The sequence below is a fragment of the Exiguobacterium sp. KKBO11 genome, from assembly GCF_001644945.1.
Lineage (GTDB): Bacteria > Bacillota > Bacilli > Exiguobacteriales > Exiguobacteriaceae > Exiguobacterium_A > Exiguobacterium_A abrahamii.
The window spans coordinates 1,262,652-1,315,894 of the sequence record NZ_LUCU01000011.1 but is presented as its reverse complement, the minus strand read 5'-3'; the positions used below and the strand labels follow the sequence as shown (position 1 = coordinate 1,315,894).

General features: G+C 49.2%; 52 protein-coding genes, 2 pseudogenes and 1 riboswitch (1 of these 55 only partly in view). Of the genes and pseudogenes, 31 read left to right on the top strand and 23 right to left on the bottom strand.

What is annotated here, in order from left to right:
- Positions 1 to 397: pseudogene (locus tag AYO36_RS06885) on the bottom strand (RNA-guided endonuclease TnpB family protein); the annotation flags it as partial.
- A 187-nt stretch (positions 398 to 584) separates the two neighbouring features.
- Between AYO36_RS06885 and AYO36_RS06880 the strand changes: the two are divergent.
- On the top strand, positions 585 to 1,376 hold the full coding sequence (locus AYO36_RS06880; RefSeq protein WP_064299898.1) for a PP2C family serine/threonine-protein phosphatase: 792 nt from the start codon (positions 585 to 587) through the stop codon (positions 1,374 to 1,376).
- A gap of 35 nt (positions 1,377 to 1,411) precedes the next feature.
- On the opposite strand, the gene AYO36_RS16750 is transcribed toward AYO36_RS06880, so the two are convergent.
- The gene (locus AYO36_RS16750) at positions 1,412 to 1,558 is read right to left on the bottom strand and encodes a hypothetical protein (RefSeq protein ID WP_023468299.1); all 147 of its coding nucleotides are present in this window, start codon (positions 1,556 to 1,558) and stop codon (positions 1,412 to 1,414) included.
- A gap of 148 nt (positions 1,559 to 1,706) precedes the next feature.
- Here AYO36_RS16750 and AYO36_RS06875 point away from each other — a divergent pair, with 148 nt between their 5' ends.
- Together AYO36_RS06875 and AYO36_RS06870 are read left to right on the top strand one after the other, a co-directional pair.
- Positions 1,707 to 2,303, top strand: coding sequence for a hypothetical protein (locus AYO36_RS06875; RefSeq protein WP_064299897.1), 597 nt, complete (start codon positions 1,707 to 1,709; stop codon positions 2,301 to 2,303).
- A gap of 21 nt (positions 2,304 to 2,324) precedes the next feature.
- The gene (locus AYO36_RS06870; protein ID WP_064299896.1) at positions 2,325 to 3,509 is read left to right on the top strand and encodes a hypothetical protein; all 1,185 of its coding nucleotides are present in this window, start codon (positions 2,325 to 2,327) and stop codon (positions 3,507 to 3,509) included.
- Positions 3,510 to 3,969: 460 nt separating this feature from the next.
- Here AYO36_RS06870 and AYO36_RS16655 read toward each other — a convergent pair.
- Positions 3,970 to 4,098: pseudogene (locus AYO36_RS16655) on the bottom strand (helix-turn-helix domain-containing protein); the annotation flags it as partial.
- Positions 4,099 to 4,405: 307 nt separating this feature from the next.
- Here AYO36_RS16655 and AYO36_RS06865 point away from each other — a divergent pair.
- On the top strand, positions 4,406 to 5,656 hold the full coding sequence (locus tag AYO36_RS06865) for a hypothetical protein (protein ID WP_064299895.1): 1,251 nt from the start codon (positions 4,406 to 4,408) through the stop codon (positions 5,654 to 5,656).
- A gap of 997 nt (positions 5,657 to 6,653) precedes the next feature.
- Here the strand turns inward: AYO36_RS06865 and AYO36_RS06860 are convergent.
- Complete coding sequence (locus tag AYO36_RS06860) at positions 6,654 to 8,117, bottom strand: potassium/proton antiporter (protein WP_064299894.1); 1,464 nt, start codon at positions 8,115 to 8,117, stop codon at positions 6,654 to 6,656.
- A gap of 160 nt (positions 8,118 to 8,277) precedes the next feature.
- Here AYO36_RS06860 and AYO36_RS06855 point away from each other — a divergent pair, with 160 nt between their 5' ends.
- The 10 genes from AYO36_RS06855 (at position 8,278) to AYO36_RS06810 (ending at position 18,937) form a co-directional block, all read left to right on the top strand.
- Complete coding sequence (locus AYO36_RS06855) at positions 8,278 to 9,150, top strand: SDR family NAD(P)-dependent oxidoreductase (protein ID WP_064299893.1); 873 nt, start codon at positions 8,278 to 8,280, stop codon at positions 9,148 to 9,150.
- A 222-nt stretch (positions 9,151 to 9,372) separates the two neighbouring features.
- Positions 9,373 to 9,858: a GNAT family N-acetyltransferase gene (locus AYO36_RS06850; protein ID WP_064299892.1), complete on the top strand. Its 486-nt coding sequence runs from the start codon at positions 9,373 to 9,375 to the stop codon at positions 9,856 to 9,858.
- Between the two features lie 73 nt (positions 9,859 to 9,931).
- Positions 9,932 to 10,981: an oxidoreductase gene (locus AYO36_RS06845; protein WP_050677930.1), complete on the top strand. Its 1,050-nt coding sequence runs from the start codon at positions 9,932 to 9,934 to the stop codon at positions 10,979 to 10,981.
- A gap of 183 nt (positions 10,982 to 11,164) precedes the next feature.
- Positions 11,165 to 12,241 carry a C39 family peptidase gene (locus AYO36_RS06840; protein ID WP_058703424.1) on the top strand — a complete coding sequence of 359 codons (1,077 nt, stop codon included), beginning with the start codon at positions 11,165 to 11,167 and terminating at the stop codon, positions 12,239 to 12,241.
- A 139-nt stretch (positions 12,242 to 12,380) separates the two neighbouring features.
- A complete protein-coding gene (locus tag AYO36_RS06835) occupies positions 12,381 to 14,084 on the top strand; it encodes a DUF2339 domain-containing protein (RefSeq protein ID WP_064299891.1) in 1,704 nt (567 codons plus the stop codon).
- Positions 14,085 to 14,219: 135 nt separating this feature from the next.
- Complete coding sequence (gene efeO / locus AYO36_RS06830; RefSeq protein WP_064299890.1) at positions 14,220 to 15,038, top strand: iron uptake system protein EfeO; 819 nt, start codon at positions 14,220 to 14,222, stop codon at positions 15,036 to 15,038.
- A gap of 2 nt (positions 15,039 to 15,040) precedes the next feature.
- Positions 15,041 to 16,273, top strand: coding sequence for an iron uptake transporter deferrochelatase/peroxidase subunit (gene efeB, locus AYO36_RS06825; RefSeq protein ID WP_369815315.1), 1,233 nt, complete (start codon positions 15,041 to 15,043; stop codon positions 16,271 to 16,273).
- The gene (locus AYO36_RS06820) at positions 16,257 to 17,930 is read left to right on the top strand and encodes an FTR1 family protein (protein ID WP_064299888.1); all 1,674 of its coding nucleotides are present in this window, start codon (positions 16,257 to 16,259) and stop codon (positions 17,928 to 17,930) included. Before efeB ends, AYO36_RS06820 begins: the two co-directional genes overlap by 17 nt.
- Before the next feature lie 86 nt (positions 17,931 to 18,016).
- Positions 18,017 to 18,478 (top strand): YflT domain-containing protein, encoded by a 462-nt coding sequence (locus tag AYO36_RS06815; RefSeq protein WP_064299887.1) that lies wholly within the window; start codon positions 18,017 to 18,019, stop codon positions 18,476 to 18,478.
- Positions 18,479 to 18,571: 93 nt separating this feature from the next.
- A complete protein-coding gene (locus tag AYO36_RS06810) occupies positions 18,572 to 18,937 on the top strand; it encodes a YciI family protein (RefSeq protein ID WP_064299886.1) in 366 nt (121 codons plus the stop codon).
- A 155-nt stretch (positions 18,938 to 19,092) separates the two neighbouring features.
- On the opposite strand, the gene AYO36_RS06805 is transcribed toward AYO36_RS06810, so the two are convergent.
- Together AYO36_RS06805 and AYO36_RS06800 are read right to left on the bottom strand one after the other, a co-directional pair.
- On the bottom strand, positions 19,093 to 19,410 hold the full coding sequence (locus AYO36_RS06805) for a hypothetical protein (RefSeq protein WP_064299885.1): 318 nt from the start codon (positions 19,408 to 19,410) through the stop codon (positions 19,093 to 19,095).
- 79 nt (positions 19,411 to 19,489) lie between these two features.
- Positions 19,490 to 20,026, bottom strand: coding sequence for a flavodoxin family protein (locus AYO36_RS06800; protein ID WP_064299884.1), 537 nt, complete (start codon positions 20,024 to 20,026; stop codon positions 19,490 to 19,492).
- Positions 20,027 to 20,171: 145 nt separating this feature from the next.
- Here AYO36_RS06800 and AYO36_RS06795 point away from each other — a divergent pair, with 145 nt between their 5' ends.
- Positions 20,172 to 20,840 (top strand): hypothetical protein, encoded by a 669-nt coding sequence (locus tag AYO36_RS06795; protein ID WP_064299883.1) that lies wholly within the window; start codon positions 20,172 to 20,174, stop codon positions 20,838 to 20,840.
- On the opposite strand, the gene AYO36_RS06790 is transcribed toward AYO36_RS06795, so the two are convergent.
- Positions 20,828 to 21,679, bottom strand: a complete 852-nt coding sequence (locus tag AYO36_RS06790; protein WP_064299882.1) for an alpha/beta fold hydrolase — start codon at positions 21,677 to 21,679, stop codon at positions 20,828 to 20,830. The genes AYO36_RS06795 and AYO36_RS06790 overlap by 13 nt on opposite strands.
- 113 nt (positions 21,680 to 21,792) lie before the next feature.
- On the opposite strand from AYO36_RS06790, the gene AYO36_RS06785 reads away from it, so the two are divergent.
- The 3 genes from AYO36_RS06785 (at position 21,793) to AYO36_RS06775 (ending at position 24,128) form a co-directional block, all read left to right on the top strand.
- Positions 21,793 to 22,797: a helix-turn-helix transcriptional regulator gene (locus AYO36_RS06785; protein WP_050677941.1), complete on the top strand. Its 1,005-nt coding sequence runs from the start codon at positions 21,793 to 21,795 to the stop codon at positions 22,795 to 22,797.
- 159 nt (positions 22,798 to 22,956) lie between these two features.
- Positions 22,957 to 23,283, top strand: a complete 327-nt coding sequence (locus tag AYO36_RS06780) for a hypothetical protein (protein WP_050677942.1) — start codon at positions 22,957 to 22,959, stop codon at positions 23,281 to 23,283.
- Between the two features lie 326 nt (positions 23,284 to 23,609).
- Positions 23,610 to 24,128 (top strand): hypothetical protein, encoded by a 519-nt coding sequence (locus AYO36_RS06775; protein WP_064299881.1) that lies wholly within the window; start codon positions 23,610 to 23,612, stop codon positions 24,126 to 24,128.
- Between the two features lie 68 nt (positions 24,129 to 24,196).
- Here the strand turns inward: AYO36_RS06775 and AYO36_RS06770 are convergent, their stop codons facing one another.
- Positions 24,197 to 24,919, bottom strand: a complete 723-nt coding sequence (locus tag AYO36_RS06770; protein ID WP_064299880.1) for an SDR family oxidoreductase — start codon at positions 24,917 to 24,919, stop codon at positions 24,197 to 24,199.
- 111 nt (positions 24,920 to 25,030) lie between these two features.
- Between AYO36_RS06770 and AYO36_RS06765 the strand changes: the two genes are divergently transcribed.
- On the top strand, positions 25,031 to 25,384 hold the full coding sequence (locus tag AYO36_RS06765) for a winged helix-turn-helix transcriptional regulator (RefSeq protein WP_064299879.1): 354 nt from the start codon (positions 25,031 to 25,033) through the stop codon (positions 25,382 to 25,384).
- 14 nt (positions 25,385 to 25,398) lie between these two features.
- Here AYO36_RS06765 and AYO36_RS06760 read toward each other — a convergent pair whose 3' ends face one another.
- From AYO36_RS06760 to AYO36_RS06750, 3 genes are read right to left on the bottom strand one after another with little or no spacing between them, the layout of a single operon-like run.
- Positions 25,399 to 26,373, bottom strand: coding sequence for a hypothetical protein (locus AYO36_RS06760; protein ID WP_064299878.1), 975 nt, complete (start codon positions 26,371 to 26,373; stop codon positions 25,399 to 25,401).
- Complete coding sequence (locus AYO36_RS06755) at positions 26,370 to 27,416, bottom strand: DUF58 domain-containing protein (protein WP_064299877.1); 1,047 nt, start codon at positions 27,414 to 27,416, stop codon at positions 26,370 to 26,372. Before AYO36_RS06755 ends, AYO36_RS06760 begins: the two co-directional genes overlap by 4 nt.
- A gap of 2 nt (positions 27,417 to 27,418) precedes the next feature.
- Positions 27,419 to 28,327 (bottom strand): AAA family ATPase, encoded by a 909-nt coding sequence (locus tag AYO36_RS06750; RefSeq protein WP_058265957.1) that lies wholly within the window; start codon positions 28,325 to 28,327, stop codon positions 27,419 to 27,421.
- Between the two features lie 222 nt (positions 28,328 to 28,549).
- On the opposite strand from AYO36_RS06750, the gene AYO36_RS06745 reads away from it, so the two are divergent.
- On the top strand, positions 28,550 to 28,777 hold the full coding sequence (locus AYO36_RS06745; protein WP_058703407.1) for a hypothetical protein: 228 nt from the start codon (positions 28,550 to 28,552) through the stop codon (positions 28,775 to 28,777).
- 11 nt (positions 28,778 to 28,788) lie between these two features.
- On the opposite strand, the gene AYO36_RS06740 is transcribed toward AYO36_RS06745, so the two are convergent.
- The 9 genes from AYO36_RS06740 to AYO36_RS06700 all read right to left on the bottom strand — a co-directional run bounded on the left by AYO36_RS06740 (position 28,789) and on the right by AYO36_RS06700 (position 37,926).
- Positions 28,789 to 29,007, bottom strand: a complete 219-nt coding sequence (locus tag AYO36_RS06740; protein WP_064299876.1) for a DUF3006 domain-containing protein — start codon at positions 29,005 to 29,007, stop codon at positions 28,789 to 28,791.
- A 21-nt stretch (positions 29,008 to 29,028) separates the two neighbouring features.
- A complete protein-coding gene (locus tag AYO36_RS06735; protein ID WP_064299929.1) occupies positions 29,029 to 29,889 on the bottom strand; it encodes a ComEC/Rec2 family competence protein in 861 nt (286 codons plus the stop codon).
- Entirely contained in the window at positions 29,886 to 30,455 is a 570-nt protein-coding gene (locus tag AYO36_RS06730) for a histidine phosphatase family protein (RefSeq protein WP_023468330.1), read from the bottom strand. The genes AYO36_RS06735 and AYO36_RS06730 overlap by 4 nt, the downstream gene beginning before the upstream one ends.
- A 28-nt stretch (positions 30,456 to 30,483) precedes the next feature.
- Positions 30,484 to 31,278, bottom strand: a complete 795-nt coding sequence (locus tag AYO36_RS06725) for a DUF3307 domain-containing protein (protein ID WP_064299875.1) — start codon at positions 31,276 to 31,278, stop codon at positions 30,484 to 30,486.
- On the bottom strand, positions 31,275 to 31,922 hold the full coding sequence (locus AYO36_RS06720; protein WP_064299874.1) for a hypothetical protein: 648 nt from the start codon (positions 31,920 to 31,922) through the stop codon (positions 31,275 to 31,277). The genes AYO36_RS06725 and AYO36_RS06720 overlap by 4 nt, the downstream gene beginning before the upstream one ends.
- Positions 31,923 to 32,207: 285 nt before the next feature.
- Entirely contained in the window at positions 32,208 to 32,678 is a 471-nt protein-coding gene (locus AYO36_RS06715; RefSeq protein ID WP_231681758.1) for an NUDIX domain-containing protein, read from the bottom strand.
- Positions 32,679 to 32,977: 299 nt separating this feature from the next.
- The gene (parC, locus tag AYO36_RS06710; RefSeq protein WP_064299873.1) at positions 32,978 to 35,383 is read right to left on the bottom strand and encodes a DNA topoisomerase IV subunit A; all 2,406 of its coding nucleotides are present in this window, start codon (positions 35,381 to 35,383) and stop codon (positions 32,978 to 32,980) included.
- Positions 35,376 to 37,346 carry a DNA topoisomerase IV subunit B gene (gene parE, locus AYO36_RS06705; RefSeq protein WP_064299872.1) on the bottom strand — a complete coding sequence of 657 codons (1,971 nt, stop codon included), beginning with the start codon at positions 37,344 to 37,346 and terminating at the stop codon, positions 35,376 to 35,378. The genes parC and parE overlap by 8 nt, the downstream gene beginning before the upstream one ends.
- Before the next feature lie 178 nt (positions 37,347 to 37,524).
- Positions 37,525 to 37,926, bottom strand: coding sequence for a CoA-binding protein (locus tag AYO36_RS06700; RefSeq protein ID WP_023468336.1), 402 nt, complete (start codon positions 37,924 to 37,926; stop codon positions 37,525 to 37,527).
- A 429-nt stretch (positions 37,927 to 38,355) separates the two neighbouring features.
- On the opposite strand from AYO36_RS06700, the gene AYO36_RS06695 reads away from it, so the two are divergent.
- The 9 genes from AYO36_RS06695 (at position 38,356) to AYO36_RS06655 (ending at position 49,271) form a co-directional block, all read left to right on the top strand.
- The gene (locus tag AYO36_RS06695; RefSeq protein WP_058703402.1) at positions 38,356 to 39,396 is read left to right on the top strand and encodes a tyrosine-type recombinase/integrase; all 1,041 of its coding nucleotides are present in this window, start codon (positions 38,356 to 38,358) and stop codon (positions 39,394 to 39,396) included.
- A gap of 30 nt (positions 39,397 to 39,426) precedes the next feature.
- Positions 39,427 to 42,036 (top strand): DEAD/DEAH box helicase, encoded by a 2,610-nt coding sequence (locus tag AYO36_RS06690; RefSeq protein WP_064299871.1) that lies wholly within the window; start codon positions 39,427 to 39,429, stop codon positions 42,034 to 42,036.
- The gene (locus tag AYO36_RS06685) at positions 42,033 to 42,563 is read left to right on the top strand and encodes a glycerol-3-phosphate acyltransferase (RefSeq protein ID WP_082874177.1); all 531 of its coding nucleotides are present in this window, start codon (positions 42,033 to 42,035) and stop codon (positions 42,561 to 42,563) included. The genes AYO36_RS06690 and AYO36_RS06685 overlap by 4 nt, the downstream gene beginning before the upstream one ends.
- A gap of 12 nt (positions 42,564 to 42,575) precedes the next feature.
- Positions 42,576 to 44,126 (top strand): GNAT family N-acetyltransferase, encoded by a 1,551-nt coding sequence (locus tag AYO36_RS06680; protein ID WP_064299870.1) that lies wholly within the window; start codon positions 42,576 to 42,578, stop codon positions 44,124 to 44,126.
- A gap of 292 nt (positions 44,127 to 44,418) precedes the next feature.
- The gene (locus AYO36_RS06675; protein WP_023468341.1) at positions 44,419 to 45,096 is read left to right on the top strand and encodes a 50S ribosomal protein L25/general stress protein Ctc; all 678 of its coding nucleotides are present in this window, start codon (positions 44,419 to 44,421) and stop codon (positions 45,094 to 45,096) included.
- Positions 45,097 to 45,191: 95 nt separating this feature from the next.
- Positions 45,192 to 45,291, top strand: a riboswitch (TPP riboswitch).
- A 100-nt stretch (positions 45,292 to 45,391) separates the two neighbouring features.
- The gene (locus tag AYO36_RS06670; RefSeq protein ID WP_023468342.1) at positions 45,392 to 45,964 is read left to right on the top strand and encodes an ECF transporter S component; all 573 of its coding nucleotides are present in this window, start codon (positions 45,392 to 45,394) and stop codon (positions 45,962 to 45,964) included.
- Positions 45,961 to 47,490 carry an ABC transporter ATP-binding protein gene (locus AYO36_RS06665; protein WP_064299869.1) on the top strand — a complete coding sequence of 510 codons (1,530 nt, stop codon included), beginning with the start codon at positions 45,961 to 45,963 and terminating at the stop codon, positions 47,488 to 47,490. The genes AYO36_RS06670 and AYO36_RS06665 overlap by 4 nt, the downstream gene beginning before the upstream one ends.
- Positions 47,462 to 48,184 (top strand): energy-coupling factor transporter transmembrane component T family protein, encoded by a 723-nt coding sequence (locus tag AYO36_RS06660; protein ID WP_064299868.1) that lies wholly within the window; start codon positions 47,462 to 47,464, stop codon positions 48,182 to 48,184. Before AYO36_RS06665 ends, AYO36_RS06660 begins: the two co-directional genes overlap by 29 nt.
- 55 nt (positions 48,185 to 48,239) lie before the next feature.
- A complete protein-coding gene (locus tag AYO36_RS06655) occupies positions 48,240 to 49,271 on the top strand; it encodes an NAD(P)/FAD-dependent oxidoreductase (protein ID WP_064299867.1) in 1,032 nt (343 codons plus the stop codon).
- Between the two features lie 72 nt (positions 49,272 to 49,343).
- On the opposite strand, the gene AYO36_RS06650 is transcribed toward AYO36_RS06655, so the two are convergent.
- Positions 49,344 to 50,162 (bottom strand): alpha/beta fold hydrolase, encoded by an 819-nt coding sequence (locus AYO36_RS06650; RefSeq protein WP_064299866.1) that lies wholly within the window; start codon positions 50,160 to 50,162, stop codon positions 49,344 to 49,346.
- Between the two features lie 154 nt (positions 50,163 to 50,316).
- On the opposite strand from AYO36_RS06650, the gene AYO36_RS06645 reads away from it, so the two are divergent.
- Positions 50,317 to 51,585: a hypothetical protein gene (locus AYO36_RS06645; protein WP_064299865.1), complete on the top strand. Its 1,269-nt coding sequence runs from the start codon at positions 50,317 to 50,319 to the stop codon at positions 51,583 to 51,585.
- Entirely contained in the window at positions 51,582 to 52,838 is a 1,257-nt protein-coding gene (locus tag AYO36_RS06640) for a hypothetical protein (RefSeq protein WP_064299864.1), read from the top strand. Before AYO36_RS06645 ends, AYO36_RS06640 begins: the two co-directional genes overlap by 4 nt.
- Position 52,839: 1 nt before the next feature.
- On the opposite strand, the gene AYO36_RS06635 is transcribed toward AYO36_RS06640, so the two are convergent.
- Both AYO36_RS06635 and AYO36_RS06630 read right to left on the bottom strand, forming a co-directional pair.
- Positions 52,840 to 53,076: a hypothetical protein gene (locus AYO36_RS06635; RefSeq protein ID WP_064299863.1), complete on the bottom strand. Its 237-nt coding sequence runs from the start codon at positions 53,074 to 53,076 to the stop codon at positions 52,840 to 52,842.
- A gap of 118 nt (positions 53,077 to 53,194) precedes the next feature.
- A protein-coding gene (locus AYO36_RS06630) for an antibiotic biosynthesis monooxygenase (protein WP_064299862.1) crosses the window boundary here: on the bottom strand, positions 53,195 to 53,243 show its 3' end. Its footprint extends 281 nt past the window's final position; the window shows 49 of its 330 coding nt (coding positions 282–330); its start codon lies off the right edge, out of view; its stop codon occupies positions 53,195 to 53,197.

Here is a 53,243-nt window from a genome sequence, read left to right as displayed (position 1 = left end):
TATTCCGATTGTCCTTGTCAACCATGGCAGCACGGAATCGCATCTTCACGGACTTCCCGTCCATCCAAACGGGGAAGGAGATGCTCTCGAAGTCGAAGGAATAGTTCTGATTGTTCCAGACGCAGACCGGCTTTTTGAGGACAGGGATGCGTTTGAAATCCTCTTTCCTCGCCTTCTTGTAGATGCCGACGGCATCTCCTGCGAGTTGGTTCTTCACGGCGCTCGGAAGGGGGGTGTCGATGTCCTTGCTCGACCACCTCTTCCCGTCCTCGGAGGCGACCATGTTCGCCACGACTCGGTTGGCGGTCTGGATATAGGTCTTGCCCATCCTTTTTAGGATGGCATCCTGACGACGCGTGGCATAGATTCGAACTTCTACCGTGACGACTTGACTCATCTTTGACACCTCCTTCATCCTAATAATCAACTCCATTATAGATTTACTATCAATGCATTTCACCAGGAAGAACAGTCGGGGACATGCGGTGTCTGAAGACACCCCGTCCCCGAACTCGCTATCAGCCTACCCCTAAAGGAGTGGGCTTTCTCGCTCGTACATTCTGTAAAGAAGGGAAGATTGATGCATGCAGACGACATATCCATCCTACTTTTGGGTCGGATCCGACGAATCATTCGTCGACACGAAGCAGATTGACCAGATTGGTCGGGTGACGCTCGGTCGATTCGGAGGCTGCTCAAGAAGCGGTCAATATAAAAACGAAGACGGGGCTGCCATCTTGATCGGCGACGATTGGGAGATGACCGTCGTCTTAGACGCTCATAAGACAGCGGATAGTGCAGCACTTGTCTTAGAGCAGTTGGCACAACACGAGTCGCGTATTCGGACTGATCTTGATGCACCACTTACGGAAGCATTCCGACGGATCGAGACGACCGTGCTGGATCTATTTCAAGACCCGGACTTTTTAGCGGCGTGTGCGAAGTTGCAAGGAGAAACCGCTTGTTTGATCGCCGTCCGCAAAGGACGTTTCATCTGGTGGTTCTCCGTCGGTGACGTCGTCTTGTATCTGTTTCACCCGGATTTGATGAAGATGGGACAAGCCGCCTTGAATGAGCGACAGTTCTATGAATGGATTGGACGCGCGAACACCTTTGCGTTACCGGTCCCGAGTTACACACGAGGCGTCCGCGAGTTGCGGCAAGGGGACAACCGATTGTTCGTGACGACGGATGGTTTGCTCGAGTGCCCGGGAACAACGTATGCTGAACCGAAGCAGATGGAGGACACTTTACGATCAGGTGGTATTGCTGAACTCCTCTCGACGATCGAAGTACAGGGCGTTCGTGACAGCACGACGGTCGTCACGTGGACCGTCACGATTGACGAACGCGTCACCCAACCAAGTGATACATGAAATAACCCGCGCTCCTGCTTGAGCGCGGGTTATTGTTATTCTGTTTCAGGCGTTTGTTCCTGTTGCTGATCGAGTTCGACCGGTTCTTGGTCAACGGGTGGCTTCGCTTCAGCCAACGGGAAGGCGATGCCCGCACTTGTCAGCAAGGTGATCAAGGCGGCGCTCGTCAATGTTTGACGCATGGTCCGACACGTCCTTTCTGTCTGATTCCGACACTATATTTTAATAATTCTGAACATTCTTCATCGTTTCGTCAAGCAATCTTTTACTTCCACTACGTATTTTTCCCAAAAACCCAGTATACTTAAACATGAAAAAGGGGGAAATCGATTGAAATTAACGAAAGCCAACACACGTCTATTAGAAACCGTTTTACCACGCTTGAATCTGAATGTCGCAGAACCGGACCGGACGGAAATTGAAGACCGTCTGCGGGCAGATATCTACGAAGCCCAGCGGAAGCAGCGTCCATTCGAAGAGATTCACGGTCTATCGGTCGAAGCACGCCTCGATCAGATGATCGCTGAGTTACCACAACGACATCGGATGGAGACGCAAAAACGCTGGACACGAAACTATGTCTCCTCAATTCTGATGTTCATCTTCATCGAAGGGATCGACGGATTGTTCCAATTCGCCCTGATCGATTACTTATTCTTCTCGATCATCGCTCTTTTCTTGATTGATGCGATGTCACAAGTCATCACGGCACCGAAGATCAAACAAGTCAAACCGCGGGTGTGGATTCAATTCGTCATCAGTTTCATTTTATTCTCAACCTATAAGGCACTGCTCGTGACGGTCTTCCCGGCACCGGACGTCTTGATTCAAGTCAGTGGAACGCCGTCTTATCTCATCGGCATCGCGGGACTCGTTGGTCTCTACATCTACTGGTCAAAGAATCCGTTACGAAAACGCGGCGCATAATTCGCGAGAGGGGATGGTTGCGTGGAGTTCACACATTGGAAACGACGGTTGCAAGATCATTTCGAACGAATGGGCTTTTCCTTACTGACGGAACGCCTAGCGATGCAAGACATGGTCAAACTCGAAGCGACACATGGTGCCTTTCTATTCTTCCCGGTGACGATTCATCTCTATGAACGGTCCGGCTGGAAGATGGTCGCGTTTGAGGCAGAGACGGGGGAGGATCCACAACTCGTCGAGCAACAGATTGCCTCGTTGTTCCAGCTCTTGATGGTGACGTTCCAAGAAGAAGAGCGCGAGTTCTTACTCGGATTTCATGCGAATACCGGTCGTTACCTGACGGACCGTAACGCTCCGGTCGGACAACTCGTCCGTCTGATTGAAGAGTGTTGGTATGACGGTGACGTTCTCCGGGTCGAAACGTTCGATTCGTTCCCGGGACTGTTCGTCGCACCACCTTTCGCCCATCAAAGTTATGCCTTCATGCCAGAAGAACGGACGTGGCGCCTATCCGTCGGGCGTACTGGACGTCCAGCGAACGATTATCGTTTCGATGGAACGATTTTGTCCCCACACCGCTTACCGGAGTCGGAATTATTTACTGTGACACCAAAGTCGGTACCGTTAGAGGATGAAGAGGCGATCCGAAACTTACTGGAAACGGAACGACAGACGATTGCTAAGTTCCATGATCGTGCCATGGCGACGATTCGGGCGTACGACCCATCATTTGGTTTTGCTTGGCGCGGCACACAGACATTTTTCCATGGTGTCCCGGTCAATCCATTCGCACAGCGCTTGTGGCTCGAGAACGGCGTGACGCGATACCGGATTCTACAACAAGGATCGACGCGATTGCTTGCTTCCGGTGAGACCTGTGACGCTGTCATCGAGATGCTCGACGATGCCGTCAGTAGTGAAGAACCGGATGGTCAATCCATCAGTCCGATTGGTCAACTGATCCTCGGGATTTGGCAACAGATCGAGTCGGACGAAGCGACGTATATCACGAACGTCGACTGCCTTGGCATCTCGCGTACACAAGCTGATAACCGCATTCGTCACGCGCTAGCGCGGCAAGAGACGATTGATTGGGTGCACCGGGCACCGAACGAAAATGATATTTGTCGCTTTGCTGGTCTGACGTTGACCTTCCCGCATCGTCCGCCGGGTGTCGTCACGATTGAACGAACCGAAGCAGAATAATGAATAATATTTTTAAGTTGTTTTTATATTTTAGATATAATTAAGAATTATAAGAGTTTAAAAAATTACTAAATCTGATGTAATGATTAAAACGGTAGTTCTTGTTGAATATTTAGATAAATATGAGAAGCAAATTCTATCAATAAATTTGCTTCTCATGTTTTGTGATACGTAGAGTTGTTAAATTAAGCGCAACACTTCTTCGGAAGAGACCTCGTATGCAGTTTTCTAATCCAAACTCTTTCGTAGTCGATTGTTAATTCTAGAAGGTGTGTGTTTTAGTTCTGTCGAGTGAGAAGAACGATAGACTATCGGTAGTACAATATAAAGCGGGCTTTTTCGTTCCGCCTAAATCGCTCTTAATCAATCCTTTATATATCCATCGATAGATTGTACTGTACGATGTTTACTGTTTTTGAAAGAGCCGTCCGGTGTTGAAGGTATTGTAAGATTGATTCCATTTTAGTTCACGTGAAATCGTAGACGACTGTCGTCCTATATGCTGTGCGATCTTTCGCATTGAAAATCCAAGCTCAAGATAAGTTTCTATTTTGACTCTTTCTGATGTAGTAAGATTAACATAGCTCATAACGGATCCTCTGTTGAATTTTTTACGATCTACAAGAGGCCGTTATGAGTTTTTTTGTTTTTCAGCTAGGTGTTGCACTTAATTTCACAATTCGTCATTACATTAATATTTTTTCAATAGTGCTTATAAATAAATTGAAAAATATTTTTTATTCTAAAACATACAAAGTTAAATTATTTCCAAATATTAGACTGTTAATAATGAAAATACATAAAAATTAGTATGTTTTACAAATAAAATGTTATTATATCCATATACACTTATGGTTTAAACATTTATTAGTAAAGTAATTGGGGGTAACTAAGAGATGATAAGCTTTACGAAATTTGGAGAAATAATTGAAAGCGTTCTGAGAACAAAAGTATTAGAAGATAACGAAAAGTTAATGATTAATATTGATGAAAAGGAGTTTTTTATAAAAAAGGATTATTATTTAGAACTTACAAATAAATTAAATTCTAGAAGTACTGATAATGAGACTTTATTATACGATAGTCATTATTATGAAGTACTTACAAGAGGAGAAAACTACTTCTCCCCAAGACTGAACTTTAATGAAACTATTAGAAAAGAAGATTCATCAAACGGAATTGTTTATGAGTATAACGCTTGCTCTGATGAATATATGATATTTATCTTAAATAAAATTTATGAAGCAGGATTGGAAAAGGAACTTATTCGTATGAGAAGACCTATCAGGAGATTAATTGAAAATTTTTCAAGCGATCAACTACTTGATTGCGTTCGTTTTATATTCCCAAGATTTGAAACGATGAGAGTATCTACTGTAAATAATATGACTAAATCTAGACTTGAAAAATTATCTAATTCTTTTTTATTTCAAATGGGTTTCAATTTTAATTATGCTGTAATTGAGCTTAAATTTTTAGACGAATTTTTAAGAAGTAACAGATTATCTAGAGTTAGAAGATTAAGTTTAAATGAAATGGAAGCGCCGAAAAGAGAGTACACTCCTGACTTAATTTACCATTATCAAATGGCACTTTCTGCTGAAGGTCCTATGCTTCAATTTTTATCTTATTATCATATTATGGAGTATTTTTTCGAAAAAATTTATAATGAAGAAATCGTAAAGGTTGTTGAAAAAGAAATTACAAGTCCACAATTTTCATCTAAAAGAGAAAAAGATATTAACAAGCTTATAAAACTTATTTCAAAAAAAATAAAAGCTAGAGGTGAAAGTTATACGTTTAACGAACAAGAAGCACTGAATTTGACTCTTTTTAAGTATGTCAACATAGACGATTTAAAAGAAAAACTAGATGAATATGATAACAAGTTAGTACCATATTATAGAGAAAACATTGTTAAGTTTTCTGGTGGTGATAAAGTTGATTTAATTAACAGCACTAATGACAAAGCATTCTCTAATCTTTCCAAAAGAATATATAAAACTAGGAACTCAATTGTGCATAGTAAAGACGGAGAAAAATCAAAATTTACTCCCTTTACAGACGATAAGTTTTTAATTAATGAGATTGCGTTGATGCGATTTATAGCAGAAAGTATAATCATTGAAAACTCTCAACAGATATAATTTGCTTCAAAATATAAATAACAAGTTGAATATTTAGTCGTTATATAATATTTTAGCAGATAATTCTTTTGTTGATGTTTTAATCGCTATAAACAAATTTTAAATGGAGACTTAAAATGAAAAGTTACTTTGAGTTTATGAATGATTTTGACAAAAATGATATTTTTGAAGGTCTTCTTTCTTATGGTATGTTTAGCGAGAAATTACCTCCTATTTTATATTTTTAAAGATTAAAACTATAATTTTGAGCAGATATAAATCACCTTCTAAGTGGTGTACTTTTAAAAAGTACTAACGTCGAGGGTGATTTTGTATATTGTACAAAAACGTATATTCAAGTGTAGTGAAATGGACATTGAAAAATAAAGGTATTATTACAGCAAATTTATCAGTTGAAAGCCAATCGGAATACCGTGCAGAAAATTATGCAAAAACAGCATCTCCAACGTCGGATTAAGTCGAAACGAAGATGGAAGTCTCGGGGTGAGGGCATCATAAAGGCACCGGATCTTATCAAAAGTGACTTCACAGCAAGTAAACCGAATCAGAAGTGGGTGACGGATATCACCTATATCCAATACGGCAATACGACGAAATATCCTTCAACTATCATGGACTTATTCAATAACTAAATTATCGCCTACAAGTTATACGAGCATCAACAAACGCCTCTTATAATCGATACGTTGAAGATAGCGCTTGAGAATCGAAACTATCCCGAAGAGGTCATCCTTCATTCAGACCAAGGCAGTGTCTATACGTCATATGCCTTTCAATAGTTCTTTAAGAGAAATCACCTAACAAGTAGCATGTCTCGTAGAGGAAACTGTTGGAACAACGCAGTTATTGAATCGTTCTACTCTAAATTAAAGCCCGAGGAGTTCCAGTACGTTAAATTTAACGCGTTCAGAGACCATAAGGTCTCTGAACGCGTTATTATTTACCTAATTGTCTAACTATTTTGATTAATTTCATTCGAAGATGCGTTTATCGCAACCTAAAGCCCAAGCGATGAAATCAGCCGTCGCACGTCCTGATCCGCTTGTTTAGGTGTCAAAATCAACAGTTGATCGTCTACGAGGACACGTGTCTGACCACGTGGCGTCAGGATTTCATCTTCACGAATGATCGCAACGACGAGCACATCCTGGGGCATCTCGATATCCTGTAACGTTCTTCCAGCAATCACACTGTTTGTCGAGACCCTGACCTCGATGATTTCCGCTTGCGGATGGGTGACGGTCATGAATTTCAGGAACGGTTCGACCGTCGTGTCGGGCTGTGTCTCTAGCCCCATTCGCCGGACGATCCACGGCAAGGCCGTTCCTTGCAAAAGAGCAGACGTCATGACGGTGAAGAAGACGATATTGAAAAGAAGCGGCGCTTCCGCAAGACCGCTTGAAAGCGGATAGGTCGCGAGAATGATCGGAACGGCGCCCCGTAATCCGGCTGCCGTGATGACACTCTGTTCTTTGACCGTGTACCGAAACGGAAGCAGCGACAAGACGACGGCAAGTGGACGAGCGAGCAGGATTAACGTCAGGACGATGACGGCCGAGACGAACAAGGTCCGAGGATCGAGCAATTGTTTCGGGAAGACGAGCAGTCCGAGCATGATGAACATGCCGATCTCTGCTAAATGCGACAAGCTGCCACTAAATCGTTTGAGCGTCTCGCGGTAGATCATATCATGATTGTTGATCCAGATTCCGGTCAGATAGACAGCGAGAAACCCACTGGCGTGCAAAATCGTCGCGAGACCATACGAGAAGAGCGCCCCACTGAACAGAAGCGTCGGATAAAGGGCGGACGATGGCAACTCAATCCGGTTCAGCAGTTGCGTGACGAGATACCCGATCGCAAGACCAACTAGTGTCCCGAGTCCCATCTCGTAGATGAAGGACAGAATACCCGCACCGATCGAGAACGATTCCGGCGCTAACGCAAACGATGTGAACAAGATCGTCAGGAAGACGGCCATCGGATCATTCGTTCCGGACTCCGCTTCGAGCGTATGTTTGACTTTGGCATCGACCGGTCGTCCACTGAGCAGGGAAAAGACAGCGGCCGCATCGGTCGAGCCGACGAGCGCGCCGATCAATAACGCGACCGGCCAAGAAAAATCAAGTAATAGATACGCAACGATGGCAATGATCCCGGTCGTTGCAAGGACCCCGACGGTCGCAAGCGACAGGGCAGCGGGGAGAATTTTCCGGAAGTGTACCCATTTCGTATGCAAGCCACCGTCAAACAGAATCAGAACGAGCGCCATCGTCCCAAAAAGACGAGCTTGCTCGAAATCACCAAAGTTGATGATTCCTGTGACATCTGACCCTGCCACGATCCCGACGACGACGAACAGGATCAACGTCGGTACATTTAACCGGACGGCAAACTTCGTCGTGATGATCGCAATCAATAGTAACGTTCCTGCGACGAATAAGATCGTCCCTTCTTCCATCCGACCACCTCTTTCGTGATAACATGTTCTCCTTTTAGTATACGTTACTTTTTGAAAATTTCGAAAAATAACGTCAAAACGAGGTGTACAAACGAAAAGAAAAAGGAAAACTAGAAACAGAACTATTTGCGTTCAATACGGAACACAAGGAGGAAAAGGGATGAACATCTGTATCGTCACGGGTGCCAACTCCGGCATGGGGATGGTCACGATTCAAGAATTATTGGAACGAGGAGATCGGGTCATCGCTACCGTCCGTTCGCAGAAAAAAGCGACGGCACTCGTGCAACTACTGCGAGAACATGGTGTATCGCATACGCATCTGGAAATCGAGATCGTCCAACTCGATCAACTGGACTCCGTCCGTCGCTTCGCGGATCGTCTGTTTGATTTAGTGGGTCGCATCGACCGCTTGATATTAAACGCCGGTGTCATGGTACCGCCGTATCATGTCACGAAGGATGGCTTTGAATCACAATTTCAAGTCAACTACTTGAGTCATTTCTACTTGATCGAGCGCTTATTGCCGTTACTTGAGAAAGGAAACGATCCGCGTGTCATCTCGATTTCATCGCTCGCTGGTGAAGGCGGCTTGATTCGGACCGACGTCGAACTCGAGGCGATCGCTCACGTCAAAAAAGAACACTATAGCCCGATGCGTTCTTACCGCGAATCGAAGCTCCTGCAAATGATTCATATGCGTGAACTGGCAGAGAAGCACGGCGACCGGATCACGTTCGTCAGCGTCCACCCGGGGATCGTCAATACGGATTTGTTCTATCGCGGCAAGTACGGCAAAGTTATGAAGACGTTACTCAAACCGGTCGCGCAAGTCGGGTACTGGACCGGAAAACTCTATACGCCGGAATACGGCGCGAAGACGGCACTCTATCTCGCAACAACCGACGATCCGCTCGATAACGGCGGCTACTATGCGGATTCCGCTCCACGACTCAGTAATCCGATCGTCGAAGACGGCGAGTACCGGACGCAAGCACGGAATTTGTCGCGTCGCTGGGTTGAACTCGCCTGAACGACAAAAAACGACCGGCTCGTGGGAAGCCGGTCGTTTATCCGTTGTGACGACTGGGGGTCAGATCACTCCTAAAGGATACGTTACATTGAAATAAAATTGTGGAATATGAAAAAAATCACAAAATAATGGGGAACGATGAAATCTTGAAGCAAAAAGGTTTTCTTCTCGCTGTACATTCGTTAGGATAGAGAAGAATTTTTTTGTAACAGGAGGAATAACATGATACGACAAGCTACATCAAAAGACGTTCGAAACATCGCAACCCTACTTGAGCAAAAAGCGCTCTCCCTCAAAGCCAGTGGTAGTAGCCAGTGGTCTGCTTATCTGGAGCAAGACATCGAGCAACTCGTCGCGCGAGATTTAGAAGCAGGTCGCCTATATGTCTTTGAGGATCAGAACGAGCTGCTTGGTTCCGTTGCCCTGCTTCCTTCGCTCGAATGGGATCAATCCTTGTGGGATGATGTAGAAGGTCTGTATATCCATCGAATCGTCGTCAGCGACCGCGCCAAAGGACGCGGGGTCGGTCGGAAACTGCTGGAACACGCGATTGCTGTGACAGAGGATGAAGGAGAAATCCTACGACTCGATTGTGTCGCTTCAAACGAGTTTCTCAATGCATATTACACGTCCTTCGGATTCGTCTATCAAGGAACACGGGACGGCTTCTCGATTTATGAGTATGAACGCATCGAAGCGACAGCCTGAAGCGGTTCAATCAAGACAACGGTCGTTTCGTTTGGTATGGTAATAGAAAAAGAACGGTTCAAGGAGTGATCGGATGCGATTGAATATCGGCTTCATCGGCTTTGGCAAAAGTACGACCCGTTACCATTTACCGTACGTGATGATCGAGGACAACTATCACGTCACCTGGATTTACAATCGGAAGGAAAAACCGGAGCTGTTCGCCTCCTATCAGGATCGACTGCCGGATGCCCGTTTTACGACGGATCTGTCCGAAATGCTCGCTGACCCGGCACTTGATGTCGTCGTCATCAATACACCACCGGCGACACATTTCGAATACGCGTTGCTCGCGCTGCAACATCAAAAGCACGTTCTCGTCGAAAAGCCATTTACGGTGACGGAAGAGGAGACGAAGCGTCTATTTGCAGAAGCACATGCGCAAGGCGTCAAGATTCTCGCCTATCAAAACCGACGTTACGACAGCGACTTCCAAGTCGTCGCGCAAATCATCCGGTCCGGGAAACTTGGTCGTCTCGTCGAGGTCGTCTCGCAATTTGATCTATTCCGCCCGGAAGCGGCTTCAGCTGACGCGCGTCACGAGAATGGTGCGCTCTACGGACTCGGTGTCCATACGCTCGACCAAATCATCGCCTTGTTCGGAAAACCGGACAAGGTCGCCTTTGACGTGCGCAGTGTTCGTCTGCCGCACAATCCAGACGACGCATTTGCGATCGATCTCTATTATCCGGAGCTGAAGGTCAGCGTCCGGACGAGTCACGTCGCGCTCGCCCCGGCACCCCGATGGATGTTACACGGCACGAACGGTACGTTCATCAAGCAACACGTCGACCGGCAAGAGCTCGACCTGAAAGCGAACTACTTCCCAGGAGAAGAGGGGTTCGGTGAGGATTCAGAAGACGATTATGGGCGTTTGATCTATCATGATGAACACGGTCATCTGCAAGACGTCCGAATCCCGAGTCCTGTTGGCGATTACGGTAAAATGTATCGCGCCTTTTACCGCAGTATCGTCGAAGATGCACCGCTTCCGGTGAAAGAAGAGGATACCTTGTTTGTTGCCCACCTGCTTGAACAAGCTTTTGCGCAACCGTCCCCTTATATCTTGACGATCCAAAATTAAATTTTAATTTGATTGCAGGTTGATGACAACTCGACTGTGCCCATAGGCATGGTCGGGTTTTTTTGATATAAAGAACAGGTGCATTCCTTATTTTTCAGATTTTTCTAAAGAAATGTTGATTATTTTTTCAAAAAGTTGGGAATAAGGGAATGTCTCACCAAATCAAAGCATAGGGGGTCTATCATGAAACGATTCTTATCCGCATTGCTCGTAGCGGCTGTCATCGTTGGGGTACTCAGCCCTTCGTTGATCGCTGAGGCCGCGACGAAGTTGACCGTGACGACGGATGTCTTGCGCGTCCGCGAGAAACCGTCGACATCGAGTAAGATTCTCGGTAACGTCTACAAAGGGAACGTCTACACATCAAAGGGAACGTCCGGCAGCTGGTATAAAATCAGCTACAAATCCCGCACAGGCTACATACACAAGAACTACGTCAAATCGTCTTCGTCGAAATATACGTCGACGGGAACGAAGTATACGACGGTCGGCACACTCAACGTCCGGACGGGTGCTGGAACGAAGTATAAAGTCGTAGGACAGCTGAATAAAGGGGTTGCCGTTGCGACATACGGCACGTCAGGGAGCTGGACACGGATTCTCTACAAGGGAAGCTACCGCTATATCTCGACGCAATACGTTTCGAAGTCAAAACCATCGACGACGACGAAAAAGTTAAATGTTCCGTACTACAACCAATATTCACTCGGGTATCCATCTGGTTGTGAGTTCGTCTCGTTGAAGATGGCACTCGAATACAAGAAAAAAGCCGTTTCTGCTGCGTCACTCTATAATCAAATGCCGAAAAGCATGAAGAACGCGACGTATAAGAACGGGAAGTATTACTGGGCAGATCCAGAAAAAATGTTCACGGGGAATCCAGCCGGAACGCTCGATTACTACAAGAACTGGGGCATCTATCCGAAAGGGATCCTACCACTTGCGAAAAAATACCGCAGTGGTGCCGTTGATATCTCGAAACAAGGCGTCTCGAAAATTGAGAGTGAGATTCGTAGCGGTAACCCGGTCATCGTCTGGGCAACGGTCGATTTCAAGAATCCATATGGCTACTTCTCTTGGATCAAACCGGACGGTAAAACATTCACAGGTTACCGGAACTATCACGTCATGCTCGTGACAGGTGTCTCAAGCGGTTCGTTCTACGTCTCGGACCCATACCGCGGCAAGTACAGTGTCAGTCGCTCGCAGTTCACATCCGTTTTCAATCAAACGGGACAATATGCGTTATCTGTTCGTTAAACCCTCATCCGGTCGCTCCCACGCGACCGGATTTTTGTCATTTTCAGGCATATCGATACGAAATCTACTGTAAAATGAAGGAGTTCACCTGCTAGGTGTGTAAAAGAATGACAATGTATCCATGAAAGGAAGTGAAGAGATGGAAGATCCACGGATCACGCGTCTCGAGCAGGAGGTCGCGGCGCTACGACAACGAGTAGCTGCCCTTGAAGGACAGCACACTTCGCCTGTCGCACCTGAACCGAGCGAACCAGAAGTGAGTACGGTCGCTCGCCCAGCCCCGCGCCCTGCTTATACGAAACGAAAACCGGTTGTTCCTCAACCAACATTTAAGGAAAAACGCTCCCGCGAAGAATGGGAACAGGTCATCGCGACCGTCTGGTTACCCCGGATTGGAGCGATATTCGCTGCACTCGGAGCCTTGTTCCTGTTCTCTTACGCCTCGGTTGCCGGTCTGATCAGTCCGCCTGTCCGCATCGGAAGTGGGGTATTGATCGGTCTACTCGTCATCGCCCTTGGAGAATACCAGTATGAGAAGAAACGACGTGAGCTCGGGGTCGGACTCGTCGCGACCGGTACGATCGTCGCGTTGGCGGCACTGTTCGCCGGGATGGCCTTATATCAATTCTATCCACCGTCTTTAGCCTTCTTACTTGAGCTCGTCGTCGTCTTCATCGCGTACGGTCTGATGCTCTGGATGCGATCGCAAGCCTTACTGGTCCTCGTATCCATCACCGGTTTCTTATTACCGTATCTACAATTATCGGACGACCCGAACTTACCACTCTTCTTATTGTACGAAGTCGTCTTGTTCGCAGCGATCTTCTTTGCTGTTGACCGACTGAAGGCAAAAAAAGCGTTCGTCTTCGCTTGGGTGATCTTTACGATCGCACTCGCGTTCGGCCTACTCTCGTTAGAGCTCTACTGGCTTGATGAACAGGTACCACGACTTGATGAATGGTCTCTCTTACTTGCGACATTCTTCGGTTACGGTGCGACATCGTTCGTCGGACGACGGATCCAGTTTCAGCCAAACGTTCCAAGCTGGCTTGCCGGAGTTGTCGTCTTACTGACGTTACTGATCCTCGACTGGTCGTTCGGAACGCTAGTAGCGATTTTGTTCGCTGGCGTTACCTACGTGCTTGCAGATCGTTTAAAGGATTCGGCTCAAAACGGCGTCGGTCACGTCGGCTTACTCGTCGCCGTCCTCTTGATTCCGGCAGATGCCCTCAGCTGGACGTATCAACTGCGCTACTTCTTGATTGCCGGGTTGATTGCTGCATTTTGGTTCGTTCCATGGGCGCGGATGCCGCATCAACGGTTGTTTAACGTCGGGTTGTATGTCATCTTCATCTTTTCTGCTGTCGTCGACTACGAAACCTATCAACGGCTTGGTCTTTCGTATGCGTTGACGGTGCTCGCGATGGTCATTGCTTCGACAGCATTCGTCTTGCTCCTCGTTCAGACACATCGTGATCCGGTTTGGAAGGGGTCGTGGCAACTCGTCCTCGCCCTTGCTGCAATCGGTGTCTTTACGACCTATACGTTGATCATCATGGAGTTACCGTTCTATCGCAGCCTTGAAGAAACGGCGCGTAGTACGACGTTGTCCGCTGCTTATATCGTCCTCGCACTCGTCCTTGTCGCGATTGGTCGGATGCGGACGTCGTCGACGTGGCGGTTGTCCGGGTTGTTGTTGCTGACTATCAGTGCCGTCAAGCTCTTACTGTTCGATTTGTCGTTCCTGAGCTTATTCCAAAAATCGTTCGTCTTCATTGGTTTTGGGATCGTCACGTTCATCATTTCACGGACGTACTTCAAAAAACGCAAGGAACAAGCCTGACGAAGCGCTTGAATCGGTTGAAATGAACCGGTTCAAGCTTTTTTTTATTGCGTAAAACTTTTTATTGATAACGATTATCATTGTCGTCTATACTATTTAAGGAACTGACTTAATTAGTAACAGGGGGAACCATACATGAAACAAGCATTATTGATGACGGGGGCGCTCGCCGTCGTTTTAGCAGGTTGCAGTGAAGCGAAACAAGCGGAGACACCGGCACCAAAAAAGACGAATTTTGACCAAGTCGTTGCGGATTACCGGACGTACGCGATCAACGAAATCGATACGTTCGTCCGCGAGACGGAAAAGTTCACGGATGCCGTACAAGCGGGAAAGCTTGAAGAAGCGAAAGCGTTGTACGCACCGACGCGGATGTATTACGAACGCGCAGAACCAATCGCGGAAGTATTCGGTGACCTTGATCCGAAGATCGATGCGCGAGCAGGCGACGTGAAAGCGTCGGAGTGGGGTGGCTACCACCGGATCGAGCAAGGATTATTCGAAAAGGGAACGACAAAAGGTTATGAAGCATACGCGAAACAATTGATGAAGGACGTTCATTTACTGCGGGCAAAGGTCGAGACGGTCGAGGTGACACCAGAATTACTCGTCACGGGGGCGACTGACCTATTGAACGAGGTCTCGACGTCAAAAGTGACAGGGGAAGAAGACCGTTATTCGCATACCGATTTATATGACTTCGCGGCAAACGTCGAAGGGGCTGAAAAGATTTACGAACTGTTGAACCCGGCGCTGAAAAAACAAGATGCGGCGTTATCAAAAGAGATTGCTGCTCGCTTCAAGGATGTCTACGCGTTACTCGATGCGAAGAAACAGGGTGCCGGCTATGTTCTCTATACGAGTCTCTCAAAACAAGACGTCAAACAGATGAGTGTCGCCATCAATGAACTCGCGGAACCGCTCTCGAAGATGGGCATCGTACTGGAGGGATAAGCATGAAACCAATCCAAGAAGGCGTCACGCGGCGTGACGTCCTGAAGGTCGCAGGCTTGACGAGTCTCGGGGCCGCCCTGTATGCCAGTGGTCTTGAGAAGTTTCTTCCACGGACATTGACTGTTGAAGCAAGTGATCAAGAGCCGTTCTACGGGACGTATCAAGCGGGAATACTGACACCACCACAAAATCACGTCCAAGTCGTGGCGTTTGATATCAAGACGGAGCGCCGCGATGAATTGGTCGATTTATTAAAACGCTGGACGCGGTTATGTGCCAGACTTGCTGCCGGGTTACCATACGGCGATTCCGACTCTCGTTACGTGCCACCGGAAGATACGGGGGAAGCGGATGGATTATCTGCCGGTCACTTGACGTTTACGTTCGGGTGCGGTCCAAGTCTGTTTGACGGTCGCTTCGGCATCCGTCATAAACGACCGGATGCTCTTCAACCGTTGCCGACGTTCGATCTCGATCGTCTGGACGAAAAATGGAGCGGTGGCGACCTCGTCGTCCAAGTTTGCGGTGATGATGCGCAAGTCGTCTTCCATGCGATCCGTAACCTCGTCCGTGTCGGGCGCGGAACGGTCGCGATGCGTTGGTCTCAAGCCGGTTTCCAGCGCAGTAAAGCAGCAGATGCCTCTGGTGGGACACCGCGTAATCTGTTCGGCTTCAAGGACGGCACAGGGAATCCTGATGTCTCGAAGAAGCAGGTCCGGAAAGAATCGCTCTTTTGTCAGTGGCAAGATGGTACACCGTGGTTGACGAACGGCTCGTTCCTCGTCGTCCGTCGCATCCACATGCATCTCGAAGTCTGGGACCGGACGATCCTAAAAGAGCAAGAACGGACCTTCGGGCGCGAACGCGCTTCTGGGGCACCGCTCGGCTCAACAGACGAGTTCGCTTCCGTCACACCAGCGAAACGACAAGCTCGTGGCGAAGCCGCCTTACCGGTTGACTCGCATACCGCTGTCGCGCACGGGGATGGGAAGACAGCGATCTTACGCCGTTCCTACTCGTATCAAGACGGCATCGATGAGAAGACCGGTGCCCTCGATGCGGGTCTACTCTTCTTATCGTATCAGCGTTCACCGAAACAATTCATCGAGATTCAGCGCCGTCTTGCCGCACAGGACCGATTAAATGAATACATCACGCACCGTGGAAGTGCCATCTTCGCTTGCTTCGGTGGAATCTCGAAAGGAGGCTACATCGGTGATGCGTTATTTGCGTAATCTCGTCCTTGTACTTGTATTCCTTGTAGCCGGTCAACAAACGGTGCCTGTCTATGCTGCTTCGACGGATGATCTCTATGTCGCGATCGGACAAGCACTGTCTGCCGTCGCAAGTAAAGATCGCGCAGCACTGAATCAAGCGATTGATGAACTAGGACAAGCTGCTCAAGACTTACCTGATCAACAAGCGGCAATCACGAAAGCCGTCAAACAGGTCGATGCGAAACGGTCGGCAACGTTTCCGGAAGTCCGCGAGCAACTGACAGCACTCTCTGCTGCCGTCCGGAATCAAGAAGAAGCAACGAAACCGAAGACGGATCCGGTCGCAAAAGCAAAGGTGAAGCAATTGCTTTCGTTGACGAAAGAGATGCGGCATGTCAAAGCGAGCGACCGTCCGGCAGCGGAGCAACGGTTGTTGACCGCTTGGGCGACGCACGAGAATCTTGTTCGTAATGACAGTGTCGGTCATTATGGCAACATCGAGATGGCACTTGCGTCGATCCGGATTGCGGCGGCGCGTGATTCCGCGGATACGAAGGAATGGAAAGCCGCACTTGATCAGTTCGATACGGCCGTTCAGTCCTTCCTCGACGGAAAGCAGGTCCAGGCGAAGAAAACGGGACTGCAGTCCCTGCTGACGCCACTTGAAAAGGCGCAAACCGCACTTGCGGCAAATGATTTACCGCAAGCGAAAGAAGCGCTTGAAGCGTTTCTGAAGACTTGGCCACGTGCGGAAGGTGAGGTTCGGACACGTAATGAAGGTCTCTATTCCCAGCTTGAATCCGATGTACCGCTGTTACTTGCCCGCCTGAAGCCGGAAACGAGGGAAAAGACGGCAAAAGAACTCCAGTCGTTTGAGAATGCTATCGCACAATTACAAACGAAGACGCATTATACGTTTGTTGATGCAATGCTCGTCATGCTGCGGGAAGGTCTCGAAGCGTTATTGATCGTCAGCGCGCTTGTTGCTTTCGCGCGGAAAAGTCGATCGAAACAAGAAGGAAAGGTTTGGGCAGGCGCTGGGCTTGGTCTGATCGCAAGCGGTCTGTTAGCGCTTATCTTGCAGACGGTCTTTCAGGCCACGTTCGCAGCGACAGGTCGGGAACAAATTGAAGGATACACGGGCATCGTCGCCGTCGTCGTCATGTTGTTCGTCGGCTACTGGTTGCACTCGAAAAGCGCCGTCGCCAAACGAAAACACTTTTTGTCGACGCTTTCGACGACGTCTTTGTTCTTCGTCAGTTTCTTGACGATCTTCCGAGAAGGCGCCGAGACGTTGTTGTTCTATATCGGAATGGCACCAGCGATGACAAAAACTGCCTTGTTATCCGGAATCGGTCTTGCAATCGTCATCATCGGTCTCGTCTCGTACGCAGTCATTCAGATCGGTGTTCGTTTACCGATTCATCGTCTGTTCCAAGTCGCCTCGTGGTTGATCTATCTGATGGCGTTCAAGATTCTTGGTACGAGTCTGCACGCGTTACAGCTGACGAACGTCTTACCGATCCACCCGATCAATGGTCTCGGAACCGCCGGCTGGATTGGCTTCTATCCGACGCTCGAGACGCTCCTCCCGCAAGTCGTCCTGATGGTTCTGATTGCCTTGTTTACGATTTGGCAAAAGCGGCGTGCGTCTTCAATCCAGACTGCTGCTTGATCCATTTTTCAATTTCAGGTTTCAACTATTATGTTTCGGGTATAACTTCTTATCAGCAGCTTGCTGCATGAAGGAGAGGGATTTTTATGCTTGAAACACGCATCGTACGAAACATGACCGCTGTCGACGCAGAAGTGACGAGCCTCAAATCAAGTGGCTATTCGAATAAACAGATTTATATCTTTGCGAAAGACGAAGAACTCGCGGAACGGATCGCGAATGACACGCAGACGTTACCGTACCGTGTGACGAAGAAGTCGTTCTTCGAGACATTACTGTCAGCCGTCCGGAGCAATCGGAAAGACCGGATCGCTCAGTTGTCCGAGCTTGGCATGACGAAGGATGTCGCCGAGGACTTAGAAGATGAAGTCCGGCACGGTCGGATCGTCATCGTCGGTTCGAAGTCCGATTTACTGAATCCAGCGTTCGCAGCGTCGTACGTGACGGATGAAGCAACCGATTATGGTGCCGGTGTTCCGAAACTCGAAGATGAGGAAACGACGACGACGTTACCAGCCGATCAAAACGTCAAGTTAAAAGATGAATGATACATAAGCCTCCTGTTTCTCAGCGTAGAGACAGGAGGCTTTTGTTTAGCCTTCTCATGGAAGGGAATGGGAAAGTTGAGAGGAGGAGAGACAATGCAATTCTTATATGTCGGTTATTACGATGCTGAGCGGATGGATGCTTTATCGAAGGAAGAGATCGATGCTTTGATGTCGCGTTGTGATGCGTTAATGAACACCTTCAATGAACAAGTCGATGTCCTATCAGATTGGCACCCGGGACTTACGACACAAGCATTTTACTGGCAGGATGGGGTCGTACAGAAGAATGTAGAGCCGGATCGAACGCATGGGGAGCAGATTGGCAGTTTGATTGTCTTTGAAGCACGTGATTTGGATCATGCGATGGAACTGGCTTCCCTTCATCCGACGACTCAAGTCGCAGAAGGGGAATCTTACGGTTGGCGCGCGGAAGTCCGACCGTTATCAGCTATCTCTTAATGTACAGGTTATGAACGACGTTTACGATTCAAACTAGTCTACGGCACGCCCGTTGCTCGAACATGTTGAACATGTACTGGAAGATCAACCGCTCGGTGGCAAAGGGCTCATGTAAACCAAAACCCCTCCTCTAGTTGAGAAGGGGTTACATACTGTTAGGTTGTCTTCCACTCGATATCGATGACGTCCGCTGCTCGTACCATGCGGCGCATACCTGTCGATGTGACGAGTTCAATTGTTCCGCGGTCATGAAAAATCGCTTGGATCGAACCGGATACCGTATCGAGTTGTTTTAATCGGACGTGGACCGTCTGTCCGGTCCGGACTGCACGTTCCATGATGTGTTGTAAGGAGAGGCGATCACGAACAATCGTCTCTTCGCGTGATTGATACAGATGTTCAAGATGAAGGATATGCTGGCGTGAAGTCAGTTGTTTCCACTTGCGATTCGATCGTTTTTTAGATGCGAACATGGCTGACCACCTCCTGAATTGAGTCGTACGCTAGATAGTCGTGCGCTCTGCTTCAGTTATTTCCCTTCACGAACAGTGCTTAAACACGTGCTCCTGACATTTTTTCACGAAACGCCTCGATTGCCGCAATCGCTTCTTGATCGTACTCGACCTCACCTGGTGCATTTCCTTCGGCAAGAATCGCTGTCTCAAGCGTCGCGCCAAGGAACGATGCGATATGCTCGAACTGCGTGACGAGCGCTTGTCCTTTAACGCGTGGATTGTCTCCTCCGACCGCGATCAAGTGGAATCGTTTCCCCGCCATCCGGCTTTTGAAGTCGAGTTCTTCGTCGCGCAGTGACTCGCTGAATCGATCGATGAATAATTTCATCTTCGTCGACATCGAGTACCAGTAAATCGGAGTGATGAACAGGATGTCATCGTGTTCAAGCATCTCTTCGACAATCCGGCGATAGTCATCGCCAATCGGCAAAAAGCCTCCATGATGACGGCGGTCTTCAATCGGCTGAATCGAGACGTTCGCCAAATCGACAGCAACATGAGGGATTCCTTTCAATGCTTGTTCCCCGAGCCATTCACTGTTTCCTTTACGTGAGCTACCAAAAATCGTATACATATCGTGCATCTCCTTTTGAATTCGATTGTTCTATTCTATTCCAAACTGCACTGTCAATACACCGATATGCTCACAATTGGTTTTGAATAAGGGTTTTGCGGAAAAAGACAAGAAGACGAAAAACAAATAGGGGAGGAACGGTCGAATGGAGAGAAGCACGCTCATTGCGCTAGAAAAACACTTATATGCCATCCACCTCGAGATGGATGGACTGGCGCGACTCATTACGAAACAATTGATTCATTTGAGCCAAGTGGCTGCATCCGTCGAACATTTTCGACGGATGAGCTTTGATATCTATAAACATCGGACGTCACTCGAGCAGATCCCGTCACAAGTCTTGTATGAGACGGCACTCGACTACGAAGACTGGCTCGAGGAAGAGTTTGATGAGATTCCTGCTAGCTGGCAACTGGCGACGAAAGAGGAAGAGGCACTCGAGCAGCTCTGGTGGTTCGAATTCTCACGAATTCAAGCGGAGCTCGAAGAATGGCTCAGTCTCTATCTGATTCGCCGGATTCGAGAAGACGTTCGTTACATGCCGCCGGTGATCGAGAAAAATGCCTATGCTTTATCAGAGGATGCCCGCCATGTCTTTTGGCGCCTCTTACAACGCTCCGTCGCGAAGCCTTCATCAAAGATCAAGGCGAACCAACTGTCATGTCGGATGGGCATCTCTGAGATTGCCCGCTGTGCCCGACTTAATCAAGACCGGACGCGTCGTGCGATTGGTGAACTAACGCGTCGTGGTCTGATTGCGATCGAGGAGGATGATGAGAAGCTAAAAATGCGGCTCCGCCTTCAAGTCATCTGATTGAAGGCGATGAACCGTTCGATCATCCGTTCATCCCGACGTGCGGATGGACCGATCCAAATCAGGTGACCGGGACTTTTCGATTCAATGAACTGCGCGTGAGGAATGCTCCGTCGTGCGTGTTCCGCATGCTCGAACGGAACAGCACGGTCTGACTTCGAATGGACGATCAAGACGGGACACGTGACGGCTTCAAGCCATTCTCGTTCTAAGTCTTGTGTGATATCAAACAAGACACCTCGCCCAGGACCATTTTGAAGACCAACCTCATATAATAACGACGCATCCGTCTCACTAATGTGGGTACGGATCGTTTCGCGTGGTAAAAGACTCGTCATCTCGACCATCCGAACCGCTGCTTCTTCAGGAAACTTACGAATCTTATCCTTCACATACGTCCAAAGCCCCCACTGGATGAACTGCAAAGGACGTTGTAAGACCGGTTGGATCAAAAGACGGTGATACGGCAGCGAGATCCGGTGCGTCATCGCACACGCTAAGACGAGGGCATGAACGCCTGGATCCATTCCAGCAAGTGCAATTGCCGTCGGTCCGCCGGCAGAGATGCCGTAAACGGTGTACTGTTCAATCTGGCGGGAAGCAAGCCACCCAGCGTAGAACGTTGCAAGCGCCTCTGGACTATCTGCGAGCTGAAGCGGCGTTCTTCCATATCCCGGACGTGACGGTACGATAACACGATATCCTGCCGTGATTAACTTTTCGACATGGTAGACCTCCCGGTAATCCGACTGCGTACCATGAATCAAAAGAATGACGGGACCGCTCCCGCTATCCCGGTAATCAAAACGCTGACCATTCCATTCTGCGATATAATGCATCCAAATTCTCCTATCTCTTAATTTTTACCATTTTATTGTTAATCTCGTGTTTATTTTCATGTATACTGTAAAGTATAACCAAACCATTGTGACTTAGGAAATGAGGATGCGTAGTGTCTAACGAAAAATTAACGAACCGTGACCGCTTACTTGCTGTACGAGAAATCTTCGAACGTCAGTCGGATGAAGACCATACGTTGACGCTTGAGGAATTGAGCATGGAACTCTCGAAACGAGGACTGATCGAGAAGCTATCCCGAAAATCGTTGAAGGATGATATTGCGGCACTTGCCAAATCAGGTTTTGACGTCGTGGCGGAAGAGACGAAGAATGGACTTGCCATTCCGTATCATCTCGTCAGTCGTCCCTTTGAGCATCATCAGCTCCGATTGCTCGTCGATGCCATCGCCAGTGCGAAGTTCATCTCGGAAAGTGAGACGACGTCGCTCGTTAAGACGATTCAGTCGTTGACGAGTGACAAGATGGCGGAGTCACTCCAACCGGTGCTACATACTGTCAAAAAACCAAAAGGAATGACGTCGCGCTCGATCGATACGATTCAGAAAGCAATTAGCGATGGGTTCGTCATCAGTTTCCAGTACCAAGGAAAGTTTAATGAACGGACGCGGAAGTTCGAGTTACGGAAGGATGGCGAGCATTACCTCGTTTCTCCGGCTCATCTGTTGATGGATAACGGAAATTACTATTTGATTGGACGCGATGAGCGGATCAAAGAGATCCGGACGTACCGGGTCGACCGAATCGTCGATTGTAAAGCGTTCGAACCGATGGAAGAACCGGTCCATGTCGAGCCGAGTTACTTAAGTAACATGTTCAACATGTACGGGGGAGAGAACGAGCAATTGACGCTTAAATTCCAGGAGAGTCTGATGCCAACCGTCGTCGACCGGTTCGGGACAGATATCCGCTGCCGTCGCCTCGATGACCTCTGGTTCGAGGTCAAGGTCGATGCGCTTTTTTCCGACGGGTTCATGATGTGGCTGATTCAGTTCGGCAACCAGGCGGAAATCATCGCGCCTGTCGAACGGCGGGAGACATTCAAGAACAAGGTGGCAGGTCTTGCGACGATGTACCAAGTCGAAACACCTGCTCTCTAAGGGCTAAAGCAAGGTTCACTTGACCGTGGATCTTGCTTTTTTAAATTGTCGAGAAAAAAACTTTTTGTCGTTTTTTGTCGGATATTCATATTTGAATATTTTAAGCGAATAGTTCCAGTTACTATTAAGGGTATCTGATACTTATGTAGGAGGAACGACATGCAACAGATGGAAAAAAGCCAATCAAACGGGATGCGGAAACTAGCTGCTTTCCTCTTCTTCGTTTGTCTATCCTATACATCGTGGTACTTATTCTCACTTTTTGTCTTTCATCTCGTGTTTCCAGAAGATGTCGTGACATCCTTAGATATCGTCGTGTTCGGATTCAGTCCGGTCGTCGCTCTTGTCGTCACCATCGGCTCGCTACGCTTGATCGAACGACGCATGAAACCTAAATTCACACCCCTTTTATTCATCGGATATACGCTCTCGACAAGTATCTTGATTTATTACGCGATCGTGAACGAACTTCTGCCCCGACTGTGACTTGCAACTCCCCAGCAATTGGCATATGCTACGCTTATAGCTTGCTAGGTAAGGGGGGATACGATGAACGCACAGTATATCCTCGACTGGATGCCGCTCGTGATTCCTGTCGGTGCCATCGTCTTTATTGTCGTCATTGCGCGTAAGGCTTCAAAAATCGATGCTGAAAAGTAAGGAGACTCCAATCAGGGAGTCTTTTTTTATTGGCTTCTGTTGGTACTTTATTCACGCGATTTCCCTATTGTGCAAAAACATAACGTCACCCATTTCTATGGTATAAAGGAACTAGGCGAAAGACCTAATATTAGGAAATCATGGAGGGACAGATGAGACAAAGAACCGTCATGACTTTACTTGCACTCAGTCTACTGCTTACCGTATGTATGATGAAAAAACCAACGTTGACGCCAAAAGCCAGTACCATCGATCTCACCATCGCCGTCGTCGGAACAGCTCCAGTTCTTACGCAATCACCGGATTTCCACTCGATTGATCTGCAGGAGATCAAAGGAGATTTACGACGATACGACGCCGTCATGATTATGCCGGAGTACTTACATCAGGCAGCGGGACGTGACTATGCTACCGTCTACCGGAAGGCGCAGATTCCCTTTTTCTTTATCGGCTCTCAAAAATCCGTCGAACCGTTTCTTGATCCGAGTCTCTCCTATGAGGAAAGCATCTCGGTGCCGAATCCGACGTTTGCGGCTGGTATGCTCTATGACGATACACAAGAGACGACCTGGTTATTTGGTGAGGGGATCGAACGACCGAATCGGTCAGAGCAACTGAAGATCTATCAATCAATCTTTCAAACGATTGAACAGAGTCACTTAATAAAGTAACGCTTGAATGAAATAGACCGAAGCGCTCGGAAGGACATCCATTTCCGAGCGCTTCGGTCTATTATTCGTCAATCGAGTTGTTTCGTCGGAGCTAAGACGATTTCTCGAATATTGACATGTTGCGGCTGCTCAAAGGCGAATAAGACAGTGTCCGCGACGACTTGCGGATCGAGTCCACCGTCAATCGACTGTTTCCATTCGTTGTAGCCGTCCTTAATCGCATCACTTGTCGTATGACCGAGTAATTCCGTCTCGACGACACCTGGTGCGATCGTCATGACGCGGACACCATGGGACGCGACTTCACCTCGGACGTTCTCACTCATCGCGTGGACGGCGAATTTCGTGCCGACGTACGCGGCGTGGTCTGCGAACGTCTTTTTACCGGCAATCGAGCTGATGTTGATGATCGTGCCGGTCTTCCGTTTCACCATCGAGGGAAGGACAGCTTGCATCCCGTGTAAGACACCGAGCGCGTTGACGTCAAACATCTCTTCCCATTCTTCCGCATCTTGTGTCTCAATTTGACCGAGTAACATCCGTCCTGCATTATTGATGATGGCTTCGACCGGTCCGAACGCTTCCGTCGCGTCTGCTAAAGCAGCATCGAGGGCAACTCGGTCGGTGGCTGCGACTTGGCGAATCAAGACATCGTCTGAAGCAAGGCTCGCCAGACGATCAATTCGTCGTCCGAGCAATAAGACGCGGTACCCTTTCTGAATGAACGTTCGCGCAATCGCATGCCCGATTCCTGACGTAGCACCGGTGATGGCAATGAATCCTGTTTTCATGATATCGTCTCCTTATTTGATATGATAAATTGAAGATAACAGAGGGAAACCAATCCGAGAAGTACGCACTTTTAGGTCAGTCGGTTACCTTTTGGTAAGGGAGGGAACGGTATGCCGTATCTAAATGAGTTCGATGCGACGATGCGTCAGATTCAAGGCAAGTGGAAAGTGATGATCTTGTACGAGCTGCATGAGGAAGGTGCGGTACGTTTTAATACACTGGAGCGTTATATCCAGGACGTCTCACCGAAGACGCTGACACAGCAACTGAAGCAACTCGAACAAGATGGCTTGATTACGCGGACCGTCTACCCGGAAATCCCACCTCGTGTTGAGTATGCGTTAAGTGCAAAAGGTGTTTCCTTGATTCCCTTACTTGATGCGATCTGCGACTGGGGACTCGCGACGACACCACGCAACCAATTGATGCGCACCTTATGCGACGAGGAAGCCCCTGCTCCATGAGCAAGGGCTTTTCGTTAGCGTTCGATTTGTTCTCTTACTTGACGGCGGAACGTCTGAATGTCGTAGGCCGGTTCACTTGGACTGAACTCAATCCCGTCGATCAGTCGAGCGTTTGGTGACGCATCCGGGAACTCGATCCGTGTCAGCCATTCAAGCGTCGTCTCTTCATGACGTCTTGGGAAGGCTTGCTCGAGTTGAGAAGCAATCTTCAGAAGCGGATGATGGCTATGCCGCTTTGGCGCATGCGACCGTACCTGCTTGGAGTGCCTGACGGTTTGTTCTCTTTCGATCGCTATGACTTTTCGCTTCCGGATGACATAAAGTGTAACTGCAACTAAGATCACCGTCAGAAGCGTCGTTGCGATCCAAATCCAATCCGGTGTTCCTGCCTGGACGGCAGCTTGCTCCACGTCTTGAACACCTTTGATATTCTCTAGCCCCATTGCCCGGTTCGTCATCGTGTCCGCTTCCCGACCAAGTGGTTCCGTCCAAAGGAACAATGAACCGAATGCTTCAAATAGCGGACGAATCGCACTCGTGACGGATCCGACGAGCGCTTCTTTCGTGAGACGGAAGACAACAGCGATGATCAGCCCCGCGCTGAGGACCAGCGCGATCGTCGGGAAGATACGCCGCCATTCTGTCATGTAGGTGACGACGAATGGATACGCAATGACGAAGACCAAAATTAAAAAGGCGCCAATTGGTGGTGTCACTCCCGGGAACAATACCATCACGACGCCGATGACCATCGCACTCGTAGCGTAACGCCACGCCGAATCGACCGTATCAAGAAACGCGGTCCAGGCGACGAAGACAAGGGCTAAGACGCTAGCTACGGGAGAGAGGAAAAACAAGGACCCCGCTACGAGTAACTGTAATCCGATTCGAAGCGAACGATGTGGTACGAAGGCGAGTGCCGGAAGAGCGAGCGCGAGATAGAACGGAACCGGTAACAGACTCGCAAGGAATATCCACCAGAGAATCATGCGCTCACTCCTTTCTGCCGGTGACCGAGGTGAATCTCCGCCGTCGTCGACGGCACACTACGTTGCAATCGCTTCGTGAAGTACCGTCGCTCGAGCGGTAGATCGTATTCGGAAATCCGGGCAAGGCATTCCATCGTCCGTAGGAATTGATGTTTTCCCATACCAGACGGAACATGGTACCACTGACCGGATCGGTTGACCATCGAAATCCAGAGGCTGTAGGAAGCCCCTTGTTTCTCGAGTTCACGGATGATCGTCGCGGCACGCGATAATAGTTTCTCGAAGTCCGAGCGGAGGGCGAGTCCGTCTGCGGACAAGCCATCGACGATGACGGCATAATCATGGTTACGTTTCCGGTCATATTGATACGAGTACAGTTCATTCGTCTTCGCATAAGCTGACCAGTAGATCGACTTCGCATCTCCGGAGTAGGGGACGACGGAGTGGAAACTCGAGCGATCGGTGAACGGACTCGAGCGATCAATCGTCTCACCGGGAATCATCCGTTCATTCCACTCGACTGACGCTGGTGCAAAGTCAGGGAAGACGTGACCCAGCTCTTGAATATCAAGCGTCACATAGATTGTGATCAAATGAAACGGATCCGAGATCATGACATCAAACGACTGAATTCGAACCGTTCCCCGGTGAGCGGCAATGACATCGATTGAAAATGGCACGATCGTCTGTTTGTTGACATATAAGTGTTGACGCCAAAATTGACTACTCGCATCTGGAAGCTTGATCTGATCCCCGAGCAACCCAGAAATCGTGATGCGACCGAGTGGTAACTTCGTTGGGTTAGATAACTCGAACGGTATCTGGATCGTTTCCTCTCGAAAAGCGCGAACGGTCTCAAGGAGGCGGACGCGAATCCGCTTCGCAACGTATTCGAGATAATACGGCATCACCCAGCCATATAATGTATAGGCGAGTAATAAAGCCGCAATCCAGACAGGACCATAGAGTCCGACGATGACGCCACTTGCACCTGTCATCGTAAGAATGATGAGGTTAAAGCCTTTTGGTATGATCAATTGCATGATTACACCTCAGTCGGAACAGTGAGTGAATCGAGGACCTGCTCGACGAGACGTTCGTTCGATAGCTTCAGCGTCGCTTCGAGCGTCAAGACGAGACGGTGGGCAAGCAATGGCGTCGCCAAGTGCTTGACGTCCTCTGGTGTGACGTACGTCCGCTCCTGCATCCAGGCCCGTGCTTTCGCGGCTTTTAAGAGTGCGAGCGTCGCTCGTGGACTCGGTCCGATCTCAACGTCACGATGGGCGCGGAGTGCGTCACAGACATCGAGTAAGTAGTTTTCGACGCTATCTTCGATTGAGACGGCGACGACTTCCTCTTTCCAGTCATTGAGTTGTTCGAGCGGAATCTGTAGTTCGGCCGCGGTTAAGTGTGCTCCACGTAATAATGCCTTCTCCGCCTGACGTGTCAGCGGAGCGAACGACAACTTGAACAAGAAACGGTCGAGTTGGGCATGCGGCAGTGGGAATGTGCCGTGTCCATCGAACGGATTTTGTGTCGCGATGACAAGAAAGTGTTGCGGTAACGTATAAGATGTATCCCCGATCGTCACTTGTCCTTCGGCCATTGCCTCGAGCAATGCTGACTGTGTCCGTGGAGTCGTCCGGTTGATCTCATCGACGAGGACGATGTTCGCGAACAGCGGACCAAACCGTTGTTCAAACGATCCTGTCAGTGGGTTGAACAGCTCCATCCCAAGTAGGTCGGTCGGTAACGTATCCGCTGTACATTGAACACGTGAGAACTTTGCTTCGAGTGTCTGCGCCAGTGCTTTTGCTAGTGTCGTCTTACCGGTCCCCGGACGGTCTTCGAGCAACACATGACCTTCTGCGAGCAAGCCCATCAATAAATGATCAATCACATCGTCCTGACCAAGGACAGATTGTTTGAGTGATGTACGTAACGTTTGAAACATGGATGATTCCCCCTTTAAGATGCATCGTATTTCTAAAGTGTACGAAAATTCAGAAAAAACCGCTAGTGATTTTCCAGGAATCACGCATAAAGAAATACGTCTATCTTTTATACTACCAGTTTCATCCAAAAGTTTCGTGAAATATCAAAAAAATTGAAACAGGATTATGAAGTTACTTAGCGAATAGAAGGATATAGTCATTGGAATAGGGAGGATGGACAGATGAAACCACACACTACCGAATCGAACTCTACTCTAAACCAGCAACAGGATGTTGCTCACAGTCCTATTGACGAGTATCAACGTATTGTTGCCGGAGGACCTCCGAATCGTCGAGCCTTTGCCGCGATTCGTCGGCTCCCATTCGGATTACGTTTGCTGACGTATACGCTCGGTTCCTTATTCACAGCAGGCATCCTCGCTGGTCTCGTCATCAGTCTACTCGGTTAAAAAAGACTCCCTCAGCATTCTTCAAAGAGATCATCCATCAACTCGGAGATCTCTTTTTTACGTGCGTTCGTCTCATCGCGTAAGATCCGAATCGAACGTCCGGTCCAGTCGAGTCGGTCGCCGATCGTCGCCTGGCGCGGCAAACGACTTTTCGGTAATGTGATCGTCTCGCGGTCGTCCGTCTCGCAAATCGCTAGATCGTCTTCAAAATCAGCTAGGGTCAATCGCATCTGATGCACCTCCACGTCTTGTTATTCCGGTCGTAAATCGGTCCGGTTCGATTCCTTGATGCCGTCACCAGTCGAGATATACTGGATCGTACCGCTTTGATCGGTTCGGTCAATCGTAATCCGTTCTGTTTTCAGTTCCTGTAAGACGGAGGGGCGTGGGTGACGATAGGCATTGTCCTTCCCGGCTGAGATCAACGCTCGCTTCGGATCAACGGCTTGTAGGAAGGGCAGGGAGGACGATGTGTCTGCTCCGTGATGCCCAAGCTTCAAGACATCGGCGCTAAGATCGACATCTGACTCAAGCAATTGTCGTTCCGTCCGGATCGGTGCGTCGCCCATGAAGAGGAACCGGTCCTGTCCATGTTCGACCCGCAGGACGGCACTCCAACTGTTAAGATCTTGCGTTCCGTCCGTTAGGGGAGCAAGGAACGTAAAGCGTGCAGCTTCACTCGGTATCTCAAGACCTGCCTTAACCGACTTGATCGTCACCCCTTCGCGTTTGACGGCAAGGAGGAAATCGCGGTATGTCTCTGTCGTATGCGTGACACGCGGGGCATAGACGCTATCGACTGGAAAGGCATCGAGGACGGTATCAAGTCCACCGATATGATCGGCGTCCGGATGTGTCGCAATGACTGCTGTTAAGCGTTTGACACCTAATCCTTGCAGGTAGCGGACGACATCCTCGCCTTTGCCGTTATTCCCGCCGTCAATCAAGATCGCGTCTTCCTTCGTCCGGATGAACGTGCTATCTCCTTGACCGACGTCAAAACCGTAGACCTCCATCTGTCCCGTGGTTGGGGCAGGGGGCTCTTCGTCCCGTGTCGTATAGAAGATGACGATTAAACAGAGTGCTAACAGAATCGTTGATCCCCATTTCAACATGTCGGTTCCTCTTTCTCGAACAGATACAGCATGCCGTTACGCGGATGACCGAACCGTGGCCCCCGGTAACCGCGCCGTTTCAAGGCAGCACGCATCAAAATCATCATACCGCCATGCCCGACGAGTAAGACCCGTTCATCATCCTCGAACATCAGTTGATTCAACAGGACCTCAATCCGTTCATTCGCTTCCTTGATCTCCGCTTGAATCCGTTTGCTGAACGGGGCTGCGAGTCGACCGAGGACCGCCCAGCCAAGAAACGGTAACCTTAGATTCGACTGAATCGTCGGAAACGGTACTTCCCGTAGTAGATCCGTCACGATGATCTCTTTATCGTAGACACTCTTCGCCGTCTGGACGGCGCGTGGCATGCTACTGGCATAACAGACTGTCCAGTCGATCTGACCGAGCTCGACCGGTTGAATATCGATGTCTGACGTATCATACCGTTCAATCCATTTTTCAATATCGCTGGCGCTGATCCAGCCTTTCGTCGGGTATCCTTCCGTCACCCGGTGATGTCTCACTAATCCAATTTGTTTCATACTTCGTGCGACGGTCAAGACCGTCTCCCTCACTTTCATTCATCGTTTAGAGTGCAACGCGAATCGCGAGTCCACATAAAATCGCACCTAAGATACTGAGCAAGCTCCCGATGATGTAATATTCCGCAAAGCGGCGATCTTCAAACTGTTTAAAACGTGCCAGTGCCTTCAAAGCAATGATGAACCCGATGGCTCCCGTTGCGTTCGTGACGACGAGCAGGGTAATGATTGCCCGTTCGACGAGACCGATATAACGCCCGATTCCGTTTAATTCCGTCGTATAACTGCGCGCAGAATCTTCGACTTCATGTGTGACGGTTCGCGAAACGCCGTCTAATTGCTCCTTACGTGTCACTTTTCGCTCGAAATGCGCTTCGATCAAGCGCGGAGCAAATGGTGCGAGCATTAAAGCAATCCCGTGACCGAGTAACTCCGTCGTCACTAAACTAAAGCACAGAATCCATAGAATTTGCTCCGGACGTGAGAACGACAACGACCAATCAATCGGTACGAACACCCATGTCAAGGCGATGATGGCAGCGATATGTAACGCTTGATCGATCCAGTACGCCGCCGCTTGCTTGACGCGACGTTTGAGCGGGGAGGCATCGAGTAGGGCGTGAAACACGAGAATACTTCCGCCAAGCCATCCGGCAATGTCGATGGTTAATACTCCTCGGATGACGAAGAACGCAAGGACAAGTAGCATCAGAGCTGCATGAACAGCAAGATGTTGGAGCAAGATCCGTTGGTGTCGGTGTTTCAGGAGCGCCATCCGTCTCGTCTGTAATGGAAAATCAGCAAGTAGATGGACAAGGATAAGGCTAAGTAAGACAGTCACCGAATCGCCTCCCAGACTTGGAATTGCTCCAGCGCCTGTACCAAGGCAGCTTCAAGACGCTTCCGTTGCTTACGCTGCGAGCGGGAGACGAGTTTTGCGACATTCGCGCGGGCATCCTGTTCCTTAAAGCCCATCTTCAGACCAATCTCTTCATACGTATCATCTGGATATTGATCCATCAACCGGTGCAGTTCAATCTGACGGTCCGTTTTCCCGAAATACGCTGGATAAAGCATCTCGAGATAGCCATTCAGCAGGGTGGTTGGTAAGTAGGGCGGTCCAGCAAAGGCGATCCGTGACGGAAGTGTCTTCGCCAATTCCTGCGCTTCAAAAGCGTGAATGATCGCACTACCATTGGCTTCTTCAGCTTGAGTCGTCGAAATCGTCTCATACTGACCAAATCCGATCCCGATGTAACCCGGTAATTCTTGATTCAATAAGTGCAGCATGACCGGATAACTAACCGGATAATCCGCAAATACAGCTAGTAAGCTATCACCGGATTTGATTTGGAACGGAACGATACTCGTTGGAAATGCCGTATTCAGATTGTTCGCGAGTTCTCGGAGCGCTTGAAGTAATGCTTCTTTGCTCGGATAGTCGCGGGAGCCTTTGACATCAAACGACAAGGCAACAGCTTGCATGACGATTCCTCCTGTTCATTTGTTGCCACAATCATGGAAACATTTGATTTGTTACCGTTAAAAAGGTAACATTCACGGTGTTACTGTTATTAGAGTAACAAAGAATGAGGAGGAAGACCAACAGGACGATAGACCGATTTTTACACGACAGGGGAATGGATGAATCTGACTAAAAGATCATTTTTTTATTCAAGTTAACATAACATATATTATCAATAGTTATAAGATTTTGTCTCATAATCAGGGTAAACTTAAGATAGTGAGACAAAACAAAAAAACACGGAATTAACCGTGTTTTCGACAATCATACGGACGTGTCCGTTCCAATCGATGAATCAAACGATCCAGGAATATATGATGGCGGCGTTCAAGTTGCGTGATCCGATCAAGTGGCAACCACGCGAAATCAAAGAAATCACCGCAATCCTGACCATCACCAGCCACACAATGCGTCCAGCGATTCTCTTGGCATTCGATGTGCGCATGATAGAAATACGTGTAATGGACCCGCATTCGCTCCGGATAGCGCATCTCTTCTTCGCCGATGTACTGGACGGATGCTAACGAGAGACCACTTTCCTCAAGCGTCTCACGGACAGCTGCTTCTTTTGCGATTTCAGCATCTTCGATCGTACCTGCGGGGATCTGCCAATCACTCTCAGGAGCCGATTGTGGATGAAAAACAAGTAGTTCCCATCCGTTAGGTTTTTCCCGAGTGATATAGATTGCTACTTTTTCGCGACGTCTGAATTTCATCTTCATCACCTCTCCAAGGTCGGCAGATTGCACAACAAGCAGCTAAAGGGACGGTCCCGTAGCTGCTTGATCAATTGACGCTATAAGCAAAGCTGCGGAGACGCGTGACCCGACGCTTGTTCGTGACGAATCGTGACCTGACTATTTCTTCTATTGTAGCCGTTATTGGTCAGTGTTTCAATTTGTAAACGATATTTATAGCGATAAATCTCAAAATTCCGAGCATTCGTCTCAAAATTCCCCCTCTCCTGCCCCGCTAGATTTAAAAAAGCTCCCCCGTTATCCGGAGGAGCCTCGTCTTATCGTGTATACCAGTCGAGTAAGGGACCGAATTTCTCTTCATCGTAGGCAAATGAACCGTTCGATAAGCGGTCGAGGAACGATAACGAACCGATTTGGATCGTTTTTTCCTGCTCTTTTCCGCTGAGGACCAATTCTTTCGCTTGTGTGACGTCGATCAATGCTGCGACTTGGTGTGGTTTCGATTTCAAGTCACGGAGCAACTGTAAGCCGCGGAGCGCACGGCTCGAGACTTGGAACTGATCCGCGAGACGCATCTTCTTCAAGGCACCCCGTTGCGTCAAGAGGACGATCTGTGGTGCTTCCTTGAAGCCAATTGCACCCGCGACGACATCCTGATCCTTGAGGTTGATCGCTTTAACACCAGCTGCCCGTACACCAACGACAGGAACGTCATCTTCTGTGAACCAGAGCCCGAAACCGTTCTGTGTCGCAAGGAACAGTTCCGTTTGACCTGTTGAGACCTGAGCATACAAGACTTCGTCGTCTGCCTTCAAACGGACACCTTGAAGTGGTTTTGACTTCCGCTGGGCGTTGTAGTCACTCAGTTTCGAGCGTTTGACCATCCCTTGACGAGTCACGAACAAGCAATGCTGTGCTTCGTCGAACGAGCGGACGAGATCCGCTGAGAGAACCCGGTCACCCGGTTCGAGTGGAACGAGGTTCGCGACGTGTTGACCGCCATCTTTCCACTTCGTATCCGGCAATTGATGGACCGGAATCAGCAAGTAATTCCCGCGAACGGTCCAGACGATCAAGTGATCCGTCGTCATCGCTTGCCCTTGGAGCAACGGACGATCCTGTTCCTTCAAATCCGGTAAGTCGTTCGAGGCACCGAATGAACGGAGCGACGAACGTTTGACGTAACCGTTTTTCGACAGGAAGACCATCGTTTCTTCGACAGCGATCATGACTTCCGTCTTCAGCTTCAGTTCTTCAACTTCCGCTTCGATCGTCGAGCGACGTTTGTCCGCGACTTGTTCCTTCAAGACTGTCAATTCCTTGATGATGAGACGATTACGTGTCTTTTCATCGTTAAGGATCTTCTCAAGACGAGCGATTTCCTTCTCGAGTTTCGCAGCTTCTTCCTGCAACTCGACGATATCGGTATTCGTTAACCGGTACAGCTGGAGCATGACGACGGCTTCCGCTTGGCGATCCGTAAAGTTGAAGCGCGTGATCAGCTTCTCCTTCGCGTCCGCTTTGTTCGACGCAGATCGGATCAAGGCAAGTGTCTCATCGAGGACAGAGATCGCTGTCATCAAGGCAGAAACGACTTCCTGACGGCGTTTCGCTTGTTCGAGATCAAACGCTGTCCGGCGGATGACGACTTCCTTGACGTGTGCAAGATACGCATCAAGCAACGTCAAGACACCCATTTGCCGCGGTGTCCGTTCATGGATCGCGACCATGTTGTAGTTATAAGCGATTTGTAGATCAGTCTGTTTGAGGTAGAAGTGTAAGACACCTTCCGCGTCCGCTTCCTTCTTCAACTCGATGACGACCCGTAAGCCGTCGCGGTCGGTCTCATCACGAACTTCCGCAACCCCTTCAACCTTTTTATCGAGACGGAGTTCTTCCATCCGTTTGACGAGATTCGCTTTATTGACCTCATACGGGAGCTCCGTGATGACGATTTGCTGACGACCGCCCCGCAGTGTCTCAATCGTTGAGCGCGAGCGGATGATGACTTTACCGCGTCCTGTCTCGAACGCCTTCTTGATGCCATCAAGCCCTTGGACGACACCACCAGTCGGGAAATCCGGACCTTGCATGTGCGTCAACAAGTCATCGACGTTCTGGACCGTCCCTGAGATCCGACCAATCGCAGCATCGAGGACTTCTCCCGCGTGGTGCGGTGGAATCTCGGTTGCGTAACCAGCGGAAATCCCCGTCGAACCGTTCATCAGCAAGTTCGGCAGGAGTGACGGTAAGACGAGTGGTTCTTCCGTCGTATCATCGAAGTTGAGCGTGTAATCGACGGTTTGTTTGTTGATCCCGTCGAGAATCAGACTCGAAACTTTTGATAAACGGGCTTCCGTATACCGCATCGCTGCCGCGCTATCGCCGTCGATCGATCCGTTGTTCCCTTGCATATCGATCAACGGGTAACGGAGTTTCCACTCTTGGCTCAAGCGGACCATTGCTTCATAGACCGATGAATCACCGTGCGGGTGGTAGTTACCGATGACGACCCCGACCGTCTTCGCTGATTTCCGGTAAGCACGGTCGAACAGGTTGCCTTCCGTATGCATCGCATACAAGATACGGCGTTGAACCGGTTTCAGACCATCACGGGCATCCGGTAAGGCACGATCTTGGATGATATATTTCGAATAACGACCAAACCGGTCGCCGACGACTTGTTCGAGCGACAGGTTCAGGATGTTTTGTAGATTAGACATGTTCGTTCACACTCTCTTTCGTCACGTGCTCATTCTCGATGATCGAGAGGTCTTCCGCGAGACCGAAGGCGACATTGTCCTCGATCCACGTCCGGCGGTGCCCGACGTTATCGCCCATGAGGACAGAGACGCGTTTTTCAGCAACAGCAGCATCGTCGATCGTGACCCGAATCAACGTCCGTGTCTCAGGATCCATCGTCGTTTCCCAGAGCTGTGGTGCATTCATCTCCCCAAGTCCTTTGTAACGTTGGATCATATAACCTTTACCGAATTTCTTCGTCGTTTTCTTGAGTGTCTCTTCGTCCCAGACATATTCAAATTTCTCCGATTTGCCTTTCCCTTTTGAGACGCGGTAGAGCGGTGGTAAGGCAACGAAAACCTTCCCAGCGTCGATCAACGGACGCATGTAGCGGAAGAAGAACGTCAATAGCAAGACTTGGATATGCGCACCATCGGTATCGGCATCGGTCATGATGATGACTTTGTCGAAATTACAATCCGACAAGTCAAAATCGGCTCCGACACCGCCACCAATCGCATGAATGATCGTATTGATCTCTTCATTTTTCATGATGTCAGCGAGTTTCGCTTTTTCCGTGTTCAAGACCTTACCACGGAGTGGAAGAATCGCTTGGAACGTCCGGTTTCGTCCTTGTTTCGCAGAACCACCGGCAGAATCACCCTCGACGAGGAACAATTCATTCTTGTCTGCGTTTTTCGAAGCAGCAGGTGTCAGTTTTCCGTTCAAGATGCTCGAGCGTTTCTTCTTTTTCCCGTTTCGTGCTTCTTCGCGGGCTTTCCGTGCTGCTTCACGAGCTTGTGCTGCGCGAATCGCTTTTTTGATCAACAGCGTCGCCGTTTGTGGGTTCTCTTCCAAGTATGTCGAGAGACGACGGCTGATGACAGCGTCACAGCTTGTCCGTGCTTCCGGCGAACCGAGTTTCGACTTCGTTTGTCCTTCGAATTGGAGGAACTCTTCCGGAATCCGGATCGAGACGATCATCGTCAACCCTTCGCGGATATCATTTCCATCAAGGTTCTTATCCTTTTCCTTCAAGAGCGCATTCTTCCGGGCATATTCATTCATGACCCGTGTCATCGCCGTCTTCGCACCGACTTCGTGTGTTCCACCGTCGCGTGTCCGGACGTTGTTGACGAACGACAGGACGTTTTCCGAGTACGCATCTGTGAACTGGAAGGCGATATCGACTTCGATCTCGTTTTCCGTACCTTCGAACGCAACCGTCGGATGCAGCGTATCTTTATCATCGTTCAAGTACTGGACGAATTCGCTGACACCGTCTTGGTACTGGAAGATATCTTGTTTATCAGACCGTTCGTCCGACAGCGTAATCTTCAGACCTTTCAGCAAGAAAGCGGATTCGCGTAAGCGTTCCGCGAGCGTATCGTAGTTGTATGTCAACGTACTGAAGATCGAGCCATCTGGTTTAAAGTAGACGCTCGTTCCTTTTTGACGCGTCGTACCCGTCTCCAGCAACGTCGTCTTCGGCATCCCGCCGTTTTCAAACGTTTGCTCATATTGTTTCCCGTCACGGAAGATCGTTACTTTCAAATCCGTTGATAAGGCGTTAACGACCGACGCCCCGACGCCGTGTAAGCCACCGGACGTCTTATAGCCACCTTGACCGAACTTACCGCCAGCGTGAAGGACCGTGAAGATGACTTCAGCAGTCGGCTTTCCCGATGCATGCATCCCCGTTGGCATTCCACGTCCATGGTCACGGACGGTGATTGCATTATCTTTATGAATCGTGACGTCAATTTGTTCCCCGAATCCTGCAAGTGCCTCATCGATTGCGTTATCGACGATCTCGTAGACGAGATGGTGAAGTCCACGATGATCGGTTGAACCGATATACATACCTGGGCGCTTCCGGACTGCTTCGAGTCCTTCGAGCACCTGTATGGCATCATCATTGTAGTTATTTAAGTCTGTCGCCATTCATTTCACCTCAAAATTCGAAATTACGACGTCGTTTTTACAAACGTTCGTTCGTTATTTCAAGTAGTCTGTCTCTAATTGTAGGCATCTTCTTGCTTCCTGACAAGCATAACCTGTAAAGCGCATGAAAAAAGACACCTTCACGAACGGGTGAAGATGCCTGAAATCGTGCGATGACTCACAGATATTGATGCTCGATTTTGATGCAACGATTCTCAATATATGGAATACCAGCACCGAGTGCGAGACTTTCTGCTTCGACACTCGAGAGACCAAGCTGATTCCAAATCATCCCGACGTCACCGTGAGCAACAGCATCTTTAGCGACGTCCGCTAAAAACTCAGACCGACGGAAAACGTCGACGATATCGATGTGTCCTGGAATGCTTGCGACACTCGGGTAGACTTTTTGACCGTTCCACTCGTTTAACGTCGGATTGACCGGAATGACTTCGTATCCGTGCTGGACTAAGTAGTCCGCAATCCAGTTTGCGGTCTTTCCGGAATCACTCGAGACACCGACGACGGCAATGCGTTTGGCATCCTTCAAATACTGACGTGCTTGTTGATCAGTAATCATTTAGAACTCCCCCTTATGAAAATAACTCTTACCTAACACTCTATACCCGAACCAAGATGAAGTATGCGAAATCGAGCACGTTTTCGACGTTTTTCAGAAATCGTCTTGAAATCAAATGAGTCGACCAATGCCCCGTCGAACGACTTCTCGATGCAACTGAGAGCGAAATTGAATATTCATTCTTTTTTGTTGATTTAGGTGACATAACACTATTATTGTTATCAAAGAAAATGTTGTAGCTCAAAAACCATAAAATTAGGCTAAATTCTCACGTGCATCGAGTTGACCAACGACCCGTTTGGTGCGTTGTCGATGCAACTGAGAGCTCCCTGTCTGACAATTTAACATTGCGTGAAATAACTATTTCACGCAAACAAGTGTCTGATGTACCAACGTTTGGTATACTACTGCTAGAGGGGTGATTGTCGGATGAGTTTATTTAAAAACCTAGGAAAAACGATACATAAAACGACCGTTTCGGCTACAGCACCAGCGATTCCTGGTTATGAGCGGATGCCACGCTTCATTCAGTCCTATTTGGATCAGTTAGCAGCAAAACATTTCTCATTAGCAACGATGCGCCGCTACGTCTACGACTACGAAGCGTTCTTTCAATTCGTTGCAACGGCGTCGGGTGAAGAAGTGACGGCGCGCGAGATTCCGCTTGAAGCGTTCGTCGAGATCGATGCAGCGGGGATCGAAGCTTATGCCGAATACCTTGCCTTAACGAAACAAAATGCACCAAGCGTGATCAACCGAAAGCTATCGGCGTTACAGTCGTTGTTCCGTTATTTGGTCGATACAGGTCAACTGTCGGAAAATCCGGTCGCAAAAGTCAATCGACCAAAACAAGCGAAACGGGAACCGGTCTACCTGACGAAACGCGAATGGGATGAATTGATTCAGTTGTTACCGTCGAACGTCGAGATGAATGCCCGGGAAGCATCACATTATGAACGAGACCGCGTCCGCGACGTGACGTTGTTCCAACTACTCGGCTATAGCGGGATGCGCCTCAGTGAGATGACTCAACTCGTCTGGAACGATGTCGATTTCCACGAAAACACGCTCCGCGTCATCGGAAAAGGCAACAAAGAGCGGCTGATTCCGCTCGCAAAACCCGCTCGGATTGCCTTGCGCAAATACGCGATTCATTATCAGATGCCAACGAGCGGCGCCGTACCTGTCTTCCAAAAACACGGGAAACCACTCAGTCCACGGGCAGTCCAGCATATTTTGCAGCGGCACACGGAACGATTGAAACCGGTCCTGCCCTTTTTAGAGCGAAAAAAAATTACACCGCATAAATTGCGGCATACGTTTGCGACACGTCTTGCGACCGGTGGGGTCGACGTCCTGACGATCCAGCAGCTACTTGGTCACGAATCCGTCGCGACAACACAAGTCTATGCCCATATCGGTGATTCCGAGAAAAAACGCGCCGTCGATTTATTCGATGGTGAACGATAATAACATTATGTCAACTAAAGGGGGAATAGCATGAATTATGGGCTCAGTGAACGCAAAATCAAACAAATGTCTGATGCCTATGCCTTTCGACGGGGAAAGAAGTATGTCGCCGCCCGCAAGGTCACGTTGCATAATTATCGAATGGGCGACGAGCTGATTGAAGCGAGTGTCGACGGTGAGGAACGATTCACGGTGACGGTTCGCGTCAAGGCGCACGGTGTCGACGCCGGCTGTAATTGTCCGTCGCTTGCGATGGATACATCATTTTGCGGACATATCGTCGCCGTTTTGCTGGCGATGCATCATGTACAGGCGCACGGTACACCGACGCCGCTATCGCCGCAGATCCGTCCGTTCACGGCGATCCAAGTCGATGACGCTGGCGCGCGCCATTATTTACGCAGTCTCACACCGGATCGTCGGGTAGCGATTCATTTCGAACTGACCGGACCCGTCGTGACGCTCAAACGACTGACGGACAATCAACAGCATCAACTGTCCCTGCCCTACTTTGATCGTCTGCTTGGACAGACCGAGTATCTGCAGCGAGTCGCCGATGTTTCGTTCAGTCCTGATTTACAAGAACGAATCGTTTCCGGGACACCAATCGTCAAACTCCATCTCGACCGAACGGCTCAGGAAGTCGAAGTCCGTGTGTCGTTTGATTATCAAGGGATTCAGCTGAATCCGCTCGATGAGACGATTTACGCTGGACGGGATCAGGTAACGGAGCAAAGTGCCTTACGCTTCTTACGTGAATTCCAAGCAACACCACGAGACATGCGCTACATCATCACGAGTGACGCCGCGCAGTATGCCTTTCTGCGGAGTCTGCTTGACGAAAGGGTTGCGCTCGGTCAACTGGAGTTATTTGCAACACAAGCGATCCGGACGACGTTACCAAAAGGTCCGTTCCATCCGCGAATCGAAGTCGACGTAACGGACCGCCTCGACTGGCTCGTGTTCAACTTTTCAATGGACGGGATTCCGGAAGACGAGCTGAAACGTGTCCTGAAGTCGCTCGTCTTACAAAAACGCTATCACCGCTTGAAATCCGGACAGTTCGTTTCTCTAGAAACACGGTCCTTCCAGCAGTTACAACGGGTTCTCGCCCAGATGGAAGCAAGTGAACGGGACTTACGCGACGGACGGATCGTCTTACCTGCCGTCCGGAACATGAAGCATCTGATTGGCGCTTCCGTCCTCCATCTTCACGCCGATTTGCTCGAGAAATGGCTTGAATTGAAATCCGGACAAGGATTCCAGCTCGACTTGCCGAATTCGTTAGAGTCACGACTCTATCCGTATCAACGAACGGGCATTCAATTTCTGAAGAATTTAGACGCGCTAGGATGTCACGGGATTTTAGCCGATGAGATGGGGCTCGGGAAAACGATTCAAGCGATTGGTTATGTCGCGATGATTCCTGACCGTCGCGCGCTCATCGTCGCACCGGCATCACTGCTCCGCAACTGGGAGGCGGAACTGAAGCGCTTTTTACCCGGTCGACCGGTTCATGTCGTCACCGGTTCTCAAGCCAGCCGACTCCGCGAACTGGAGCACTTACCTGACGATACGGTAACAATCGTCTCCTATACGACGCTTCGGACCGACGTCCGTCGTCACCCCGTATATGACGTCGTCTTCTTTGATGAAGCCCAGCACTTGAAGAATCCGCAGTCACAAACAGTCAGTCAACTGCGGCATCTGCAAGCAAAACGGCGGTTCGCCTTAACGGGCACACCGCTTGAGAATCGTCCACGTGATATCTGGTCGATTTTCCATGTCCTGTTTCCGGAGCTACTGCCGGATCTAATGACGTTTGAGAAATGGTCGTTTGACGACATGCAACGGTTCATCCAACCGTTCTTATTACGGCGCGAGAAACAAGATGTCTTACAGGACTTACCGAAGAAACAGATCGAGCATCATTATGTCGAGCTCGGTCCAAACCAAAAACGCTTATATGCGTCGTATCTCGCCAAATTGCAACTCGAGACGCTGCAACACTTAGACGAGACGAAACGCGAAGATCGTCTGAAATTACTGGCTGGGTTAACGCGTTTGCGGCAAATTTGCAACGATCCGGGGTTATTCGTCGAGGGATACACAGGGGAAGCAACAAAACGAACGCGTCTGCTCTCATTGATTGCCGAAAAACGGGCAGTCGGAAAGCGGATCTTGATTTTCTCGCAGTATACGCAAATGCTCGAGCGCATTCGCTCGGATCTCGCGCAACGTCACCTCCCCCACTTCCTGTTGACGGGTGAGACACCACTCGAAGACCGGGTGGCGTTATGCGACCGGTTCAATGACGGTGAAGTCGATCTCTTCTTGATTTCCCTGAAAGCGGGTGGGACGGGATTGAATCTCGCAACTGCTGATACCGTCATCCTCTTTGACAGCTGGTGGAATCCGGCCGTCGAACAGCAGGCAGCCGATCGCGCCCACCGGCTTGGACAACAGTCCGACGTGACGGTCATCAAACTGCTGACACGCGGGACAATCGAAGAAAAGATGACGGAATTACAAGATCGAAAAGCCCAGATGGTCGATGCCGTCCTGACGGCTCCAGACAGTGATGCCTTGACCGTCAAGGAACTCGTCCATCTCGTTGAAACAAAGGAGGAACATCGGTGATCCTTGATCTCCTGCTTGGTTACCTTATCGGTAGTATTCTTGGCGGTACGCTCTGGAAGTACGTCAGTCGTACCGATTTGGCACAGGTCGGTTCCGGAAACATCGGTGCCCGCAACGCCCATCGCGCCGGTGGGCTCCCGGCTTTTTTATTCGTGTACCTGTTTGATGCCACGAAGACGATTCTTGCACTACAGCTAACAGACGCATTTTATCCCGTCGCTCTTGCCGTACTTATCGGCCACTTGTTTCCATTGTTTCATCCGCGACGTGGCGGTAAAGGATATGCCGTATTTTCCGGCATCGTCTTCGCTATCACGCCGTGGGCATATCTTGCCGGACTAGGCATACTCGGTCTGTCTTATCTCGTAACGAAAGATAGCGTCAAAGCGGGGCTGATTCCGGTTGTTCTACTCCCGTTACTCCCTGTCTACTTTGACGCGGGACCCATCAATATCTTGTGTACCGTTGCCGTAAGTCTACTTGTCCTGTGGGCTCATGATGCACTTCACAAGCCAGTCATTACATAAGGAGGACGTCTCATGATCGATTTTTCCATTGCCACCGCTTCGGACGCGGAAGCAATCCATGAACTGAACTACCTCACCTTCACGGAAGAGATTCCGCAACATCAACCGAACACCGAACGGAAACGGATTGACCGGTTTCATGATCAAAATACCTATCTGATCGGCAAGGAAGACGATCGACTCGTCGCGATGATCGCCATTCGAAAGCATCGTCCTTTTTCGCTTGAGGAAAAGGGCGTGACGTTAGATGAGACACTGACGAACCCAGCGGAAATCCGTTTACTCAGCGTTCGTCCCGAATACCGCAATAGTCGTACGTTCATGCAATTGATGCGCTTTTTGATGGTCTACTTGGAGCGGGAAACGATTGATCATGTCTATATCAGTGGTACGACGCGGGAAGCTAAACTATATGCGCGGTTCGGCTTCACACCAATCGCAGCAACGCTCGGTAGTGGCGATGCCCAGTTCGTACCGATGTTGTTGTCGCGCGCAACATATGAACGATCCGTCATCGCGGACGTCTTACGTCCTCTGCATTTTCTAGCCGGTCCAGTCGAGGTTGCACCAACAGTCCGCCAAGCGGCACAACAAGCACCGCGCCCGCATCGGACGGCTTCGATGCGCCAGCTCGATCAAGATTTACGTGGTCGGATGTGTCAGTTGCTGGATTTGCCACATGTCTCGATGGCTGTCGGCAGTGGCACCCTTGCCAATGATATCGTCGCACAACAACTGAGTGGACACGGATTGATCCTAAACGGTGGTGAGTTCGGTCAACGCTTGATCGATCACGCGGCACGAGCTGGGAAGTCCTTTGATGTCCACCTGCTTCCGTCCGGTCACCCAATCGACTTGGAACAACTCGCGAGTCAACTGCATCAAACGGAATACGACTGGATCTGGTTGACACATTGTGAGACGTCTACGGGCGTTCTCTACGATCTCGATGCGGTAAAAGCGCTGCTGGATCAACGAACCGCACTCATCGTCGATGCGATCAGCGCCGTCGGAACCGGACGTTTCTCATACGCTGGTTGCAAATTCGTCACGACCGTCTCCGGAAAAGCAATTGGTGGTTTACCGGGTCTTGCGTTCATCGGTCATACAGACAGCATCCTACCTTCTCCACGAATTCCACGTTATCTGGATCTCGGACTCTATGCGGAAGGCGTCGCCTTTTCCGGCTCATCGAACTTGTTGCTTGCTTGTCAGGCAGCGCTCGATGCCCTTGATCTCGATCAAGCCGCCATCAAGATGACTTATCTCGAACAGGCCGTTCGGGCGACTGGTTTTAACCTGCTTGCGACTCAAGAAGCACAAGCGCCGGGAATTCTGACGATCGTCCATCCGTCGGCAACCGCTTTAGGAGACGCTCTCCGGATCCAGGGCTATCATGTTCAATATGAAAGCGACTATCTCGTCCATAATCAATGGCTCCAAATCTCAACGATGGGACAGACGACGATGCGGCACATCGAACGTCTCATCCGTGTATTAGTCCGTGAAAACCAACGCATCACCATAAAAAATGAAAAAAATGAAAGACCTCTTAACCCTTGATTTCAAGCGGTTTGGAGGTCTTTCGACTTTAAAAAATAAAAAATAGAGGTTTAAGGATTTAAAACATAGGGGTATAAACTCACTAGCACCGCATCAAACCGGTGACTTACTCACACATGTTTCTCAATATCAGCGTAATGACCTGGGAGAGAAATGCAAAGTCACGAAAGCGTCAGGCTCAATGCGAGTCTGGAACCGATTGTCTTAGCATGTTTCATATTGTTCAGGACTTGTCCTGCTCCTACATTCATTACCTTTTGAGGGCTATACCAAATTCAAGGGGGAAATGAACATGTCAGTTAAATTAACAGCCGAAAAACGCGAGGTACGTCCACGCTCACTCCGTAAACAATTACGTCATGAAGGAAAAGCTCTTGGTGTCGTGTATGGTTACAAAGTGGAAAGTACACCAATCGCATTCGAAGAAAAAGAATTGCTTAAAATCGTTCGAGAAAACGGTGAGAACGTCTTGATTTCACTGAAACTCGACGGTAAAAATATTAACGTCTTGATCAACCGTCGTGATATGGATGTCTTCACACCAACTGTCGATCACGTTGAATTCATCGCCGTTAAAATGGATGAAGAGACAGAAGTCGAAGCAGACGTCGTACTCGTCGGTGAAGCAGCTGGCGCTAAAGTCGGCGGATTCCTGTCACAGACACTCTTTAAAGTAACAGTCGCAGCAACACCAGATAAATTACCAGAGAACGTCGAAGTCGACGTCACGAACCTCGAAATCGGCGATTCGATCTCTGTAGCTGATCTTCCGGAACAAAAAGATTTCCGTATCGTCACAGAAGGCGACATTCAAGTCGCAGCTGTCGTCGAATCAACGCTTGAACAAGAGCTTGAGGAAATCGAAGAAGCAGAAGCTGAAGCGCAAGCGGAAGCTGGCGAAGACAACGAAGCGGAAGCTACGGAAGAGTCTTCAGAAGAAGCAAAAGAAGAGAACGAAGACAACAAATAAGTCGTTTGACGATACGCCCTTCGTGGCGTATCGTTTTTTTGTGTCTTGACAATAGACAGAAGATTGCCTAAAGTGAACAGCGTATCATCTATTACCATATCCACTAGGGGAGCCCATTTGGCTGAGACGATTCACTTCGGACCCTTCGAACCTGATCTAGTTCATACTAGCGTAGGAAAGTGGAGCGATCACATCCAATGACTCCTGCTGCGCGCAGTTTTTCTGAGGACCGCTCTCTTTTTTACGGAGGGCGGTCTTTTTTGGCGTCTCCCCCATTCTAAGGAGGACGTACCTAATGCAAAACTGGAAAATGAAAGAAATCATGGTCATGATGATGCTCGCCGTCGCTTGCGGGGTCATCTATCTCGGTTGGTCAACACTCTGGTTACCGATGTCTGCAATCTTCGGACCAGTCGGCGCCAACTGGATGTTTGGGATCTGGATCATCGCGAGCCCGCTCGTCGCAGCAATCATTCAAAAACCAGGTGCCGCCCTCATCGCGGAAATCGTCGCGGCAGCCGTCGAGCTGTTCACGGGTAGTCACTTTGGTTTATCGGCTCTTCTCATCGGGGTCTGCCAAGGACTTGGTGCGGAACTCGTCTTTGCGATGACGCGTTATCGCCGTTACGACACCTGGACATTGATGTTATCGGGTGTTGGAGCCGCGATTGGTAGCATCGTCTATAGTCTGATCGCGAACGGATTCGGTTACTACACGACGACGACGTTGCTTGCGACAACAGGTTTACAATTGATCAGTGGTGCATTACTCGGCGGGTTGCTTGCAGCGATTCTCGTCCGTCGCCTTGTTGCGACCGGTGTCTTGAACGGGTTTGCGGCAGGACGTGCGAAACGGGAAGTCGCATGATTACTGTCGACGATCTCAGCATCCGCTATCCGGGTCAGATGAAATCGGTGCTCGATCATGTATCGCTGACGATCGAACAAGGAACGACCCTTTTGCTTGGACGCAGTGGGAGTGGCAAGACGACACTGCTTCATGCCCTAGCCGGACTGACACCGGAGACGATTGAAGTCGAACAGACTGGTACCGTTACCCGGTCCGGTTCGGTCGAAGTCTTATTTCAAAATCCAGAAGAACAATTCTGCATGGAAACGATCGGACGCGAAATCGCTTTTAGTTTAGAAAACCGGTCGATTCCACGTGCGGAGATGGAGGAACGCATTGAACGCTTACTCGCACTCGTCGGTCTCCCTCTCCCCTTCTCGACACCGATCGCGAGTCTATCCGGGGGGATGAAACAGCGCCTCGCGCTCGCCGCGGTCTTAGCGCTCGAGCCGACGATCTTATTACTCGATGAACCAACAGCCCAGATTGATCCAATCGGACAACACGAGCTGATGGCGTTGATCTTTCGGATTCAGAAAGAACACGATTTAACGATCGTCTTGATCGAGCACCAACTCGATGTCTGTTTACCTTACATCGACAAAATCGTCTTACTTGAGGACGGATCGGTGACTGCAACGGCGCATCCACAGGATTTGTTCCCGCAGGCGTATACGGAGCTTCAAGCAAAAGGGGTCGCTGTTCCCTCTCTGTATCCGTATACGTTAGAGACGTTACCCATAGATGGACCACAAGCAGCGCGACTTCACGTGCTTCCCTCAGTCGCTACAGCAGGCACTGCCTTGTTACACGTCGCTGCATTATCGACGAAAGCACCTTATCCACTGACCGATGCGACATTTTCCCTGAAGACGGGAGAATGGGTGATGCTGCTCGGGGCAAACGGCTCCGGGAAAAGTACGTTGCTTGCAACACTCGGTCGGTTGCTCTCGCATCAAGGAACATATCGGTTCCAGGAACGTCCGGCTCAGCGTTACTCCCGGCGACGCTTTTATGAGCACGTCGGCTATGTCTTTCAACAACCGGATCTGCAGTTTCTCAAACTGACAGTCGAAGCGGAAATCGACTGGAGTCACCGGGCAGCGACGAGTGACGAGCGCACAGCGTTGCTCGAACGGCTGGAACTCGCATCCGTCAAACAGCAATCACCGCTTGCGCTTAGTACGGGGCAACAACGACGACTCAGCGTCGCGACGATGCTCGGGCAGACGAAGGATTTATTGTTGCTCGATGAACCGACGTTCGGACAGGATGGATTGACGACACGGCGGCTCATGGAACAGTTTTTGACGGAACAACAAAACGGAACGACGCTCGTCATGGCAACACACGATATGGAACTCGTCGCCCGATACGCGGATCGTGTCCTCGTCATGGAGCAAGGGCGGATTGCTTTTGACGGGCGTCCGAGCGAGTTATTCGCTGACGTTCCGTTACTCGAACGCTGTCAGCTACAACGTCCACTCTCGTACCAATTCCAGGAGGTGAAGCGCCATGCAGACGAACGCGTCACCGTTCGCTAAACTCAATCCTGTCATCAAGGGGAGCGGATTGTTTTTGATCATGTTTGCCTTAATTGCAACGAATGACTGGGTCAAGACGTTGGTGTTCCTGAGTTTTGCTATCGCCTTGCTACTCCTCTCCGGATGGGCTCCCGTCGATTTCTTGAAACGGCTCGCACCTTACAGTCTATTATTCTTATTGACGTTCTGGATGATGGCGGCGTTTGGCAAAGGTACGAACACGCTCTGGTCGTTCGGTTGGTTTCATGTCACGTCGGAAAGTGTCATGCACGGCTGGTTACTTGCCTTACGGATGGCGACGTTCGTCTGCTTAAGTTTCGCTTTCGTCACGACGACCGATGCGACCCGGTTCGTGATGAGCTTGATTCACCAGGCAAAGGTGTCCCCTCGCTTCGCGTATGGGTTCCTTGCCGGGATCCGCTTTCTGCCACAACTGGTCGAAGAAGTCCGCGTCTTACGGCGAGTCCGAATGATTCGGAACGTGCACAGTCGCTTTCCTGGTGATGCGTTCCTATCAATCGGCTTACCGCTCTTCTCGCGATCGATTCAGCGGGCAGAACGGATGGCAATCGCTTTCGAAGCCCGTCATTTTTCAGCGGAACGGACATATTATGAAGTGCCAGTCGTTCAGCACCAGGATGTTATCTATCTCATGGTCATCCTCCTGTTCATCAGTCTTGTTTTTTGGCTATGATTATCGCCACCCGTATCCGGGTACATTCTAGCAAGACAGATTGAAGGAGAACGACATGAAACGAATCCTCTTGATTGGTGCAGGGCACGCTCACCTGCATTGCATTACCAATGGACCCACAGAAGACGTCGAGTGGCTGATTTTAAATGCCTCGACGTACCAATATTACTCGGGCATGTACTCCGGACTTGCTGACGGAACGTACGATATCGATGAGATCCGTATCGACGTCGCCGCACTGTGTCGCGCCAATGATAAACAGTTCATCGAAGAGACCGTCATCAAAATCGACCCCGATGAAAAGCTAGTCTTCGGTGCATCCGGCAGACGCTACACCTATGACGTCGTCTCGACGAATATTGGCTCGTTCGATTGGGCGGAAGACACGACACGATTATCGATCAAACCGAACTACCGGTTACCGGATACATTAAAGCGTTTGCAACAAGCAAAGCGTCCGGTCGTGATCGGAAGCGGCGCAGCGGCCGTCGAGATGGCGGCGTCCTTGAAAGTGGCGGATGTGCCGATTACACTGATCACGGATCCAGAGTTACTTTCAGGACACCCCGCAGCGGAAGCGATTGCGAGACGCTTACAAGAACTCGATGTTCATTGGATTCGAGAACGGCCACTGAACGAGGCGTCTCCTCTCCGCTTTTCACATCATCCACCAATCGAGTCAGATGCCATCATCCGCTTAACGGGTGCGAAAGCACCGGTATTGTTTGCAGATAGTAAGCTCTTCACGGAAGACGGGTTCCTACTCGTCAATGAGCAGTTGCAAGCGCTCAATCATCCAAGTCTGTTTGCTGCGGGTGACGCAGCGACCCTCGTCGCTTATCCCGATATTCCAAAGAATGGCGTCACAGCTGTCCGGCAAGCACCGATTCTGCTTACGAATCTCTTACGGTACGTCCAGGAAGAGGCACTGCAAACCTATCGTCCGCAAACGAACTATTTGACGATTTTATCGATGGGACCACGTCATGCAGTTTCAATGTATGGCAATCAGTATTCGACTCACCCGTTCGGTTGGTACCTGAAGCGCTGGATCGATCAACGGTTCATGCGGAAGTATCGCCCTTAAAAGTGTGCGCCGGCGCACGCTTTTTTCTGTACACAAAAACAAGCCATGGACGGGTGTCCATGGCTTGTTGGATTAGACGGTTTGATTTCCTTTAACGTACGAGAGTAACGTTTCGTTGAACTTCTCTTGTTCATCAAGCAACATACCGTGCCCACTCTCTTCGAAGACTTCAAGTCGTGCATGTGGGATTCCCTTTTGCATTTCTTCCGCGAACTCGAACGGACAAACTTGGTCTTTTTTACCGTGGATGATCAACGTATCGACTTTGATGTTCTCGAGTTTTCCACGTAAGTCTTCATCACGTAATGCGATTGCTGACTGAATCGTACCGTGGGACGAAGCGGCGATGCTAAGACCGTGGAACCATTGTTGAAGTGGTTCTGGATGTTCCTTCGCAAAGAAGATTTCCCCGAATCCTTTGAGCATCGACGGACGATCTTGTTTCGTGTCGGCAATCAACGCATCGACTTCTTCTTTCGTCATCCCGTATGGATAACCGTCGCGTTGCGTAAAGACAGGTGCCGCAGCTCCTGCGAGGACAAGTTTACTAACTTTTGAATCCCCGTATTGCAAGAGATAGGACAAGGCGATTCCTCCTCCCATCGAGAAGCCGAGCAACGTGACATTCGTTAATTTCAACTGTTCGATGACTTCATTAATGTCGGACGCCATCGTCTTATAATCGTATCCCGTTGCCGGCGCATCTGATTTGCCATAACCGCGATAATCGATCCCGACGTAACGGTACCCTTCTTCGACGAGCAAATTCTTTTGATACTCGAACATATTGTTGTTTGCCGGCCAGCCGTGTAAAAAGACGACCGGTTGACCCGATCCGACATCCTCGACATAAATTTTCGTGCCATCAACTGCTTGAATGAATGTACCCATCATAAAACCCCCATAAAAATAGATTGACTGTGCATGCATCTATTATTCCCGAGTCAAGAGATATCAAACATCTTAATGTTAAAGCATTATAGAAAATTCTGTCTATTATAGAAATTATGGTAAAATATAGTCACTAGGATAAAGGAGGTTTTTCATGAGACGCTATATACATACGGGTATTCTCGCAGGCGTAGTCTTACTTGCCGGATGCGGTAAAGAACAATACTTAGACCTTACATACGATGTTAATTACTGGGGCGGTATTTCGACTACCTTTGATGGGCAAGAGATACCGGATCTCCCGAAAAAACAAACCGCTGCTTTGTTGAAGGTTTGCCAGCAAAAACCAGACATGAAGCACTTACCTGATCGATATGTGCAACACGAAGGATTTGACTTATACTTCCTGCCTCCGAGTATCCAAGGGCGTGAGTTCCAACACGTCCGTTTCCTGTCAGACGAAAAAAAGGACTATCTGGCGTGTCAGCCGATTCGCCATGCGGATTATGCGGTCCATCAGATCAAGCGAAGTGATTATCCATTCGTCGATTGGTCAAAACAACCGGTTAAAGCTAAATCGACAGTCGTTCGCTTTGGACCCGTTCCAAAAGAAGTGACAGATCAACAAAAACAGGAAAACGAAGATCGTAAAGAAGTAAAAGAGCTCGGACGGTACCTTTTCCCGTCCTATCAACTATCTTTACCACCGGAAGGACAACTCGTCGTCTACATGAAAGAGAAAGGCAAAGATAAAGAACAAACACTCTTTGAGACGATCGAGTCACTATCCGGTTCCGAATTGAATTTAGCTTTTCGCGCTAGTCCGGATGGTGGTGTCCAACAATCGTCGATCGAGCTGATGTTCAGTGGTGACCGTGTCGGATTCCCTTCGACGATTCAAGAATATATGAATGGACAAGCCTATCAGATTGAGCGAAAGCAACTGCCGGATACGATTGCGACAGGTCAGACTGTCCAGTTCGCAACCGTTCGGCAACAAGAGGACGGAAAAGTCGTCCAAGAAACATCGATATATTTGCGTTTTAATAAAACCTACACAAAACCAGTGAATTACGATTATGGATTCCTTCAAGCATCCACAAGCGATTATGTCGGTTTCATCCATCAATCACCGAAACAGCTCATCGATAGCGATTATAAGTTCGTCTCAGCAATACCGGATCAACTAGCGAAAAAAATCGCTCAGGAATTAAAAGAGACCGACGTCATGGAGCCACAAGGCACAAAACTAAAGCAGAAAAAATTAACGTTGATGCGCGAAGGGAAAAGCCAAATGTTCGAGCTATTCGAACGAAAACGCGCTAAAAAGCTTGAAATCTATGTCGTCAAACCAGGATCAAAGAACGGTGCCAAGCTGTCAGGTACGACCAGTAAAGCACTTAGTGAGGTGCTTAATCAATGAACAAACGTTACTGGATCGGACTAACACTTGGTGCAACACTAGCATTAAGCGGTTGTCAAAGAGACGCACCAAACTTTAAATGGGATTACTTATCACAACTATATGATGGAGGACAATTTAGTGATCAAGGTCCAAGAACCTTGTCAGCGAAGGAACGAATCGTCATCCAAAAAACGTGCGCGTCGAAAGCGAGCGATGCACCCGAAGATTACTCTGTCGGCGGCATCTATTCCGTCATGATGGCGAATCCATTCGATGACTATGCAGGTCAAACCGTTCGTTACGTTCAATCCGGAAAGAAGACCTACTTATATTGCGAAACGCCATTAAAAAGTGGATATTATCCGCTAGCAAAGAAAGACGATGTCTTCAAGAAGACAGATCTGACTCCACAACGACAGGACTTTAACATGAAGCCTACTGTATTGAAAAAAGACGATCGGTTCATTCGTAATGAGAAGGTTGCCGATCACTCCGCTCGAACATTAGAGCTCCCAGGTTCAGGTTACCTTGTCATCGACGTGACGGATGTCACGAAAAAAGATTCTCGGACGACGATCTTTACGTACACGCATTCACTCACACCATTTACACGTGACGTCAAACTCTATCTCGTCTACAATCAACAATTCGGTTCGACTTATGACGTGATGGTGCGCTTACCCGAGTTATACGGTGGACGCCATGTGGAACGCCCGATTCATTCGATGAAACAACCGGGCAAGGTCCGGTTCATCCCGGGTGACGGGACACCGGAACATTACGGAACGCTCATCGCAACGGAGAAGAACGGACGCGAATTCCGCTATGAATTATCGATTCGACATACGATGGAACGACCGCCTGAACTTCAAGAGCCGGAACAGACAGCAGACGACGTCGTAGCGGATAACTTGGAAGTGACGCTATTCCATCAAGAGCAGTTCCAGCATATCCGTTTTGAAGAAGATGATTTTACTTCGGAAAAAGGCTTCGATTGGGACAAAATGATCATGATGACGAGTGATGAATCCGGAAAATTACAAAAAGCCATCAAGACGAGTGAACAGTCTGATGTGCGGGGAAAACGGGCGAAGTGGAAATACCTGACGTTCCGAGAAGGGACGAAAGGACAGCAATACGAAGTTTATCTCGACAAGCGTGTCAAAAAGACCGACGTCTACTTGAAGGATCCGAAACGTGACGTGTCGATTCACTTATCAGCAACAGGTCGTGACATCATCCTTCCTTTGTTCGAGCAATACGAAAAATGACTCACGCCATGAAGACGAGATGCTGGAGCAAATAAATCAAGGAACACCAGAAGATGAAGGCAATCCCCTCTTGCAACCACTCTTTACGCGTCAACGGTTCACGTAAGAAAGAGACGCAAGCAAACAGCAAGACGAAGAAGTAGAGATAAATGAAGCCACCGCTCGTCAAGAAACCGAAAAGCAGGATCATACCCCCGAGGACGGACAGGCTAGAGACGACAGGTTTACGATAGACCATGCGGTGTCACCTCGTTTCATCTAGTTTGTTAGAATATACCCAGATTACGGAAAAACACTCTAATCTATAGTTACAAACAACACCCCTTGAGAGACTTCCTCCCAAGGGGTGTTGTTGGTTATTCCGTTGCGGCACTGTGATCAGCGACGACCGCATATTCCGTGACG

Excerpts from the sequence above, each read along its gene's own strand:
- AYO36_RS06880 (WP_064299898.1), top strand. The coding sequence starts at position 585 with ATGCAGACGACATATCCATCCTACTTTTGGGTCGGATCCGACGAATCA.
- AYO36_RS16750 (WP_023468299.1), bottom strand. The coding sequence starts at position 1,558 with ATGCGTCAAACATTGACGAGCGCCGCCTTGATCACCTTGCTGACAAGT.
- AYO36_RS06865 (WP_064299895.1), top strand. The coding sequence starts at position 4,406 with ATGATAAGCTTTACGAAATTTGGAGAAATAATTGAAAGCGTTCTGAGA.
- AYO36_RS06860 (WP_064299894.1), bottom strand. The coding sequence starts at position 8,117 with ATGGAAGAAGGGACGATCTTATTCGTCGCAGGAACGTTACTATTGATT.
- AYO36_RS06855 (WP_064299893.1), top strand. The coding sequence starts at position 8,278 with ATGAACATCTGTATCGTCACGGGTGCCAACTCCGGCATGGGGATGGTC.
- AYO36_RS06850 (WP_064299892.1), top strand. The coding sequence starts at position 9,373 with ATGATACGACAAGCTACATCAAAAGACGTTCGAAACATCGCAACCCTA.
- AYO36_RS06845 (WP_050677930.1), top strand. The coding sequence starts at position 9,932 with ATGCGATTGAATATCGGCTTCATCGGCTTTGGCAAAAGTACGACCCGT.
- AYO36_RS06840 (WP_058703424.1), top strand. The coding sequence starts at position 11,165 with ATGAAACGATTCTTATCCGCATTGCTCGTAGCGGCTGTCATCGTTGGG.
- AYO36_RS06835 (WP_064299891.1), top strand. The coding sequence starts at position 12,381 with ATGGAAGATCCACGGATCACGCGTCTCGAGCAGGAGGTCGCGGCGCTA.
- efeO (WP_064299890.1), top strand. The coding sequence starts at position 14,220 with ATGAAACAAGCATTATTGATGACGGGGGCGCTCGCCGTCGTTTTAGCA.
- efeB (WP_369815315.1), top strand. The coding sequence starts at position 15,041 with ATGAAACCAATCCAAGAAGGCGTCACGCGGCGTGACGTCCTGAAGGTC.
- AYO36_RS06820 (WP_064299888.1), top strand. The coding sequence starts at position 16,257 with ATGCGTTATTTGCGTAATCTCGTCCTTGTACTTGTATTCCTTGTAGCC.
- AYO36_RS06815 (WP_064299887.1), top strand. The coding sequence starts at position 18,017 with ATGCTTGAAACACGCATCGTACGAAACATGACCGCTGTCGACGCAGAA.
- AYO36_RS06810 (WP_064299886.1), top strand. The coding sequence starts at position 18,572 with ATGCAATTCTTATATGTCGGTTATTACGATGCTGAGCGGATGGATGCT.
- AYO36_RS06805 (WP_064299885.1), bottom strand. The coding sequence starts at position 19,410 with ATGTTCGCATCTAAAAAACGATCGAATCGCAAGTGGAAACAACTGACT.
- AYO36_RS06800 (WP_064299884.1), bottom strand. The coding sequence starts at position 20,026 with ATGTATACGATTTTTGGTAGCTCACGTAAAGGAAACAGTGAATGGCTC.
- AYO36_RS06795 (WP_064299883.1), top strand. The coding sequence starts at position 20,172 with ATGGAGAGAAGCACGCTCATTGCGCTAGAAAAACACTTATATGCCATC.
- AYO36_RS06790 (WP_064299882.1), bottom strand. The coding sequence starts at position 21,679 with ATGCATTATATCGCAGAATGGAATGGTCAGCGTTTTGATTACCGGGAT.
- AYO36_RS06780 (WP_050677942.1), top strand. The coding sequence starts at position 22,957 with ATGCAACAGATGGAAAAAAGCCAATCAAACGGGATGCGGAAACTAGCT.
- AYO36_RS06775 (WP_064299881.1), top strand. The coding sequence starts at position 23,610 with ATGAGACAAAGAACCGTCATGACTTTACTTGCACTCAGTCTACTGCTT.
- AYO36_RS06770 (WP_064299880.1), bottom strand. The coding sequence starts at position 24,919 with ATGAAAACAGGATTCATTGCCATCACCGGTGCTACGTCAGGAATCGGG.
- AYO36_RS06765 (WP_064299879.1), top strand. The coding sequence starts at position 25,031 with ATGCCGTATCTAAATGAGTTCGATGCGACGATGCGTCAGATTCAAGGC.
- AYO36_RS06760 (WP_064299878.1), bottom strand. The coding sequence starts at position 26,373 with ATGATTCTCTGGTGGATATTCCTTGCGAGTCTGTTACCGGTTCCGTTC.
- AYO36_RS06755 (WP_064299877.1), bottom strand. The coding sequence starts at position 27,416 with ATGCAATTGATCATACCAAAAGGCTTTAACCTCATCATTCTTACGATG.
- AYO36_RS06750 (WP_058265957.1), bottom strand. The coding sequence starts at position 28,327 with ATGTTTCAAACGTTACGTACATCACTCAAACAATCTGTCCTTGGTCAG.
- AYO36_RS06745 (WP_058703407.1), top strand. The coding sequence starts at position 28,550 with ATGAAACCACACACTACCGAATCGAACTCTACTCTAAACCAGCAACAG.
- AYO36_RS06740 (WP_064299876.1), bottom strand. The coding sequence starts at position 29,007 with ATGCGATTGACCCTAGCTGATTTTGAAGACGATCTAGCGATTTGCGAG.
- AYO36_RS06720 (WP_064299874.1), bottom strand. The coding sequence starts at position 31,922 with ATGCAAGCTGTTGCCTTGTCGTTTGATGTCAAAGGCTCCCGCGACTAT.
- AYO36_RS06715 (WP_231681758.1), bottom strand. The coding sequence starts at position 32,678 with ATGAAATTCAGACGTCGCGAAAAAGTAGCAATCTATATCACTCGGGAA.
- parC (WP_064299873.1), bottom strand. The coding sequence starts at position 35,383 with ATGTCTAATCTACAAAACATCCTGAACCTGTCGCTCGAACAAGTCGTC.
- parE (WP_064299872.1), bottom strand. The coding sequence starts at position 37,346 with ATGGCGACAGACTTAAATAACTACAATGATGATGCCATACAGGTGCTC.
- AYO36_RS06700 (WP_023468336.1), bottom strand. The coding sequence starts at position 37,926 with ATGATTACTGATCAACAAGCACGTCAGTATTTGAAGGATGCCAAACGC.
- AYO36_RS06695 (WP_058703402.1), top strand. The coding sequence starts at position 38,356 with ATGAGTTTATTTAAAAACCTAGGAAAAACGATACATAAAACGACCGTT.
- AYO36_RS06690 (WP_064299871.1), top strand. The coding sequence starts at position 39,427 with ATGAATTATGGGCTCAGTGAACGCAAAATCAAACAAATGTCTGATGCC.
- AYO36_RS06680 (WP_064299870.1), top strand. The coding sequence starts at position 42,576 with ATGATCGATTTTTCCATTGCCACCGCTTCGGACGCGGAAGCAATCCAT.
- AYO36_RS06675 (WP_023468341.1), top strand. The coding sequence starts at position 44,419 with ATGTCAGTTAAATTAACAGCCGAAAAACGCGAGGTACGTCCACGCTCA.
- AYO36_RS06670 (WP_023468342.1), top strand. The coding sequence starts at position 45,392 with ATGCAAAACTGGAAAATGAAAGAAATCATGGTCATGATGATGCTCGCC.
- AYO36_RS06665 (WP_064299869.1), top strand. The coding sequence starts at position 45,961 with ATGATTACTGTCGACGATCTCAGCATCCGCTATCCGGGTCAGATGAAA.
- AYO36_RS06660 (WP_064299868.1), top strand. The coding sequence starts at position 47,462 with ATGCAGACGAACGCGTCACCGTTCGCTAAACTCAATCCTGTCATCAAG.
- AYO36_RS06655 (WP_064299867.1), top strand. The coding sequence starts at position 48,240 with ATGAAACGAATCCTCTTGATTGGTGCAGGGCACGCTCACCTGCATTGC.
- AYO36_RS06650 (WP_064299866.1), bottom strand. The coding sequence starts at position 50,162 with ATGGGTACATTCATTCAAGCAGTTGATGGCACGAAAATTTATGTCGAG.
- AYO36_RS06645 (WP_064299865.1), top strand. The coding sequence starts at position 50,317 with ATGAGACGCTATATACATACGGGTATTCTCGCAGGCGTAGTCTTACTT.
- AYO36_RS06640 (WP_064299864.1), top strand. The coding sequence starts at position 51,582 with ATGAACAAACGTTACTGGATCGGACTAACACTTGGTGCAACACTAGCA.
- AYO36_RS06635 (WP_064299863.1), bottom strand. The coding sequence starts at position 53,076 with ATGGTCTATCGTAAACCTGTCGTCTCTAGCCTGTCCGTCCTCGGGGGT.